A 57,671-nucleotide genomic window follows, 5' to 3' on the forward strand; every position below is an offset into this window, starting at 1 on the left:
CACAAAAGTTTTTAAGCATTTTAGTAATAAAAAGAGTATATTCTTACGCTGAAGAGTACACCTAAGAATAAAACAACGCACTCCTTTAACCACAAACATCTGTGAAAATCAGTGCAATCTGTGGGAAAATATAAACCACAAAAGTTTAAGCAATATTCAGGGAAAAATGGCAGCATTCACTGTAAAACAATTTGTAATTTTATAGATATGGAACAGCGGGCTATAAAAAGAATAAAAACCATCACAGAATTTCACCGTTCTAGAGGATTGCCTCCTCCTGAACATCCGTTGATCAGTGTAATTGATTATAAAGAGGTAAAGCGACCCGCTGATATCGGTGAGGTCAACTGGATGCTGGATTTTTATCAGATTTCTTTAAAAACAGGCATGAATGGGAAGTTGAAGTACGGCCAGCAGGAATATGATTTTGATGAAGGAACGCTGTTTTTTATTTCCCCAAAGCAGATTTTCAGAATAGAAGCAGATCCCAACGTGCAGGAAAACCAATCCGGCTGGATGCTGCTGATTCACCCGGATTTTCTATGGCATACTTCGCTGGCGAAGACCATCAACCAGTATGATTTTTTTGATTATTCACTGAACGAAGCACTATTCCTTTCAAAAAAAGAAGAACTTACCATCAATGTAATTATAGAAAATATTGAGCGGGAATACCATTCGGTGGTTGATAAATTCAGCCAGAATATTATCATTTCCCATATTGAAACCTTACTTAATTATTCAGAAAGATTTTATGAGCGTCAGTTTATCACCAGAAAAGTGACTCATCATACCATTCTCAACCGTTTGGAAGTTTTGCTGGAGGATTATTTCAATGATCATGATTTAATATCAAAAGGATTGCCTACCGTACAGTTTGTGGCCGATGAGCTTGGAATTTCTCCCAATTATCTCAGCCGTTTATTGAAAACGCTTACCGGACAGAGCACTCAGCAGTTCATTCATGATAAACTGATTAAAAAAGCAAAAGAAAAGCTTTCTACTACTAGCTTATCCGTAAGTGAGATTGCTTATGAACTAGGTTTTGAGCATCCCCAATCCTTTACCAAACTGTTTAAAAATAAAACCAGACTTTCTCCTTTGGAGTTCAGGACTTCTTTTCAGTAAAAAACACAGAATCAATTTTAATAGGTTAGAAAAAGAAATATCGGAAGGTTTTTTTACAAAAAAATTAATCTTATTTTTGAATTAGCTATATTTTGCACAATTTTTGCTATAACAAGCTACTTTTATTTTATCGGTTTAAAACATAACTGATAGTACAAACCCCTCCAATATTTAGTATGATGAAAAAATACCTTATTTATATATCGCTTTTTGCAGCACCCTTATTTTGGGGGCAAGGTAAAGTGACTGAAGAATCTGCATACCAACAAAACCTGGCGTTATCAGAGAAAGAAAATGCAGCCATGGCATTTGATGCTGACATAAAATTGTCCGATGCAGAAATGACTTTGGATAAAAAACTCTTCCAGATTCGTAAACAGTTTCTCAATGAATCGGAAGCAAAGAAAATATCTTTATATAACAGCTCTTTTAATGAATTAAAACCATTAATAGAAAGCAGCAAAATGTTTGAAATCCTTCAGACCATGCCGAAAGGAGGTCTGTTGCATACCCACAGTGGGGGAATTACAGACGTGAAATGGATTATTTCAGCTGCCAGAAAATATCAGGAATGCTATGTTTTTGATCAGAAGGATAATGATCAGTATATTTCCGGACAGCTGGCCTTTTTTGAAAAAGGAAAAGTTCCGGAAGGATTTGTAAGCCTTGATAAAAAGCTGACCTCAACACCCGGTTTTGAAAAGGAGTTGGAAAACCTTCTTACGCTGAAACGTGATAACCTTTGCTCTTACACAGATTATTGGATTGAATTTGAAAAACGTTTTAAGCGCATCAGTCTGCTGCTTCCGTACCGTCCTTTCTTTAAGGCATATTATCTGAAAGGATTTCAGGATTTGATAAAAGACAAAGTACAGCACGTAGAAATCAGATATATCTTTGATGAACTTTATGATTTTCAGCATGGAAAATATCCTTTGAAAACTACAATCACAGATCTTCAGGATATTCTTAAAGAAGTACAGAAATCATACCCGCAGTTCACTCTGAAACTGATCTATTCAAGCTTCAAATTCTTTGATAATGAAAACATTGAAAAGCAGCTGGAAACGGCATTTGAAATGAAGAAAGAATTTCCGGATATGATCTCAGGCTTTGATCTTGTGGCAGATGAAGCAGCAGGGCATCATATCAGCTTTTTTGAGAAAAGCTGGTCAAAAATGAACATACTTAGTAAAAAATATGGCGTGGAACTGCCTCTTTTCCTTCATGCAGGCGAAAGTACTTCTATCCTGAATAAAAATATTCTGGATGTAGCGCTGCTAAACAATAAGAGAATCGGTCATGGACTGAACCTGATCTATTTCCCAAAAACGATGGAACAGATCAGAAAACAGGATAGGCTGGTAGAGGTAAGTCCACTTAGTAATCAGATCTTAGGATATGTAAGTGACTTGAGAAATCATCCGGCAAGAGTCTTATTGAGCAATGGAGTACAATGTTCCATTAACAGTGATGATCCTTCAGTGTACGGATACACAGGTCTGAGCTATGATTTTTGGGTAACACAGATCTATTGGGAACTTAATGTGAAAGCATTGAAAAAACTGGTTTTTAATTCCATTAATTATTCTTCTATGAATGATAGTGAAAAAAAGAAAGCAATAACTTATTTGAACCAGCAATGGAATGATTTTGTTCAGAAAACAAATCAGAAATTAAATTAATCGGAATTATCCTGAAAAAAGAGGCTGTCTCAAAAGTGTCATTCTGAATGAAATGAAATGTAGTGAAGAATCTCATATATTTGGTTATCAATAAGATTCTTCCTTCGTCAGAATGACAAAAGCCAAGTTATTTGACCTTTGAGACAGCCTTTTGTCTTTTAAATAGCTATCGATTACTTTTTAAACTTTAATCTGGACAATTCCTTTTTTACAGAAGAACCCAGCTTTGATGGACTTACTTTAGTCAGAACCAAAGATTCGCAACCATTGAAAATGGCAAAACGTTTTATGGTTTCTGCAAAAGGCTTAAGCCATAAATCAAGGTCAATAGTACTGTTTTCAATATGTAAATAAATAAGCTCCAGTTTTTTTTCTTTTCTGTGAGCTTTACAGTCAACCCTTCCGATAAACTGATCTGCAAACAGGATAGGCAGGCAGAAATAACCGTACTGTCTTTTTTCCTTTGGAGTATAGCATTCCAGACGGAAATCAAAATCAAAAATCTGTTTAATCCGCTCCCGATGAATAATGGAATTGTCAAACGGAGACAGAAGCCATACACTGGAACTTGCCTGGTCAAATGTTCTTTCCAGCATTTCATTTTGAACAAAAACAGAAGATCCTCCTTCAATAGTCACTTTTGAGATTGTATCTTCTTCAAGCATCATCTCTAAAACCTTATTGACATTCGTCTTTAAATCATTTCCCTTTCTGAGGTGAGTGATTTGTTTTAACGTTGTAAATCCGTATGCTCTCAGATTGGTTTTCACCAGATATTCTGCCAACTCAAATGGAGTAGGTTCTGAGGTATTCGTAGAAGATGGCAAAACTCTTTCTGCCAGATCATAAGTTTTCTGCATCCCAGAACGTCCGCTGATCATCAGGTCTCCCTGCATGAAAAGTCTTTCAAGAGCGAGTTTGGCAGGTTTCCAATTCCACCAGCTTCCTGCTTTATGGCTTTCATTCTCAAAATCTCTTGCTCTTTTAGGACCTTCATTGCGGATGTTATCTACTACATACTTCATCACTTTAGGATCAGCATTGTAATAACGGGATTCCCCTCTTTTAATCATCAGCATCTGAGGCAAAACATATCGGAAATCCTGCATCGGAAGGTAAGAAGCAGCATGAAACCAATACTCAAATACTTTACGTTCTTCTACCAGTTCTTCCAGATCATTTGCCCGAAAATCCGGAATTCTTGTCCAGAGTGTATGATGATGCGCCCGCTCTACCATAGATAACGTATCAATCTGTATATATCCGAGATGTTCCAAAGCGTTCAAAACTGCAGTTTTTCCGGTTCCGAATGGTGTATTTTGTGTTAATCCCTGACTGTTTAATGTGATAAGCTTTAATTGTTCTGGCGTCAGTGTCTTTTCCATATTTTAATTTGAATAAAACACGTTTGATGATGTTTTTTCAAATATAATGATTTAGCAGAAAAGCATTAAAGAATCTGACTTAAGTATATTGGTTGTGAAGTTCAAAAATCAGTTGTTTTGACGGTTATTTCTTTTTAATTCTCTTTCTACTTCATTTACATAAGGAAGGGGAGTAAGATAGCTGTCTTCAATATATTTTCTGATACTTTCATCCGTTTTTTTGTTAACCTTTCTGATGAAAAGCTGATTGCCGGATTTTAATGATTGAATATAATTGAACGTATTCTGGGTATTTTGGAAAAAGGAGGTCTCAAGTACTGCTCTTTTATCATCATTGACGATAATATCATTGAACGATGTATTCATAAGAACAGTCTGAAAAAATGAATCTGCAGGTAAAAAAGTATGAAGATAATAGTCTTCAAAATCCATTACCATTTTGTTGTTTGTTAAAAATAAGCAGGTTTCTCTTGTAAACATAAACCATTTACCACCTATGTAAGGAATCACATCTTTCATAAAAGATCTTTTATAGATGAAAGATGAAATAACATAAGCCAATTCTGTAAAGTGATTTTGTATTCTTTTCAGCGTGTCGGGTCTGTAAAACTTCTGATCATAATAAAAAAGATAATTTCTGCCTTTATTGGTCGTAAGAAATTTACGGATAATATTTTGTGATTTCAGTGGATAATCTTCACCGCTCAGATTAATAAAATAATCCCATTCTTTGCTTACATTCAGGAGGAATTCCATAGCGTTCAATTCTGCCTGAACGATGTTGAAACCTCCCGAAACTATATTCATACTGTCCAGAATATAGACATTGGGAAAATGAACGATATAAAGTTGTATTTCTTCAATGAACTCTTGTTTCGCTTTTTTATCAATATGGATAAGATAAAACTGATCCCTTGTATAGATTTTCTCAAACATGCTTTTAAATACTTCAGGTTTATGATGTATCATAATGAAATAAGCAATTCTTACATGTGGGCCGGAATGGGATTCTGATATTCTGGGAGAAGGTTGAGGGATGGGGGAGGAAGCTTGCATATTCCGGAGTTTAAAATCATCCGCGTCAGCAAATAATTTGGTTAATTTGCAGAAGGTACGAATAAATTTTTGATAATCAGTTAATTAAATAACATGGTGTTCTTTTTTTTTATTGTAGGTTTGCAGAACATTTATAAAAACAGGTCACTGCCTTTGCTATTCTGTCATAGTTTAAAATCACTTTTTTCTTTCAGTTTTGCTTTTTCAGCTACCAATTTATAGCCTTTGTTTTCATCGTGGAAATAAGAGATTATAAAGTTCTATTGTAGATAAGAGCGACACGTTATTGCCGGGCCATTCGTAATATAGATAAAAATATTATTGTAGCTGAAGCAAGAGAAAGATGAACAGAAAAGAATACTCTTTTGTTTGTCATTATAATATACCGATTCAAATTCTGATCAACAGATTTGTTTTAAGATACCGGGAATGCCGGAATTTATAATGAATTTTAAAAATTTAAATCTAATTAATCCTATTATCCGTGCAGTGACAGAAGCCGGATATTCCAAGCCTACTGAAATACAGTATTCTGCAATTCCGCATATTTTGGCAGGAAGAGATATTATAGTGTCTGCACAGGCAGGTGCTGGAAAAACAGCTGCATTTGCGATGCCTATTTTACAGCTGCTGAAAAGACAAACTCCGGATCATAAAGAAATAAGAACTTTAATACTTACACCCACTCAGGAACTGGCAATACAGATAGAAGAGAATTTTAAAATCTACAGTAAATATTTACCATTATCTCTGCTTTCTATTTATGAAGGGGTTTCCATTGGAAGCCAGCTTGCTGCACTGAGAAAAAGAGTAGATGTTCTTGTGGCAACACCCGGAGGATTGCTTGATGTAGAAAATCAGAGACATATTGATCTTTCTAAAATTGAGCTGTTTGTTTTAGATGATGCCGATAAAATGCTTGATATGGGATTCGCTAACCATATAAAAAAAATATTAAATCTGGTTTCTCATAGAAGACAAAACCTGCTTTTTTCTGCTGCAATGCCGGGAAGTTTAAAATATTTCGCCAAAGCAATCCTGAACAAGCCTGTAGAGATTATTGCAGATCCTGCATCTTCAATACCACAGACGATGAAGCACCCGGATCTTAAAAATATTCAACCATTGATGGGAAGCACAATACCTCTCAGAATATCATAAATAAAATCTGTAGCGTTTACAGATCATAATACACAATTTTTTAATAACAATTACAATGCAAGAAGGCACCGTAAAATTTTTCAATGAAGCAAAAGGCTTCGGTTTTATTACTCCGGCAGACGGAAGTAAAGATATATTCGTACATTCTTCAGGATTAAACACAAGAGTAATCCGTGAAAATGATAAAGTAGTTTTTGATGTACAAAAAAGCGATAAAGGTTTAAATGCTGTTAACGTAAAGTTGGCATAAGAAAAGTCTTAAATGCAGATATGTTACAATAACATACTTTGCCATAGCAAGTCTCATTTTTTATATTTTTTCTTATTCAAATCCATGAAACTCCTGGATTTGGATGTATTGTCTGAAAGAACATTGATGTAATATAGATTACTTTTTATTTTTTATTTTCATGATGTTCATTAACCTCTTACTTTTATGTAAGAGGTTTTCAGAGATTTAAGAAAATAAGGTAGCAATTGGTCTGAATATTGACAGACTAAGAGCAGATGCCTGAGACATAAATATGCAGACTTAATATACACTCGGCTACGGTGATAATGATTGAGCTGTACATATTGTAATTCCTAAAAGGTTCAGAAAAAGATATGATTATTATTAATAATTTTAATGAGTATAAGTCTCTTGAAGGGCAAATGCTGGGAGATTCTGCCTGGCATACGATAAGTCAGGATCAGATTAATAGATTTGCAGATGCCACCCTGGATCAGCAGTGGATTCATACAGATCAGAAAAAGGCAGAGAAAGAAGGCCCTTTTAAATCAACCATTGCTCATGGGTATTTAACATTATCTTTGATTCCCTATCTCTGGAAACAGATTGCAGATGTGAGAAATGTAAAAATGGAAATCAATTACGGAATAGAAAACCTTAAGTTCGGAGAAGCTGTTCCCGTAAATAGTGATGTCAAACTACAGGCAACCGTAAAATCTGTTACTAACCTCAGAGGAACTGTAAAAGCAATTGTGGAGGCCAAACTCCTGATTAAAGACCACGTAAAACCTGCCTATACAGGTGATGTGATCTTTCTTTATCATTTTAGAGATTGATTTTCTTGTGAGTACGCAAGTTGTTAACATTTTTATATTTTTCAAATAAGAAAACATCATTGAATACAATGATGCTTTCAACTTTTAGGACCTTCTTATAAAATAGTTATACTTTAAGTACAATCTTCCCCAATAAAGGTCTGTCCCGTTTAGAATCCTCTATTCTCTGATGGGCTTTTTGAACCTCTTCAAGCGGATATATACTGTCTATCACAGGTTTTACTTGTCCGTTTTCAATTAATTCAGTGATCTGATGCAGCTCATCCCTGCTTTGTCGGGTAAAAACAAAATGATAGGTGGCATTTTTTTCCCAGGCATTGATAAGGTTTTGAGGTTGCGGAATATCTACCAGCGTTACCACAGAACCATAATCCGCTAAAGCAAGTGGACTGTCGGAAAGTGTTGTTCCTCCTACAGTATCAATAATTACATTTACACCCTTTCTTTTAGTATAGGTCTGTATTTCCTCGATCCAGTTTTCTTTATGGTGATCAATGACAACATCTGCTCCAAGGTTTTTTAATTCCTCATGCAGAATGCTTTGCCCGGTAGTGTAGACAAAAGCCCCAAATGCCTTGGCGATTTGTATGGCAAGAGTTCCAACACCTCCGGCTCCGCCAAGGATAAGAATGCTGTCTCCCTTTTTTAATTGAGCTCTTACCACAAGCATTTCCCAAACCGTTCCTCCGATAAGAGGAATGGAAGCAGCTTCTTCATAGCTGATGTTCTCCGGCATTCTGGATAGTGAAGATTCATCAGTAAGGTGATATTCCGTATAACTTCCGGAGCCGCCAAAGCGGGGAGAATAGTATACTTTATCACCAGGTTTCCATTGTTTGACCGCTTCACCTACTGCAATAATATCACCAGCGATATCATGACCCGTTATAATAGGGAGTTCGAAAAATGATGCATAATCTCCCCGTCTTACCTGATAATCAAGAGGGTTTATGGAAGTAGCCCTTACTTTTACTATTACCTGAGAAGGATTTGTTATGGTAGGAACAGGCATTTCCGCAAGTTGCAGAAATTCAGGTCCTCCAAAATTTTTAATGACAATTGTCTTCATAATGAAATGTTTCGCTTATTTCTTAAAATTGATTCAATAGTGATAGGTACTATCGAGGTAATGTCCCCATAAATTCAAAGATTTCAGCACCTATTTCTTCAGCATGGGTTTCCAGGGCAAAGTGTCCGGTGTCATAAAATTTTAATTTCGCTTCCGGTAAGTCCTTTTTATAAGCTTCGGCTCCTGCAGGAAGGAAATAGGGATCTTTATTTCCCCATACCAGTAATAATTTGGGCTGATACTTTCTGAAATATTCATGGAATTTCGGATATAAGGCCACATTGGTTCTGTAATCTTTCACCAGATCCAGCTGGATTTCTATATTGTCAGGTCTGTCAAGGAATTTCTGATCAAGGGTATAGGCTTCCGGTGCAATCAAAGAAGGATCAGAAACACCATGCTGGTACTGAAACAGAGTTACTTCTTTAGAAACGAAACCTTTTAATGCAAGACGGTTGGCTTCCGTTGTGTCCTGCCAGTATTTTTGGATCGGATTCCATTCATTGCTTAATCCTTCTTCATAGGCATTTCCGTTTTGTGAAACGATCCCTGTGATTTTTTCAGGATTGTTCATAGCGAGACGTAAACCTACCGGAGCGCCATAATCAAAGATGTAAATGGCAAAACGATTCATGTTCAGTTTTTCTGTAAATGCCTGTATGGTCGCTGCAAGATTGTCGAAAGTATAACAGAATTCCTTATGATCCGGAGCATCAGAATATCCGAATCCCGGCAGATCCGGAGCTATGACATGGTATTTTTTGCTTAAAATAGGGATCAGATTTCTGAACATATGAGATGAAGTAGGGTATCCGTGCAGAAGAAGTATCGTAGGCGCATTGGCCGGACCTGCTTCTCTGTAAAACAGATTTAAATCATTTACTTTGATGTTGCGGTAGTGAACAGGGTGATTTTCCATAATGTGATTATTTACATATAATTTTTGATTTTTTTGTGCCATTGTCATAGTGCCAGTGAAAAGGGCAACTGATACACCTGCAATGAATTGTCTTGAAATTTTTTTCATTTATTTTTTTGATAGTCCAAAATTAATACGGATATTTGATTATTAAAAACGATTAATTATAATTAATTGAATCACTAATAATGATTAATTAAAATGAACATTAATGATTTAAAAATATTTGAAGCCGTAGCCGAAACAGGAAGTTTTACAAAGGCAGCTTCTGTGATGTTTACGGTTCAGTCAAACGTGACGGCAAGAATAAAAAACCTTGAAGATGAGTTTAATACGAAGCTCTTCTCCCGTACGTCCAGAAGGGTAGAGCTTACTTCTGAAGGGATGATCCTGATGCAGTATTCAAAACAGATTCAGCATTTGGTGGAAGAAGCAAAAAATAATATCCGGAGTGGTGATAATATCAGAGGATGCCTGAAAATAGGCTGTATAGAAACAACCATGGCGCTGAAAGTACCGGAAATCCTCAATACTTTTGATGAAAAATATCCTGGTATTGAGCTTGAGTTCAAATCAGACACAAGAGATTCAGTGCTGTCTGATGTTTTAAATTACAACCTGGATGCTGCCTTTGTTTCTGCTCCTGTGAATGCCAAAGGACTGGAGAAAATCTGCATTAAGGAAGAACAGCTTGTGATTCTGGCTTCCTCAAAAGGTCCGAGTCTGCAGACATTGATGGATAAAGAACCCTTGAAAATAGTGGTTTTTGACGAAGGGTGTATTTTCAGGGAGAGATTAGAATCCTGGTTAAGTCACAAAGGAATTCTTAATTATAAAAGTACAGTTTTGAATTCTATTGAAGGAGTCATCAACTTTGTGGAAGCAGGGTTGGGAGTCAGCATATTGCCGGAAGAAGTGGTTACTAAGTATTATGCAGGAAGAGGAATTAAAACCTATGGATTGAATAAGCAGCTGGGAACAATGAATACCATTCTTGTTTTTAGAAAAGACGGACCGCAGTCAAGAGCATTACAATGTTTTATTGATATGCATTTAGAGGTATAAATTGTAACAGGAAAATAAAGGCTATGGCAAAAACTACTGAGACACTTGATGAGTTTTACAGGAATAAATATGGAGCACTATCAAGTGATTTTCCAAAAAATGACGGCCAGTTTAATGTCTTTAGAATTGAAGACAGAATAAGCTCTCATACTTCCTCACCCACCTTTATCCGAAGAGATTTCTATAAAATTATGCTGTTCAGTGGTAATAATATATTTCATTACGGAGACCGAAGTATTCCGTTAACAGGCAATACTTTGCTCTTCTTTAATCCTCATGTGCCTTATACCTATGAATCTTTGGAAGCGGGTACTCATGGTTGTTTTTGTGTTTTTAAAGATGAGTTTTTTAAAGGAAATTTTCGTTTGAATCTGTTCGAACTTCCTTTGTTTACGGCAGGTACACATCCTGTTTTCAGCTTAGACGAAGAAGAAACGTCAGAAATCAAAACGATATTTGAAAAGATCATCAGAGAAATTGATTCAGACTTTGTCTATAAATATGATCTCATTAAAAATTATGTCAGTGAACTGATTTATTATGGGATGAAGTTGCAGCCCGTCAATACAGCTTCTGGGCAGACCAATGCATCGTTAAGAGTCACTACTGTGTTTATGGAATTACTGGAAAGGCAGTTTCCCCTTGAATCAACAGCTCAGCGCTTCGAATTGCGTTCTCCGAAAGCTTTTGCCGATCGGATGAATATTCATGTCAATTATCTCAACCGGGCTATAAAAAAACAGACAGGGCGCACTACTACAGAGCATATATTTGAAAGGCTAATCTCTGAAGCCAAGGTTCTTTTAAAATATACAGACTGGAATATTTCAGAAATCAGCTATGTGCTGGGCTTTGAAGATCAATCCCATTTTAATAAATTTTTCAAAAAGCAGACAGACAGCAGCCCAACAAGTATAAGAAGGGTTTGAATTTGACAATTATTGGTTTGTATATGACAAAATACCGTTGCGTGTATGCGGTAATTTTGTGAAAAATAAAATTCATGAGTCAAACAAAAATCTGGTATATCACCGGAGCATCTAAGGGAGTAGGTTTTTCATTGGTTAAAAAACTTTTAGAAAATGGGCACAAAGTGGCTGCTACTTCAAGAACCATTGAAGCATTGGAGAAGCTGGATGTGAATCCGGAAAATTTTCTTCCTCTGGAAGTGGATTTAACAAATGAACAATCTATCGCACAGTCTATTGAAAAAACAGTACAGCAGTTTGGAGGGCTGGATGTGGTAGTGAATAATGCCGGTTATAGGCTGGGTGGAGCAATAGAAGAAGTAAGCAACACAGAAATTGAAGAAAATTTTCAGATTAATTTTTTCGCTGTTGTAAAAGTCATTCAACAGGGATTGCCTTATTTAAGAAATCAGCGTTCCGGACATATTATTAATATTTCATCCATTGCAGGTTTTGCTCCCGGGCTGGGATGGAGTATGTATTCTTCTGCAAAATTTGCAATAACAGGTTTATCAGAAGCACTTGCTAATGATTTGAAGCCATTAGGAATCTCTGTGACAGCAGTTTTGCCTGGGTGGTTCCGTACCCATTTTGCCAAGCCGGATTCTATCGCTTTCAGTCAAAATCAGATCGATGATTATCAGTTCCTGAGGGCTGCTCATCAAAGAATGAATGAAATGGATGGTAAACAATTAGGAAACCCTGAGAAGGTAGCAGACGTTTTCATCAAACTGGCAGATCATGCAAATCCTCCGGTATTGCTATTCCTGGGAAGTGATGCCACCCAGAGAGCCGAAACCAAAATTGCAGAACTGACTGAACAGATACAATATTGGAAGGAACTTTCCTCATCCACAGATTTTAAAGAATAGCGCTACAGTCATTTTAATGATGTCATTTTTTACCAAATGGTAAATATGCCCAGATGATAATGGCTAACTTTGTTATCATGAAAGATTTTATAGAATATATCCTGCAGTTTGGTCATTTGAACCAGCAGCAGATAGACCTCATCACAAGCAAAGCAAAAGAGATTGAGCTGAGCAAGGATGAGTATTTTGCAGAAGCAGGAAAAGTCCTCAGGCAGGTAGGTTTTATTCTTGACGGGATCATTCGTATCTGCTATTATAACAACAAAGGGGAAGAAATTACCAAGATCTTTATTGAAGAAAAACATTTGCTCTTCAATCTGAAAAATGTGCCTTCTACAGAATATATTCAGGCCGCTACGGATTGTAAACTGCTGGTGTTTTCTAATCAGGATTGGAAAGAAATTTCAGATACCATTATCGACTGGGAAAATATTATTCAAAAAGTAACCAATAAAGCCCTTGCCCAAAAGCTGGAAAGAGTAAGTCCGTTAGTTTCTCAGGATGCTACCACGCGCTACCTGGAATTTATGGAAAAATATCCCACATTGGTCAATCGTATTCCTTTGTCTTACATTGCTTCTTATCTCGGGATTACCCAGCAGTCATTAAGCAGAATCAGAAAAAATATCCGGTAAGATGCTTTTTACCAAATGGTAAACAGGTTCTTTTTTTATCGTTGCAACTTTGCAATATCAATCTAAAATAATAAAAAATGAACCCAACAATTTTCATTACCGGTGCTTCATCAGGACTGGGAAAAGCCACCGCCAAACTATTTGCCTCAAAAGGCTGGACTGTAATTGCCACCATGAGGCATCCCGAAAAGGAAACTGAACTTACAGAATTTCCCAACATCCATCTCCTGAAATTAGATATCAGTGATCCGAAACAGATTTCCGGCATTGCTTCAGAAGCAGAAAAAATAAGCTCGGTGGATGTAGTCCTGAATAATGCCGCCTACGGGCTGATGGGGCCTTTTGAAGGAATTGAAGATGAACAGCTTGCCAGCCAGATCAATACCAATTTCTTAGGAACACTACTGGTAACAAAGGCATTTCTTCCGTATTTAAGAGCCCGAAAAAATGGAACAATTATTACCATAACATCATCTACTGCCAATATTCCTTACCCGTTTGTTTCCGTATATGCTGCCACAAAATCTGCATTGGAAAAATGGACAGAAGGAATGAGTTACGAACTGAAAGAGTGGGGGATCAGGAGTAAAACAGTAGTTCCTGCTTATATGCAGACCCATTTCGGAAGCAATGCGCAAATGGTTTCCCATCCCGATTACCAGCCTGTTTTTAATCAATATATAACAGCCATGAGAACGGATTCATCTGCCAAACGGGATGCTCCTGAAACCATTGCTGATATCGTGTATGAAGCCGCTACAGACAACAAAAAGCAGCTTCATTATATTGCTGGTGAACTGGCAACTTCTGAATATGAATGGCTGAAAAAAGAAGGTATAGAAACGGTAATTAATAAGATGAATGAACGATTTTTTGGTTAATATGCATTCGCAATTACTGTAGTTTAAATTTTTAGGTGGCATTTATCATTTTTGCTGTTGCAAAGTGGAATGGATAATGGGCAGTTAAAAATGGATGTTTTTTATATTACTTCCTTACAGAGAATAGTTTACGGCTACCTGATTATGAGTCAGGTATTCTGAGAAATGGAAATATTTTGTGAGGGAGATCTGATGATCTGCTGAGGGTTCGAGTCCCTTCTTCCAGGAAAGTTCAGAAGAGGGGTCGATTCCCTCCAACTCCACGAAAAGAGAAGCCTGGAGTTTGATTTTTAATTACAGTCATGGACAGTTAATCCTCAGCAGCAAGATGATAAAGGTGTACTATACTTTGGATATGGCCTGGTAGAATCCTGAGGCATTAACGAATATTCCGCCTTGAGGTTTCCAGCCGCGGAGGATGTAGTCGTTAACTTCCTTTTCTAAATTCTCTAAAATAAAATTGGAGAGTACTTTGTAATTCATGATGATAGATTTTAGTTTTATCGAAGATACAAATAATTCATTTATAGCCTATGCAGATGAATATTGTTGTCTCTTAATCATCAAGTCTGTAAATAAACTCCTCAATCTCTTTTTGTCTGGCATTGGCAAATCCTTTATCGGTTCCGATTTTTACAAAACCACATTTTTCCAGCACCTTTTGTGAGCCGAGATTATCATAGGCAACCCGTCCAAAAATGGGCCTTGCGGTTTCAAGGGTGAGAAAATCTTTCAAAGCGTTTGTGGCAATTCCTTTTCCCCAGAAATTTTTATCAATCCAATAGGTGATTTCTGCGTCGCCTTCCATGATAAACCTGGCAATACTTCCAACGGTCACTGTTCCGGCAATGATCGTTTGGTTGTTCACTGTGGGGTCTACCAGTAATTTGGTGAACTTGGCGATATAGGCTTCTTTATTCGCTGAATCTTTGGATGTAAATGCAGCGAGATGATTCGCTTCATCATCAAGCTGAAACTGAAAAAGAGTTTCTAAATCTTCCACTACAGTCGGCCTGAGTTTAATATCGTATTGAATATCTTTCATGGTGTGAGATAGGTGTTGGTTGGTTTTCAAATATAGAATTTATTTGCGCTATTTACTTAATGGTTTGATCTTTAAAAATTAAATTACAGAAGATTTATTTTTCCCACAGATGGCACAGATTTTACAGATATTTATGTTAATACTATTATTTTCAAAAATTTTTTGAACTACTCTATGTCAAAGTTTTCTCTTTATTTTAATTAAATATTTATTTCTTTTGTGACTTTTGTAGTTTATTTTTTACCACAGATGGCACAGATTTTCACAGATGCTGGGGCAAAGGATTGCGTTGTTTTATTCTTATGTGTACTTTTCAGCGTAAGAATATGCTCTTCATCTTATTAAATTGTTTAAAAACTTTTGTGACTTTTGTGGTTTATATTTTCCCAGAGATAACGCATATTTTCACAGAAGCTTATGGTTAAAATGATGCGTTGTTTTTTATACGTACAAATGCCTATCGTCTACAGTACAAATACCTGGCTTCAAAATCGGAAATTTATACTCTGAAATCCGGTTTTTTTTCATCGTTACTTTGGTATGTTCAAAAGAAGCTTCAAAACCCTGAACAACGGCAGCATCCGAAAAGCCAGGAAAAGAGTAGGAACCATACCCAATATTATTATCATGAAAAATCCAGAAAATGTTGCTCCCTTTGTAGAAGCAGCACAAATTATTACAGAACTGAAAGACAGAGCCAATGATATTCTTGCCAGTGTGTTAAGTACAGACCTGTCTGCAATTACTATTAATGGAAAAGGAAATTTTCCTTATTACTGGCAGGACCCTTCTAACCTGAAGTTTAATAAGAAAACGTATGACTGGATCTCTTCCAATCTTAGAGCCAGTACTGAGCCTGTCCAGCTGGACCAGGTATTTACCAATTACTTTATTGACGCTTTCTCAAAAGTGAACTATTCCTTATCTGTAGAAGATACCGCTGTACTGAACGATGCGCATACAAGAGCTACAGATCAGCAAATGGCCTTACTTAATGCGTGGGTAGCTGCTTATAACACACTTCCTCCCGCTACTGATACTATGCAGCCTATTGATATCATTATGGATAAAATTGCTACAGAATGGGCTAATCCGGCTACTACTTTATACCAGATTCAGAAGAGTGATAACCTTGATGCATTACTGAATAAGACACCGGCAAGCGGCAAACCTATTATTCCTGTGCTGGCCAATTATCTGGATGCGCTGGGCGCCACAATATCTTTGCAGAACAATGTGACAATGAACAATGGCTACTTATCCAAAGCATTGAAGAATGTACAGAATCCTAAAAAAGAAAATGGGGGACTGCTCCTGAATGATGACAGTGTTTTACCGGCCTTTGAGGTGACCACGCCGCTTGACCAGATCTTAAATGGTCTTAAAAATACTTCTCAGACTGCTCAGATTGATATGCAAGTAAGCCGTGAATCTGATAGCCGTTTCCGGGTTTCCGTCGAAGGGAAAACGGGTTTTTCTATTCCTATCTTTGATTTCTTTACGCTGGGAATCGGAGGCAATGCCAATTATTTCAGTGAAGATATTGCGACAAGCAAAAACTCCATCCAAATATCCATGATGTTTACGGGGGTTACTCTTGTGAACTTTGGACCAAAAGATTTTAATATTGCCAGCAATATGTACTGGGCATGGTTTGATCCTATCCGTAAAGCACAGATCAACAGCCGTGACAAAGAGGAAGAAAAACATATCTCAGGATATAAGTTTTCTCCGGATCCGGGGATTAAATTCGGACCTGAAGGACCTTTCGGGTTACTGAATGGAGTAGCGATTTCCAATTATCCTACTGTAGAAATCACGGTAACCGGTGAAGATTATAAAAGTATTCAGAAAACCTTTGAACAGTCTACTTCTGCCACGCTTTCTTTCTTAGGAATCCCATTGGCAAGCGTTAAAGAATCTACTTATTCATCTTCTATCTCCGTAGACCAATCCAAATCTACAATCAAGATCACACTCAGCCCTCCACCTAGTCTTGTGGCAGGTAACAACAGAGATTCCATAGCATGGGTTCTTGGTGCTATTGTGGATTATCCGGCTGAGGTGAGTGATGATGTTGAACTTCTTGGTGATGAAGAATTCGTTGCTAAAGGAGCTTATCCCAACTATCAGCTGTATAAAGATAACTTCGGCACTACCTATTGCTCTGTGAAAAAAGTGAAATCGCACGCTGTAGGTGCTACATGGGTAAGTGAATGCCTTGCTGCCCATCCGGGAACAAGCCCTGCAGGAAAACCATGGACAAGCCCTAAACAATCCGGGGTAATCTGGCCTTAAACAACAAAATAAGTATAATAAAATAGACTGTCTCAACAAGGCAGTCTATTTTGCTATATTTTAATTCGAGTTTTTTTATTCTGTCAATTTTCAGACTTTTTTGGTTGGGATCTATTTGACCAGAAGATAGATTCCCACCCCAATGGCAGCATAAGCTGTGACAGTAAGAATATCTGCGATAGGCTGTGAAAAACGTTTCTCTGCAATTCTCTCGCTGTTGATCTGGTTTTTATGGAATTTCAGACTTTTTTTAGCATTACGTACCGGATGGGCCACAAGACTGTCTCCTTCCCAACGGTCAACAATGATTTTATAACTCTTGCTATCTACTTCAATTCTGACATTTTTACCGGCAGCCAGTTTTTCCTGAATATTGACGGGTGCAGGAGCTGGCTGTGCACCAAGGTTTGGAGCGGCAGTGATTGTACCCATCATTTGAGAAGAAGTATTATTCGCTATGTCGGTATTCTTTCTAGCGCCCTGATTGTTGTTAGCAGCAGGAGCCGGATCTGCGGGCTTTTTTACCTGATAGGTATAGCAGCTGGTAAGTGTACATAATAGAATGATGAAATAAAGATTCTTTCGCATAAGCCAAATTTAAGAATTAAACGGAATATTTGAGAGTTTCTTTTGAAAGATGATGTTTTTTTTGAAATTCCCGTTGTTCCTGACATAAGAAATCTCCAGAGATTAACAGGGCTAAAGTAAAAAAACTAAAGTACTGTTTTCCTCCCTGTCAGGATTTTAAACCTTAGCAAAGATATTTTCCGTACAGAAGATAGGGCAATAGATTATTCTGATCAAAAAAAAATTTAGACCCTTTTGTTGTTCTTAATGTTTGCTTTGGAATACTAAAAATCAGATGAGGAATTTGTACAAAAAATGAAAGAGAAAAACAGAATCAGATCTGTCACTTTTTAAAATCCATAGTCAGAACACGTTTACAACAGATTAATAATACAGCCAGCTTATATGTCGTATACAAGGGATAAATGCATCATTGATGTATGTATAATTTGTTAAAAATGCATTTTTGATGTATGTACATATTGTTGGTATGTCTCTTATCTCATTACTTTTGCGCCAACAAAATGATCAAATGATGGAAAAAAAAATTCTATTACTTGGAAGCTTTTTAATAAGCCTTCAGGTGTTCTCGCAAGTAGGTATTAATACACCAAATCCTCAGGCCAGCCTGGATGTCGTAGGTAAGCCCACCTCCACAAATGTATTTGATGGTATTATTGCTCCCAGAATTACGGGAGCACAACTCAGGGCAAAAGCATACACCCAAAAACAACAGGGAGCATTGGTGTATGTAACAGCTGCCGATACGGCTCCTGCCGGACAGACAGCAGAAGTAACCAGCACGGGGTATTTTTATTTTGACAGCAATCTGAACCGCTGGCAAAAGCTGAACTCAGGAACTGTCGCTGTGGGAGATCCTACGACAGATGCCTTTATTGATGATCCCGCCAATACAATGGTAAAATTAGGAGCAGCTTCTACAGGAACTGCCAGATCTTTAAACAGCGATTTTGTTATTAAAGACAATGGAAGAGTGGGAATAGGGACAGAATCCCCTGATACAGCGTTGCATATAAAGGAAAACGGTAATGCTGACAGTAATCAGTTGAAAGTGCAGTCAACCAATAGTGCTCCATTAATTAATCTGGAAAGAACAGCTGTCAATAATTTATCTTCCGGAGCAGAGCTTGGAAAATTGTCCTTTAACGGAAAGATTGCAGGAGCTAATTTTCCATTGGCAGGTATAAAAGCGAATTACTGGGGAAACGGGTTAACCAATTCTTCAGCTCTTACATTTTCTACCAGTGACCGGCCGGCTGTTGTCGTTAATGAAAACGGAGACATGGGAATAGGACGTAATGATACCAATTTTGCAATGTCTCCTTCGCAAAAGCTTGATGTGGACGGAAATGTACGATTCAGAGGGGTTCCGTCATCCACAATGAACAGTACAGATATGTTAATGGCATTGGATGCTAACGGGGTTGCTAAAAAAGTAGATATTACAGCGCCAGCCAGTGTTTTGGTAGCAACAAGAACAGGACCTTCATTAAAATTGGCAGATGGTTCTGCAGCCATCATGTGGTTTGAGAATACCCATCTTTCTAATAATGCTTATCTCACAAGAATAGATAACGGTACCTTTCAGGCAACCAAAACTGGATTATACACTATAAACATTACGGCACATTTCGACCAGGTTCCTGAGGGAACAGTAGATGAAAGCCATTACAGAGGCGTAACCGTGGGGGTAAGGAATACTGGGGGAGACAAGCTTACCCAACAGTATGGATCTAATTATTTAGGCAATGGATATACCAATATTACAGCTGTTTTTATTTTGAATGCGGGAGAGCAATTTCATGCGTACAGCGCATGTAATAAAGGCGGATCGTACAGACAGATGGAAGCCACAATGTCTGTTGTTTACACTCCTTTTTAATCATAAGGATCTCTATTGAAATATAAAATAAGATTTTTGCCTGTCTGGTATAAATTTCAGGCAAAGGGACTTATGCAGACATCCTTGTCAAGGTTTTAAACCTTGACAAGGATGTTTTGTTGTTTTTAGAATGTTTGATTTGTCATGCTGGAAAATATGGGCAATTCATACAATGTCATAAAAAGAGACAAGTCTGTATTTAGACTTGTCTCTTTTATTATTTTCAAAACCTTTTTAAGGATTATTTTAAAACCTGTTGGTCATAAAGAATATTGTCATCTTCATCAAAGCTTATGATTAACATTTTATATTGTTTTGCACTGTCGTTGTTGAAGAATTTAATTCTTGGCGGAACATAATCACTATCAAATAAATTAGGATTCCAGTACAGTGTTTCACGGGTATCATTTTCAATTTTTTCCGGAGCATCATCATCTATCATTTCAATAGGGAATTCTGAAGGGGTATCATAGCCTTTGATGATGGATGAGTTGTTCTTTTTCGTCTCTTTTTCATTGGTTTTAGCCTGCATATTACCCTTCATGGTGTAGATGGCTACGGCATCACCTACCAATCCTGATGCTTTAATGATTTTTACCATTGCAATATTATTCACAGGAAGGCTGGAAATCATGGTAGGGTCAGTAGGTACTTCATCCAAATAAAGTTTAGCTTGCTGGCCGCGGATATAAGGTACATTAGCTCCTGAGTTGTTTCTCTGAAATGTTAAACCAGCAGCTTTTCCCTGCAGCCAGTCTAAAATATTGGTGTATCCCGAAGTGTTCTGATCTTCATTCACGAAATCGAATACGGTAGAGTTAACAGAACTGAACATTCCGCTGGACAACTGTTTATCCAGTTCAGCTTTTGGATCTTTCTTTTTTCCTACTAAAGCGACTTCCTGGATCTGTATATCATTATTCTCTTTCTTTTTTATATTTTTCTGAGTATTGATGGCTCTGGAAATAGTTGAAGGAAGAACTTTATTTTTATCAGCTTTTACCAACGTATATTTTGTAGCAGGAAAATTGCCTTTGAAGGTTGTAGGCGTAACTAAAGGTTCTATGGTAACAAACAAATCATCATTTCCTGATTCTTTATTTTCTGAATTCACAAAGGCTGAAATTTCCAGAGGTTCCTGATTGTTGAGGTTGTTTAAATAAATATATCCGCTCTGATCTGTTTTGAACTGACTGAATACAGGCTGGTTCTGCCCCGATTTCGATAATAAATTAACCGTTGTATTGACCAGAAGTGCATTATTTTTAACAGGTTTTACCCTGTAGGAAAGATACTGTTGAGACTGGGTTTTAATAGCCGGCGCAGCTCCGCTGAGTACAGTGTTCCAGTCGAATCTTTTCCAGTTTTCAGAAATAAGAAGAGCGTCCAAAGCTTCGGTGTTGGCATTCTTAGAGAAGTATTGTGCCGGGCTGTCTATTCTTGTGGTAAAATCTCCCGTTAGCCAAAGACTGCTCAGAATATTTTCATCTTCAGGAGTTGGGGTACCATTATCTTCACTTACCACAACTGTATAATTTTTGAAATAAGATTCCGGAGAAAGATCAATACTGTTGAAAGCTCTTGGCGTTGGTTTTAAGCTCTGACCTACTATTTCTGCTTTCTCTATCTTTAAATTACCGGGTTTTATAAAACAAAGCCTTTGTACAACAGGATTGTCCTGCTCATCAAAAATTATTAACTGCAAAATGCCATTCGCGCCGTTACTGATTTTTGTAGGAATAAGACTTGATGCTTCATTCGTAAGGTGGTTGATATTGGCTCTGTAGGCAAGATGGTTATTGATGAGTCCGACAATTTTATAACCCTGAAGCTGCTGTTTCAGATTAACACCTTTTATATTATATTTTATCCCTTCTTTGGAACTTGAAACTTCTATATTCAGGCCGCTGTCTGCAACCTGTGGCAAATCTACTGTTTTACTTTTTCCGGTATTATCCTGAATGATAGCCTGGTATTTCTTTCCTGAAACAGGAGTTATCTTAAAAGAAGCCACATTTTTATCAAAAGATTTGAATGTAGCTACAGGGTTGTTAGGATTCTGGCTGTCTATTATTTTTCCGGACCAGTTTTCCGGGAGAGCAGAACTGGAAGATAACCTGACAGCAAATTTTGTAGGCGTACCGTTAATGAAAGTTCCGCCTTCCGGAAAAACTTTGGCAGACCAGTCGGAGCTTTTTGCAATGACCAGTGATTCTGCAGAGTTTGGATTGTAAACCGGAATTGTTTTAACAATTTGGAAATCTTCATTAAAATTGGTCATGTAAGGAGTGTAAGCTCTCACAAAATAAACCTGTTCGGGAAGGTCTTCTTTCAGCTGGAAATCCCCGTTTCCTTCACCATTTGTAAGAAGTACGGTTCTCCAGTCTATTAATTTTTTATCAGAATTATACAGCTCAACAAACAAGGTAGTAGATAATGTGGAGCGGTTGTATCCGTCAAACACAAAACTTTTGAACCAGATTTTATCACCAGCTGCATATTGCGATTTGTCGGTGAGCACATATACTTTTTCCTGCTCGTAATTATTCTCAAGATTAGCAATTGCTTTTTCCAGTTTGGTTTGCGCCAGTACAGGTTGTACCATCGAAAGAAGCAATACACAGAACATATTTTTCATAAAAATCTCAGCACATTTTAATTCTTCGCTAATGTAGTCATTTAAAGACTTCCGGAATTGATATTTAACATGTTATTTCACAACAGAGAAAAGACATTAATAATGTTTTTAATGCCGGAAATATCAGGACGCAGTGCATGATGTAGCATTAGAAAATACTCATATGGAATCGTGAATTAAAAAGGAATGTGCTGTAAATTAAAATTTTAGACACTTAAAATTAATCAACATTGAGTGATAAAAAATATTTTGAATGAATATTTTTATTATTTTTATAAAATAAACTAAAACATGAAAATATATGAAATTTATTCACGTTCCCGAATTCAACTTGACCTAGTGCCTTAAAAATTCTCTTTCATTTAACCGATAAGTTAGCCTCATCTGATGAGAGGCCTGCATTTCTATGCAGATCAGGATAAAGCCTGATTAAAAAACAACACAAACAAAATTAAGCTTAAACAAATCCTTAAATCCAATTATTCCTATGGAAAAATCACACAATCACACACATGGCTGCACTCATTGCTCTTGCCATAATCCTGTCCTGGATGTTCTGAAAGAAGAAATTTTCAGTGCAGAAAATATGACGAAACTCAATCCTGGTTCCGGAAAGGCAACCCACGAAAAACCCCAGACGCTGATGGTAAGCGGAGGAATTATCCGCCCTATGATTGGAGGATCAACTGCTACCGTTGAATCTGTTGGGATCGCTGATGGAAAAGTAGTGGTAACCGGTACAAAAGACCAGGTGGAAGAATACATGAAAGCGAACTATCAGGGGTTTCAAAGAAAAGAGCTGACCGGTGCTCAAACTTTACTCCCTGGTCTGATAGAGCCTCATGTTCATATGGTTCCAACAGCAATGATGCAGGGCTGGCTGGATCTGAGTCCTTTTGAAGGACAGAATTTAAAAGCGGTCTATGACTTAAACTCTGTGGGAACCATCATCAACAATCATATTCCTAAAATTCCGGGAACTGTTATTTTAGGGAGAGGACTAGACCCGTCATTAATGCCTTTCAAGGAGAAAGACGGCAAAAAAGAATTAATAACTATTGATAATATATTACTAGACAGTATTAATCATACTACAGAAATGATGCTGTTAAGTGCTTCCATGCACACTCTTTATCTGAATACCAAGGCGCTGGAATATGTATTTAAAAATAATTCCGATATCAGTAACGAGTATAAAACCGTTGAAAATTATATAGCTGAGACCAAAGGTCAGCTGCAGGAAGGCTTACAAATGACTCCTGCATTGAAGACGGTAAAGCTGCAGATCATTGCGATGAGCATAGAAATCAACAGGTATCTTACGAAACTTTTCAATACAGCCAATTCAAGAGGCGTTACTTTTATGTATGATGCCGGACTGAATAAAGGTTCAGAAATACTTTTAACCAAATATTTCGAAACTCACCCCGAACGGGTAAGAACTGGCGGCGCGTATCTTTGCTCAAGCCAGGAAGATGTTGACAACCTGGAGCCTTATCAAGAGCCGGAACACTATAAACCTGTATATTATGGGCATATTAAAGTGGTTTCAGATGGCTCCAACCAGGGACTGACAGGGTATCAGAGTGCTCCTTATCTGTGTAATCCTGCCAACAATACCGGAGTATTTAATTTTCCGCAGACAGGTATTCCTGCTCATACGATTCCGCCGGGCTATAATACATTAATCAACAGCGTGGTCGCTGTAAAAGGCTGGCCGCTGATGGTTCATGCCAATGGAGATCAGGCGGTAACATTTGCCATTAATGCGTATCAGCGTACTTTGGCTCAATATAGAGGACGGGAGCTTCGTAACCGTATTGAGCACTGCTCACTGCTTACATCAGAGCAAATTACCAATATGCTTCAAATGGGAGTTTCCCCAAGTTTCCTGATCGGCCACGTAGGCTACTGGGGATATGCTTTTAAAGAAGTGATATTCGGGGAAAAGGCACAAATGCTTGATCTTTGTGGTTCAACGCTTGCGGCAGGGATGAGAATTACCCTTCACAGCGATAATGAGGTGAGCCCTTTAGGTCCTTTGAGAATGATGGAACAGTCGATTACGAGAATTATGGAGAAAAATCCAAACGAGATTGAAGTCTTAAACAGTGCGGAACGTATTACTCCGGAACAGGCTTTGATTGCCGTTACTTATGATGCTGCCTGGCAGTGCTATGCAGACAAATGGGTAGGATCCTTAAACAAAGGCTACTTTGCTGATTTTGTTATTTTGGAACAGGATCCTCTTTCATTAAATACCCCTTCGTTACAATACATGAAAATGAGAGACATTCCGGTACTGGAAACCTGGGTAGGCGGTATACCTGTGTATGTGAATGATAAAGCCGTAAAAACAGCCACTGAAAAAGATATGCTTTTTTCAGATAATTCGTAGTCTGTTTTTTACATATTTGCTGATCAGAAAAGAATCAGAGCAGATTATTGCTGCTCTGATTTTTTTCTTTTAGTTAAGAGGCTTCCTGCCGGTAAAAATATTGATCAGAACTACAATAATGGCAACAACCAAAAGTGTATGAATTAAACTTCCTGTATCCATACCCGGAATTATGCCAAGCATTCCCAGAAGCCAGACAGCGATGCAGATTACTGCAACAAGCCATAGTAAATTTCTCATAATATTATTTTTTTGTGGTTAGTGTTATGTATAGTGGTTTCTCTTAGTGATGCCTTACCCCTTTATGGTGATATTGGGTGCTTTTATGATCAGCTTTATAGTTGGATTGAACATTGTCAATGGTACTGCTGTAATTTTTATTGGAATACTGGTCATTATCTATCTGGGGCATGGAATAATGAAACTCCTTGCCGTTCTTATAAAGTGTATTATCGTAAGTACGGTAAATCTGATTTTCCTTATAAGTGTTTCCATCAGGAGCAAGATAAACTTTACTTTTCTTACTTTTTTTTCGCAGGCCCAGATAAAGCAAAGAACTTCCTGCTGCAAGAGCCAATGTAATTTTTACGATATTGTTCATACGATTGTTATTTTGATTTAAATAATTACAATTTTTTTGCCATTGGACAGAAATGTGGTACTTTTTTAAGCAGATCAGTAGTTTCTGTTCTTTTGATTACAAGAAAAGGAGTGGCTGGCAGACCCGGATTTGATCCGTTTTCAGAGCATTTCTCCGGTTTGCTTTCAATGGCCGGAATAGCCTTTGTCTTACTATTCGGAAATAATAAAATGGTTTATTTTTTTGTCTTATAAAATATAACCGGCACATCCAGGTATAGGATGCTATAATTTTTTCTATATTTATAAGAAGTAAGTAAATGTTTTACTAATAGTTAGAAAAATGGCTTGTGTTTGTATTGTACACTCTAAACATGCCTGTAAATATTATAAAAAAAGACAATGCCAGTAAACCTAATACCTCCGGACGGAGGCCTGTTATATAAAGAAACAGATATGTCTCAGTTTTTCCCTGAGCCTTTAAATGCCATAACAGCCCTGTTATTTTTAGCCATCGCCATTTTCTGGACTCTCAAAATGAAGGGGAACTTTAAAAGATATCCTTTTTTAAGCTACTGCCTGGTTTTATTATATATTGGTGCCATTGGGGGAACGGTTTACCATTCTTTCAGACAATGGCCGGTATTTATCATGATGGATTGGCTGCCTATTATGCTGCTCTGTCTGTCTGCCGGTTTTTATTTTATCGCGCAGAGTACCCGATGGTATTATGCTGTTGTCCTGGTTCTGATATATACAGCACTTATGGTAGGTTTGAGAAACTGGATTCTGGCAGATAACCCTTCTCTTTTTATCAATGTCAATTATGCCATTATGGCTTCATTTGTAGTTTTCTCGGTACTAAGGTATTTGATGTATACCCAATGGAAAGCTGGCAAATGGGTGGGCTTTGCTGTATTGTCATTTGTGTTTGCACTGACCTTCCGGATCGCTGATAAATGGGAATGGTTCAGCTTCGGAACGCACTTTTTATGGCATACTTTCGGGGCGGTGGCGACGTTTTGTATGTTTAATTATATCAGTCTGACGCGGAATGAAATTAGGAAGACATAAGTTTTTAAATCTTTCATCAGTTCGTATCCGGAATTATTTTTAATGCAAAGTCCATTGATCATTTCGTTGTATTGTAAGTGTGCTAAGTGCTTCGATTTCGTCGCTCATGAAGCGGTGCGCTTATCCATGCGTTTTGAGGAATCAGCAAAGTTGATTCTACATTTTTGCTATCTTAAAAATCATCAGTTTCAAAAATAAAAATCTCCGTCAAAAATATCATCCGTATATTATCTTTTTATTCATTAAACTCCTTAAAATTAGGGATTTTCCATCCTTATTTTTATTTGTAAGTTAGTGCCGCAAAAATAATGCAGGATAAAAATATACAGAACGATTCTGATGAAGAAGGATTCGTATTGTTTTGTCTTTCACTATTTTAAAAAAATTATACACCCAAAAACTAAATTTATTAAAATGAAGAAGACACTGATTATTCTATCAATAGGCGCTTTACTTGCTGCCTGCAACAAAAAGACTGAACAGAAAACAGAGGCAGCTAAGGATACTGTCGCCATAGGAAATACGACAGCCGCAGAAAAATCTCCGGGAGAAACACATCAATTTGATATCAACTCTTTGCCGGTTTCCACCGCTGAAGTAGGAGATTTTCCCTTTTTCAGTTTTCCCAAAGGACTGGACTTTCAAAACAAACCGGTACAAAGAAGCTTTGACATGCTGTATTTTCCACTTAATGGTGTAATGACACCCGTAGAAGGAAAAGTATGGAAAACATATGTAGTCAATGCGAAAGGTAATACAGAAGAATGGTCATTGCCCTATTTTTTGAAAAGCTATGATGATGCTATTACAAAAGCAGGTGGTGTAAAAATATTTGATGGTAAAGTTTCTCAGCAAGAGCTTGACAGAATAAAAGAAGAGGCCAAATACTTCGGTGAAGAAGGCTCCATAGATTATTGGAATGAACCCGTAAAAGTGTATGTCATCAGAAGGTCAAATGGCGATGATATTTATATTCAGCTTTATGGAAATACCTCTACCGGAGCAATACAGATTTTGCAGAAAGCCCCGGTTGAGCAAGGTACAAAACCATAGAGTGAAGATGGTGAAAATATAAGGTAAATCCTCTAACAATAGAGAATTGAAGATTATTTGCTTAAAATCCCAACGAAAAGCTGGGATTTTTTTGTTTTGATTTGTGCTAAGGAGATGATCCTGATTTCAAGCTGATAACATAAGTTGTAAACCTTAGGAAAAATCGATTAAAATAAATTTACTTGTTCAAATCTTGACAAGTATTTAGGGTTTGTTGTAAGGTACCATGCTTTAACGCCTGTTTCCTTACATTTCTTTTTTTCCAATTCCCAAAGCTTTCCTGCTTTTTCTAGATATCTTTTGTACCTGCAAATATTCTTTTGAGGAATGCCAGTTGCCTTAGCTATCATTGAAGCTGTTGCAATATTGCTTTGTAAATATTGAAATATTATTTTCAATTGATTTTCAAAATATAGATGCTGGTTACTCTTTTGAAAAAGCAAAATTTTTGGATTATCAAATTCTTTAGTTAGCTGCATTTCTGTTTTTGGGAAATGCTTAATTTTTAATGTTTTCATTATACAAAGTATTTATTGTTTTATACTTTGCAATATTATGGGGGGCATTTAGGGGCAGCAATAAGGGCGTACTCCCTATTTTAATTTTTCATAGTCCCTTATTACCTTTTCTTTATGTTTAAAGGCTGTGTAACGGGTCTTGTTTTCGGTTGAGTTTTTCAAAAGGCTATTAATATTACCTTTAACAGCTCTGCCTTCCTTATCACTATTAAACCATTTGGAAACTTCGATGTGTAATCTATATTTAGTATTAAAGTGGTTTCTCTCTAAGTAAGTGAAATAATCTAAATAATCAAGCATAGCTACTACATAAGGTAATTTACTGTCACTTATCAATTGAACTAAAATATTCTGATTTTTTTCCGAAAGCCGTTTCAATTTATCAAGTTCAAAAAAACCATAGATGTATAAGATTTCGCTTAATATTTGTGCTTTGGTTTTTAATTGTTCAGTTTGCTTTGAATTATAGTTTCTATCAAGATCTCTTTTCTTTAATCCTTCTAAAGTTTTTAAATGTATGTCTACATCAACTATTGACTTTTTATGAAACTCTTGTAGTTCGTAGAACTTATCTTCAATAAGAGAGTTTCCTACACCTTCAATCACACATCCTTTATCTATTTTAGAGTTTAAAGCAATGGAACAAATACTTTTTATCTGATTAAATTGGCGCTCTAGTAAATCATATTCAGAGGTTTGCAATGGCTTTTCTGTTGCCGATAACATTTTTGAAACCAAATCTGAAAGTTGTTCTTCTCCATTTTTTAAATTCTTTTCATACCTCTGGTAAATAGACTGGTTATGCATTTCACATTTTTTTTTCCGTGTATCCCAATCATCATCAATATTAAAATCATGCGGTGTCGAAAAATAACCAATAGTCTGTGTGTTTTTCTTAGTATAAATTTCTCTTTTTTCTTCTAACCATCCTTTATAAAGAAAGTACTTTGCGTAAGTCAGCAAAGAATTGTTTTTTTGCCCATAATTAAAGTATGTATGATAACTATAGTATGGTAAATTAGCATTTTCATAATATCTATTTGCTAGTCTTAAGTATTCTAAATAATCTGATGTATCTTTATTTTCAAAAGCAGCTAGAGTTGACAATTTATTTGCTTCTTCTATGAATCTGTATATAGGCTTTAGCTCATCTTCGATTATTTTTAAATTTATGTTATTCCCGTATTTTTGTGAAAAAATTTCTTTTAGATATTCAAATCTTTTCTGGGCATCATATTTTTTTAATCGCTCAATTGCTTCCTCTCTGTTTTTTGGTTCTGGGATTTGAGAGCAGTTATCTCCTTCTTTTATTCCAATTTGTTTAAAAAATAGATTTTTTTCAAGATCTTCTTCAGCTACATCTCTAGAAACTCTTATAGATTGTTCATAGTCTTGTGATTCTGACAAATTTTTGAATTCCTCTAGTTTTGAATTTAAAAAAGATTGTCTTTTGTCCAAGGTGTTTAAAAATTGTTTTTTGAAGTTACAAGGCTCATTTCCAGTATCACCTAAAATTGACATTTCATTGTAAACAGGTTTATCTAATTCTTTTAAAAGTGATTTACATTTTTCTAACTCACTTTTAATAAAATCAATTTTATTAACATCAATATTCGAATTGATAAACTCCTCTTGTAAACTCTGAAATTTTTCTTTGTACCTCTCAGTTTGAAGAAATAAGTTGTTTGTATTTTCTAAATATATTCTAAATAGTTCGATCTTTAAGTATCCCAATAAAATATTAACATTCATTGTCATTGGGGTTTCTAATTCAGGAGATCCAATATTTAAATCCAAATAGTCTTTAAACATTCTTTCTATTGACAATTCGTTGGTTCCACTAATTAGCCTTGAAATATTGATTTCAGATTTTAGAAAATCATTGAGCTTACTTGTATTTTGTGCTTTACACTGTTTCAATATCTCAGCTTGTATAGTTAACAATGAGAGGCTAATATCTTGAGAAAATTCAAAAATATTTTTGTCATTTATTAACCAGTTATTTATATCAAATTCGAATTCAATGGATTTACCTTTCAATTTATTGACTGCATTTCTAATTCCTTGAATATCTAAACTTTCAATGGTAACCATATGCCTATTGAATTGTATTTCTTTACTTTTATTAATCTTAAGTTTATCTTCTAAAGATAGAAAAGGCTTAAAACAATCAAGTAAAATTTCATTAAAATCTTTAACCAGACCATAGGGTAAAAAATTGTCTAGACTTAGTTTTAAATTTTCTAAAATCGAAACGTATTTTTCTTTTGCTTCTATAATTAATTTAACATCCTCTTTATCATACTTTTGAGTTTCCACAAGTATTATAAATTCTCCAATATGATAAAAATGATCATTACCAATATTATTTAAGTCTGTAATTTCTAATTCATTTATTTTTTCGTTAATAGTATTTTTACATTCTCGATGAAAAATATCTTTTAGCTTATTACCTTTTTCAGCTATTTCTTCTCTTTCAAATTTATGTTCAAAATTTGTTTTAGGATCCAAATCATGATATATTTTTCTTAACTCAGTAATCTCATCAAGTAATCTTTCTTGTTTGTTAAAATTCTCGATATTTGAATACAAAAAATCGATAAAACTAAATATATCTTTAACTCTTTCTGTTATCATTTTCTTGGTTTATGTTTTTCAAATTTATCTAAAATATTACTATGTTATAGCGTTCATAACATATAAGAGAAGTAAGTAAAATATCAAAACTAATTTACAGTTTTTTGCAAAATAAAAATCCCAACTCTCGTCAGGATTTATCAATTATATTGTTTTAGTAATCTATATTCCAACCATTTTAAAAAAGCTGGTAAGAGTTAAATTTCTGGCATGGCAGATTCGCATTATAGTAAGAAGAGCAATTTGATAATCTTTATCATCTTTTATTCTTCGAACGGTTTTTTCATCAATATTATGATCTACTGCAAATTTGCTGTTATTGTTCATAGGGATAACCCATTCATCCCTTATAAATTCAACAATTTGTCTATTTGCTTCTGTCATAGAAACAAATAAATTACATATTCTTATAAAAATCTCGGACTTGAGTCCGAATGTTTGTGTTTTTTTATTACATTTATAAAAAAATACAAACATGAAAAAAAGTAGAACAAACTTTGATCCCCGCTTTCGGGCAGAAAAGAAGAACTCCGGGTTGCAGCTGATGGAAAATTTCTTTCAGTTCAATGAGCTGGATGTTTCCAAAGAAAGGCTCAGCAACATTATGAATTATGCGGTAAAGAGAAACAGCTGGATCCATGAAGATCCGGCGGTGATCTTTGAGTTTCATCAATCGATGAGGTCGTTGATCCGGGCAGGCTATCTCATGATGCTGAAGGAAAGAAAATGGACGGTCGATACACAGCCGGAAAAGATTTCCCCATGGGTACTTGGTCTGCTTTCGGAGCAGGAATACCGGAATCCTCTGATGGTTTTCAAAAAAGCATTCAGAGCCTACAGCATCAAAGAGTTTGATTATTTTATGTCCGGAATTGTCTATTTTTCAATGGGGGTCTATGAAAACCTACCGGAAAGAAATATTGTGATGCCTTACATTCATACGGTTAAAATGCTGGATGCCGCACACCTTATTCTTCAGAGAAGGAGAGAAAAGAAGGGGACTGAGACCAGGTAAGAATAAGAAAGTTGTTTGTGTCTAACCTATTGTAAGCGGTTGATAAAGTTGATTAAATATACTGATCTGTTTTTCTGACGCAAAGCTTACATTTTTGAAACTGTTGATTGTAATAAAGCAAAGGAAAGGAAAGAATCAACAGAGTTGATTCAATGAAGTGTATGGATAAGCGTATCGATTTATCATCGACAAAGCCGCAGCACTTTGCCTGCTTAGAATAAAGGAGAATTGTTGATGAACTTTGCGTTTATCTTTTCTTATCTTCACACTATGATTTTGCGAAAAATATAAGAGAATATTTGGTGTTGCCGAATGCTTTTTCTTTTATGGTTGAAAGAAAGATGATTTACTTATATTTGCCGCAAAGCAAATTTAAATGTTCAAAAAAGTAAGCACTGTATTTATTCTTGGCTTTTATACGGTATTTTGTTCGGCCCAGCAGGTCCGGCCTTCCAAATCATCTGAAATTTACCGTGAAATCAAAACGCTGAAGCATCTTCCTAAAGTTTTATACCTGGCGGCTCATCCCGATGACGAGAATACGGGATTGCTTTCCTGGCTAATCAACGATCAGAATGTGGAAACGGGCTATCTGTCTTTAACCAGAGGCGATGGCGGGCAGAATTTATTAGGCACAGAACAAGGAGCTGCATTGGGATTAATCAGAACACATGAGCTTTTAGAGGCAAGAAAGTTAGATGGTGCGCAACAGTTTTTTACCCGTGCGATAGACTTCGGGTTTTCTAAAAATACGACCGACACTTTTAAACAATGGAATGCAGACAGCATTACCGCAGATGTAGTCTGGGTAATCCGTAAATTCCGTCCCGATATTATCATTTGCCGTTTTCCTCCTACTGCTGCGGCAGGGCACGGACAGCATGCGGCTTCTGCTGTGGTGGCGGAAAAAGCTTTTAAGCTGGCTGGCGATAAAGCGGCTTTCCCTGATCAACTGAAATACGTTAATGTATGGCAGCCAAAACGTGTATTGTGGAATACTTTCCGCTTTGGTGGAGTGAATACAACCGCTGAAAATCAATTGAAAGTGACCGTTGGGCAATATGATGCACAACTGGGAATGGGCTATGGTGAATTGGCAGGATTAAGCAGAAGTCTGCATAAAAGCCAGGGGGCAGGAACACAGTCTGTAGCCGGGATCAGAACAGAATATTTTTCCCACGTGATCGGTGAGCCGGCAAAAACAACACTTTTCGATGGAGTTGTGAAAACCTGGACTTCACAAGGAAACGCTGATATTGACCAGTCACTGGATCAGATTATCTCTGCTTTCAATTTCAATAATCCTGACCTCAGCCTGCCTGCTTTGCTTGCTTTGCGAAAAAAGGTCATGGCACTCAAAGATAGAGATCAGAAAAGGGATAAACTTACATCTCTGGACCATATTATTTTAAGCTGTGCCGGGTTTATGGGTGAGGCCGTTACCAATCAGGCTGAAGCCGTTGCCGGAGAACAGTACAATTTCAGGTTAAATCTGATTTCAAGAGCTGTAAATCCTGTTGTTTTAGAGGATATACAATGGTTAAATCAATCAGAAAACTTCAATAGAAAACTGTCAAAAGATTCTTTGATCACCATTCAGCACGACATTCAGATTCCTGCTGATGCAGCACTCACAGAACCTTACTGGTTGGCAAAACCTCCCGTAAATGCGGCCACTTTCTCCGTTCCTGATGATACTTTAGTTGGCTTACCGGAGGCAGAATCACCGCTGAATGTTTTGCTGGGTTTGAAAATCGGTTCGCAAAAGTTTCAGGTTAAGCTTCCTTTATCTTTCAAGAAACTAGATCCGGTGCGTGGCGATGTGGTGGAAGCCCTTCGTATTGTTCCTGCTTTGGAACTGAAATTTACACAACCACTTTATTGGGCCAAAGAAAATGAAGATTTACATTTGAGTTTAAATTTTAAGGTAAATTCCAGCAAACCTTTCACTAAAGGTGTTTTGAACATTATGTATAACGGAGAACGATTAGGGAGCACTGATGTCAATTCGGTCAATGGGAAAGATTTTACCGTTGATTACGTTATTCCAAAAACGAAGCTTGCCTCTATACATTCTACTCGTATGCCATTGGATGCCAGTTTTGTGGCAGATGGAGTAGCTTATAATAAAAAACAAGTATTAATTCAGTACCCGCATTTACCTTCTTTACAATATTTTGTGCCCGCAACTGCCATCGTAATGAAAGGAGATATCCAGGCGAAGATTAAAAAAATTGGTTACGTAGAAGGTGCCGGTGATTTCATTCCGGAGTTCCTGCGCATTGCCGGTATTCAGGTAGATGTCCTGAAAGACGAAGATTTTTATGGAAACATAGATGAATCCGGTGGAAACGGTAATCAAAACAAACTATCACAATATGATGCCATCGTATTGGGGGTTCGTGCCAATAACACTGAGAAAAAGCTGGGCCGCTGGATGCCGTTTTTATGGTCCTATGCCAAAGCCGGAGGGAATCTGGTGATGCAGTATAATACCAACCAGGATACAACCGTTGACAAATTGGGAATGTACAATTTCAGTATTGCCAATAAGCGTGTTACCGAAGAAAATGCTGCAGTTACGTTTTTAAATCCCAATCATAAATTACTGAACTTTCCGAACAAAATTACGGCAGATGATTTTAAAGGCTGGGTTCAGGAAAGGGGAGCCTATTTCCCTGCTCAATGGGATGCAGCGTATGAACCGCTTTTTGAAATGCATGATACAGACGAAGAACCTCTTCAGGGATCTACTTTATATGCCAGATACGGGAAAGGTAATTTTATTTATACCCCGTTGGCGTTTTTCAGACAGTTGCCTGCAGGAAATGTGGGGGCTGCCCGTTTATTTTTTAACTTTTTATCTGCACAGAAAAACTGATGAACAAACAACTTAAAAACTGGAATATCTGGTACATACTATTAGCCGTTGCATTAGTAGTACAGATCGTATTTTATTATGGGTTTACTAAATTATGGGCATGAGTAATATAGATTGGACGGTTCTTATTGTTACACTTGTGGCAGTGGTGGTTTACGGCGTATTGATCGGCCGTGGCCAAAAAAATAACGAATCCTACCTGAAAGCAGATAATAAAATGCCCTGGTATATTGTACTTATCGGGATTATGGCGACCCAGGCAAGTGCCATTACATTTCTTTCGGCACCTGGCCAGGCTTATACAGACGGGATGCGTTTCGTTCAGTATTATTTTGGTTTGCCGTTGGCAATGATTGTGATCTGTATTACTTTCATCCCGATTTTTCAGCGCTTAAATGTTTACACTGCCTATGAATATTTGGAGAACCGTTTTGATAAAAAAACAAGGGTACTCACTTCACTGCTTTTTCTTTTTTCCAGAGGGTTATCAACGGGAATCAGCATTTACGCTCCGAGTATTATCTTATCAAGTGTTTTAAACTGGAATATTTATTTAACCAATGTTTTAACAGGTGGTATTCTGTTGATTTACACTTATATTGGAGGAGCAAAAGCGATCGCTCACACCCAGAAATTACAGTTCCTTATTATTCTGGGGACAATGGCATTTGCAGGATATTTACTTATTCAGAATATGCCGGATGGAATTGGTTTTAATGATGCGCTGTACCTGGCGGGGAAATCCGGAAAGCTTAATGTGATCACCACAGAATTCGACTGGAAAGATAAATACAATATCTGGAGTGGCCTGATTGGTGGTTTTTTTCTGGCACTTTCTTATTTCGGTACAGACCAGAGCCAGGTTGGGAGATATATCACTGCGAAAGACAATACCAATGCTAAAATGGGCTTGCTATTGAATGGATTGGTGAAAATCCCGATGCAGTTTGCTATTCTCCTGATCGGAGCTTTGCTTTTTGCATTCTTTTCTCTGAAACCGGCTCCGATTTATTTTAACGAACGTTCTTATCAGCATTTAAAGGAAGCAAATCCTGAACAGGCTGCCGTTTTTGAAAAAGAGCATCAGGATTTACAGTTAAAATTTAATGCAGAATCGAAAGAAATTTTAAAATTAAAAGAAACTCATTCTCCTCAACTCCAAAGAACAATTCAGGATTTTAAAAATACACAGACAGAAGTAAAAGCATTGCACAGCAGGGTAGAGGAGGCTATCAATCAATCAAACTATAATGCGGAAAAAACGGATACGAATTACATTTTCCTGTATTTCGTAAAAAATACGTTGCCCGTAGGAATGATCGGTTTGCTGTTTGCCGTCATTTTTCTGGCCAGCTGGGGTTCCATTTCGGCTGCGCTGAATTCCCTTGCTGCCTGTTCATTAAAAGATGTTCATTTATTATTTAAAAAAGAACTTCCTGATGAGAAAACCGAATTGAAGTACAGCCGTCTGCACACTTTAGCATGGGGAATTTTCTCCATCGGAGTAGCTATGTTTGCCACGCAGATGGGTTCCCTTATTGAAGCGGTTAATGTATTGGGTTCTCTTTTCTACGGTCCGATCTTGGGAATTTTTCTGGTAGCGTTTTACTATAAAAAAATTGACGGCCCGAATGTGTTTATTGCTGCAATTCTTTCAGAAATTACGGTTATTGCCGTTTACCAGTTCGATATCATTTCTTTCCTTTGGCTTAATGTGATAGGGGCAGCAGCGGTGATTATATTTTCAGCAATCGGATTGCTGTTTTATAAGCAGAAAACAGTAAATTCGTAAGCAAATAATAATAAAAACAAACAAATAAGATATTATGAAAACAATGATTAAATCTGCTACTGTACTTTTCGCAGCAGTGACGCTTTCAGTAAACGCCTTTGCACAGGAAACTAAAAAACCTGCCAGCCCTCCGGCTACTGCTACAGGAAAAATTAAAGATGTAAATATTACAATTGCTTATAGCAGCCCTTCTGTAAAAGGACGTACAATCTGGGGTGGTTTGGAAGCGTATGATAAAGTTTGGCGTGCAGGTGCTAATGAAGCCACTACTTTCGAAACGGATAAAGATATTATGGTTCAGGGTAAAAAACTGCCTGCAGGTAAATACAGCTTTTTCTTAATCCCTAAACAAAGCGGAACCTGGACTGCGATTTTTAACAAAGAGCCAAAACAGTGGGGCGCTTATAAATACGAGCAAGCTAAAGATGCTTTACGCGTTGATGTAAAAACAAAAGCTTTACCAGCAACACAGGAAGCGTTGGTCTATAAAATAAACAATAATGGATTCTCAATGGATTGGGATAAGATCTCTGTTCCTGTAGAGATCAAATAAATGTAAATATAAGAAATGAAAATCCCGGTTAATCCGGGATTTTTGTTTATTATTTTGATATGGTATTAAAGATTATTATCACGTAGTAGTACAAAGTGTAATTTATTTTTGGGTAGTCAAAAGTTGGTTGATTTTCAAAATCATTTCCTTCGCATTCTGATTGGCAGGATCAAGTTCCAGTGATTTCTGATAATCGTTTTTTGATAATGTATATTCTTTTTTATTAAAATAAGCTTCACCACGGCTGTCGTACACATTTCCCGACGTTGGAAACTCACTGACATTTAAGTTAAAAATCTTAAGTGCGGCATCTGTTTGATGATCCTTTAGAAATTCATAGCCAAGCTCATTGAGTTCGTTTTCATTGGAGAAGTTGTATTCATTGGGATTATTCTTTTTCAGTTTCTGGTACAGCGCCATTCCTTTGTCAATATTTTTTAAACATTCCTTTCTGATGGTTAAGGCAATGGATTCTTTTTGAGGCTCAATGGGGTAATTTTTCCATTGGTTCAAACTGGCAATACTTAAAAGAATTTCATCGATGAGTTTGAAATTATTACCGTTCGTCATTACAACCAGACCGTTTCCGTCTTCAACACTTCCAATATAATAACACACAAAACCTTCATTCCCACCACTGTGTCCGAAATATTTTGTGCCTTTGAAATCATTCAGAAACACACCGTAATTATTTTCAAGTCTCTTTACAGACATTTCTTTTGATAAAACTTTATTCGATTTACCTGCTAATGACAACTGTGTTTCGATGATATATTTTGCCAGATCATTGGGGTTGGTCCATAAACCGGCTGCTGCTTTTTCAGGATAAATATGATATTTACCTTGTACTTCTTTTCCGTTATTATAAGCCGTAGCAAGTAATTTTTCTTTATCTGAAGAAGGTGGTTGATGATAAGAACTTTCGTTCATCCCTAACGGCGTCAAAACATTTTTCAACATATAATCTTCATACTTTTCTCCGGTAGTATTTTCAAGGATTAATTGTGATATGGTTGTACCGCCTCCTGAATATTGAAATTTAAGATTGGGCTCAAACACAGACCGCACCGCGGGAGAATTGGCTGGTTTTTGTCCATCGAGAATTTGTAGGAGAGTAGGTAGTTCTTTCCCTTTTTGATACCCTCCGAAACCATGAACAGATAAACCCGCTTTATGGCTCAACAGATTGGCAAGAGAAATTTTTTTGCCTTTTGAAACCGAATCGTATGGAAATTTCCAGGTTTTTAAATACTTATTAATGTCATCATCCAAGCTTAATTTTCCTTGTTCAACCAATTTTAAAAGACCGAGACTGTTGATAGACTTGCTGATAGATGCGGCCTGAAAAAGTGTTTGCTGGGTAGCTTTTCTGTTTTCAGCAACGTCTGCATAACCATAAGCTTTTATCCATTCTATCTTATAATCTTTTATGACCGCAATGCTTACCGCATTCATATTGTAGAAAGCCATTCTTTCTTTGAGCGTCCACTTTTTTGTTTTCGATGTATCCCAGCTGAGCAGATTGTCTTCGAATGATTGTATTTTATCCTTCACACTTTGGGCAAAAACATTCAACGATAAAGAAAGCAGTAGGATGAGGTGTATTTTTTTCATTTAGAAATATTTAATTGGTTTTGTACCTATAAGACATTTGAAAATAGAATATTATTACATTTTTTTTCTATAATCAATTACTTTTTTGCAATTCAGCAAAAGGTATTTTCTCTTTATACATCAGCGAAATAATAGCCATGCAGGCAGGTCTCTTAAAAAATAGTTGATAAATCTCATTCTAAAAATAAAATAAAAGTATATTTATAAACTTTTTTAAGTACATTTGTGTACTAAATCTATTGAATATGAATTTTGATCTTATAAAAGCAGCTGTAGAACTCGTTCAGGAATTTATGGAACAAAATGAAGATCAGGTATTGTACAGTAACAATCTTCATGGGTTTACACAATGGATCAATGCTTCTTTTAAAGATGATTCGGATGAAGAAGATCCGATTTGGATCGGGAAGCAATCTGGAAGAAGTTCTGATAGTATCATCAATACATTATTGATAAGAATCGGAAGGTATGCGAAGACCTATTCGAGATCGATAGGGAAGTCTGTTTTTTCAAGCCAGGACGATTTTATTTACCTGATCAGTCTGAAAACGATAGGAGCAATGACAAAAATGGAACTGATAAGACATAATGTACATGAGAAGTCGGCAGGTGTCCTTATTATCAATCGTCTGATAAGAAATGAATGGGTAGAACAAAAGGTTTCTCAGAAAGATAAAAGAACAAAACATATTGCTATAACGGAGAAGGGAATTGCTGTGCTGGATGAACATATGGAAGAGATCCGAAAAGCTTCAAAGGTAGTTGTGGGAAATCTCACGCATTCCGAGCAGATGCTGCTGATAGCCATACTCTCTAAACTGGATGAGTTTCATGATTCCTTTTACCGGATGAACCTTGAAGCCATGGATCTGATAGATGTTGCATATAAAAGATTGAACTGATCATTAGTAAAAGTATCAGCCAAACCACTAAATAAATAATAATGAATACCGGAAACATAAAAAAGAAAATTGCAGTAATAGGTGCTGGATTTTCGGGACTGTCGGCAGCAGCTTATGCTGCAAAATCAGGAAATGAAGTGCATGTATTTGAAATGCATGATCAGCCTGGCGGCCGTGCCAGGCAATTCTCTACAGATGAAGGATATGTTTTCGATATGGGACCCAGCTGGTACTGGATGCCCGACATTATAGAGCGTTTTTTCAATGATTTTGATTATAAAGTTTCTGATTTTTTTACACTGGTATCCTTGGATCCTCAGTTTGAAATGGTTTTTGCCAAAGAAAAAGTCTCAGTTCCGGAAAAAAATGATGCCATACGGGATTTGTTTGAAAGTATAGAGCCGGGAGCTGGAAATAAATATGATCAGTTTATGGAATCCGCCCGGTTCAAGTACGAAGTGGGAATGAAAGATTTTGTTACAAAACCTTGCTACACATGGCTTGAATTTGCTTCTTTGAAAATAGCAGGCAGTGCTGTGAAGCTTAATCTCTTAAGCGATTTCAGGAAATATGTTTCAGGCTATTTTTCTGATTCAAAACTGAGATCGCTCATGGAGTTTCCGGTTATATTTCTTGGTGCTTCACCCCAAAATATTCCTGCATTGTACAGCCTTATGAATTATGGCGGTTATGTTTTGGGAACAAAGTATCCAATGGGAGGGTTTCATCAGCTCGTTCTGGCCATGAAAAAGGTAGCAGAACAACAGGGGGTAGCTTTTCATTTCAATCATGAAGTACAGCAGCTCAATACAGAAAATGGAAGACTTATTTCAATCACAGTAGAGGGTAAAGACTACGAATTTGATGCAGTTATTGCCTCATCAGATTACCATCATACAGAAACCCTATTACCTGAATCGCTCAGAAACTATAACGAAGAATACTGGAAGACCCGAACTTTTGCTCCATCTTGTCTCATTTACTATCTGGGTATAAAAGGGAAAATTTCTCATTTAAAACATCATACCCTGTTTTTTGAAAATGAACTCGATGATCATATAGACTCTATTTACAATGATAAAAAATGGCCTGATAAACCGCTTTTTTATTCATGCTGTCCTTCAAAAACCGATCCGGATGTGGCACCTGAGGATTGTGAAAATCTTTTTCTGTTGTTACCTCTTGCAACTGGAATAGAGGATGACGAGTCTGTCAGGGAAAAATATCTTGTCGAAATGCTTGGCAGAATTGAAAAACACACTGGTGAAAAGCATCTTATTTCAAGAATTGAATATAAAAAAAGTTATTGTGTAAGTGATTTCATTTCTGATTATAATGCTTATCAGGGTAATGCTTACGGATTGTCCAATACGTTGTCGCAGACTGCAGTCTTAAAACCTAAAATAAGAAATAAAAAAATCAGGAATCTTTTTTATACAGGGCAGTTAACTGTTCCCGGGCCTGGTGTTCCGCCTTCGGTAATTTCCGGGAAAATTGTAGCGGCTGAAGTGAGTAAACTAAAAATGAAATAATACGATGAAAAAATTGTTTGATGAATTGTCTTACGAAGTCAGTAAGTACACTACACAAAAATACAGCACCAGTTTTTCATTGGGAATACTGGCATTGAAGCCCTCCATAAGACCTGCCGTTTACGCTGTTTACGGCTATGTGCGGCTTGCAGATGAAATTGTAGATAGTTTTCATGGCTATGATAAAGAAAAACTCCTGAATAGATTAAAGGTTGAAACCTTTCAGGCACTGGAAGATGGTATAGCACTAAACCCGATTTTGCATTCATTTCAGGAAACAGTTAATAAATATAATATTGATAGAAAACTGATCAGTCAGTTTTTGCACAGCATGGAGATGGATCTTCACAAAATTGATTATAATTCAGAGCTGTATAAAGAATATATCTACGGATCCGCAGAGGTGGTAGGCCTTATGTGCCTGCAGATATTTACGGAAGGGAATAAACAACAGTATGAAAAACTTAAACCTTATGCGATGAAACTGGGATCTGCTTTTCAGAAAGTTAATTTTCTGAGAGATCTTAAAGATGACTTTCAGATTCTTGGCAGAACCTATTTTCCATCCCTGAATATGGCGGTATTTGATAATGCGGTAAAAGCCCATATTGAAAAGGAGATTGAAGAAGAATTTAAAGAAGCATTATTAGGAATTAAAAAGCTGCCAGGCTCATCCATTTTTGGAGTGTACCTGGCCTACAGATATTATTTGTCTCTGTTTGAAAAAATTAAAAAGACAAGTTCCCAGAATATGCTGACGCAAAGAATCAGAATTGCCAACTCACAGAAGCTACTGGTCGCATTCAAAAGCTACATACGTTATAAATCTGCTTATTTCTAAAACTTAAATTGTGTTGAACAATTGATTTTAAAGTGATAAGATCAATAAAAAAAATAAATCATGTACAGATTATATAGAGAACAGCAGCTGAAATGCGATATTGAAACCGCATGGGAGTTCTTCTCATCTCCTCATAACTTATCTGAAATAACTCCAGCCAGTATGAGCTTTGTGGTTCTTTCAGAGAGTGATGAACCTATCTTCAAAGGAATGGAGATAGACTATACAGTATCTCCCGTATTGGGAATTCCGATGAGATGGAAAACAGTCATCAGCCAGGTAGAAGACTACAAAAGCTTTACTGACTTTCAAAAAGAAGGTCCGTACAAACACTGGAATCATTTTCATGAATTTATTCCAAATGAAGATGGAGTACTCATAAGAGATACTGTAGATTATGAACTTCCCATGGGGTTTTTAGGTAAAATAGCCCATCGCATATTTGTAAAAGAAAAGCTCAGAAGTATTTTCGATTTCAGATATAGGGTTTTGGATGATCTTTTTAATAAAAAATAGAATTACAATGAATTTTCTGATTGTTTTGGGAGTTTTTGTGTCAATGGAAGGAGCCACCTGGCTTATCCATCGGTATATTATGCATGGCTTTCTGTGGATATTGCATAGAGACCACCATGATCATAGCCATAATGGTAAACTTGAAAGAAATGATATGTTCTTCTTCATCTTTGCCAGCCCGGCCATCGCTTTATTGTATCTGGGAGTGAAGCAGGAATTCAGTTACTGGTTTTATATAGGTCTGGGAATAAGCCTTTATGGAATGGCGTACTTCTTTGTGCACGATATTTTTATCCACCAGAGAGCAAAAGTTTTTACGAAAACCAGTAATCCTTATTTACTGGCGATCAGACGGGCACACAAACAGCATCATAAGCATCTGGGAAGAGAAGAGGGAGAGTGTTTTGGATTTCTCTGGGTTCCTGTTAAATATTTTAAAATGTATTTCCATAAAAAATGATGAGTTACACTTATATTTTAATAAATTTTTTCACTGTCATAATATGCTTTCTGGCCTCTTTTGACAGAAGGATACAATTCAATAGATTTTTTGGGAAATTTCTGCTTTCATCCACCATCGTGGCCGTTCCTTTTATTATCTGGGATATCTGGTTTACTTCAAAAGGTGTTTGGTGGTTTGATCTTCATTACACTCTCGGATTTAAAATTGCGGGACTTCCCATCGAGGAATGGTTGTTTTTTTACTGTATCCCCTTTGCCTGCGTTTTTACTTATTACTGTATTGAAAAGTTTTTTACCATGGATTGGGTTAGTGTTTTCAATAACCTTATTGTATTTACAGGGATTATTATTCTCAGTGTGGCAGGGCTTCTTTATTATCAGAAAATATATACATTGGTAACTATTGTGATAACCCTGCTCACCCTTTGCTATCTTCATTTTATTGCAGAAAAAGACTGGATAGGAAAAGCCAGTTTTGTATATATTATTCTGATGCCGGGATTTTTCGCCGTGAATGGAATATTGACAGGATCTCTAATTCCGTCACCTGTTGTCAACTATAATCCTGATGACTTTTTAGGGATCAGGATGGGAACAATTCCTGTTGAAGATGCTGTTTATGGCTACACCCAGTTTCTATTAAATATTTATTTCTTTAAAAAAATAACTCAAAATGAAAAATAAAATCATTCTTACCTTATTAGTATGTTTCGGGCTGTTCAACGTTTTGGCTTCTTGTTCTTCTATGCCTGAAAAAGCACAGCCAGTTGAGCGGTTTGATGTCAACAGATATTTAGGAACATGGTATGAGATCGCCAGATTCGACTACCGCTTTGAAAAAGATCTTGATAATGCAATTGCTCAGTACAGCCTTAATGCAGACGGAAATGTAAACGTAGTCAACAGCGGGTACAATTTTAAAAAGAACAAATGGGTTTCTGTTAATGGTACTGCCAAATTCAGAGGAGAAAAAAATGTGGCCGCTTTGAAGGTGAGTTTTTTCGGACCTTTTTATGCCGGATATAATGTAGTTGCCCTGGAAGAGTATCAATATGCACTGATTGCAGGGAAAAATCTGGATTATCTCTGGATTCTTTCCCGTGAAAAAAACATCCCTGAAAACGTAAAGCAGAAATTTATCAGCAAGGCTCAGGAAATAGGATATGATACTTCAAAATTGATATGGGTGAAGCAGAATAAAAAGAGTCCCTTTGATAAATAGATAATCAGTTAAAACTATCATTATTTAATTTTAAGAAAATTTTAACATGTCGTATTTTTTTTTAGGCATGAAGATTGTTTATTTCTATACCAAATACCTAAATATTATATTATGAATAATTCAGATTACAACAAAGCGGAAAAAGCAGTAAACGAAACAGAAAATAATCTAAAAAATGCGGCTAACGATGTAAAATGGAAAGTTGGTGATCTTGCAGATAAAGCCAAGGATTATATCAATGAAAAAAGAAATAATGATGAGGAGGCAACTCAGGAAGATTGGCTGGAAAGAGTAAAATCCAATATTTCTGACACATGGGAGGATATTAAAGATAAAGCAGACGAGGCCTGGGAGAAAACAAAGGATGCAGCTGAAGATGTAAAAGCCGAATGGAGAAAGAAAACAAATTAAAGTTAGTTTGATAAAAGACCAGAACTCTGAAAGTTCTGGTCTTTTGTTATTTATTATGGTTTATTTGTATTCTATATTTACGGTTTCTAATCCGTGGAGATATTGATATTATAAAAATTACCTGCGAAGTGTACTATTCGTCTTTTACCAGCTCTCTCTGTTACCAGTTTTCGGTTTTATCAACACGCGCCCATATTTCTTAAGTATTTTCTACCAATCATAATGCATCTTCCCGTTTTTTTTCATAGAATGTCCTTCCTACAGAATTATAATTTTTTCTAAAAAATAGCAGCAGCCATTCAACGCTCCCACATTTATTATTTCAACCGTAAAATGTGGTATGAAATAGTTATTCATAACCCTTTAAAAATTGCTATGTTTTGAAATATTGTAAGTATTTTTGAAGTTTAAATATCCGTAACCAATTATTGATTTTTACTTCTATGATTTTAATTGTTGATGACAATCAGAGCAACCTTTATTCACTGCAAAAATTACTTGAATCCAAGGATTTCCAAGTGGAAACAGCCAATTCTGGTGAAGAGGCTTTAGGAAAAGCTCTCAAAAATGACTACGCCCTTATTATTCTGGACGTTCAGATGCCTGATATGGATGGCTTTGAAGTGGCAGAAACACTGGCAGATTACAGTAAAACCAAAGAAGTTCCCATTATATTTTTATCCGCTGTCAATACAGACAAAAAATTTATAACACAAGGCTACGCTTCAGGTGCTAAAGACTATGTAACCAAGCCTGTGGATCCTGAGATCCTCTTACTTAAGGTGAAAACCTTCTACAATCTTCAGGAACAGAATATAGCAATGAAAAAGAGCCAGCAGAATCTTGAGCTGGAGGTTAAAGGAAGACGTGAATCGCAAGTGACGATGAAGTCTCAGATAGACCATTTTCATTTAATGCTTGAATCACTCCCACAAATTGCATTTACACTGAATGAATCAGGAACCGTTGATTTTGTGAACGGTAAATGGTATGAGTACTCAGACTCCGGGCAGCATTTTCCTGAAGTGCATCCCGATGATCCCGATATCATAGAAGAATTTGAAAGATGTCGGAAAAAAGGAAAAGCTCTTGAGCTGGAAATGAGAATTAAGAATGTCATTTCAGGGAATTACCGCTATCATCTGCTTAGGGTAACTCCTGTATATGAGGAAAATCGTATTAAAAACTGGGTGGGGACTTTTACCGATATTGATGATCAGAAAAAAGTTGAAAAAGAAAAAGATGAATTCTTAAGCATTGCAAGCCACGAACTTAAAACGCCTTTAACAAGCATTAAAGCGTACGTGCAGCTATTGGAAAGAAAGCTGAAGCTGGATAAAGAAAGTTCCGAAGCGGGATTTGTAATGAAAGTTCAGGGGCAGATTGAGAAACTCAATACACTGATTACAGATCTGCTGGATGTTTCTAAAATAGAAAATGGAAAGCTGAAAATTAATAAAAAACCTGTTAACCTCGAAAATTTGATCAGCAATGCTATTGAAACCATCCTGCAGACCCATGATGAGCAACAGGTAAAGATAGAACGCCATGGAATAAAACCGGATATTTTAATTCCCTTAGACGAAATCCGGATAGAACAGGTACTTATCAATTTTCTCACCAATGCCATCAAATATTCACCCAATAATAACCAGGTTATTGTGAGTACTTTTGTAGATAAAGAAGCCGAAGAAGTAAGAGTGAATGTAACCGACTTTGGAATTGGAATCCCTGATTTTAAACAGGATGCTGTATTTAAAAAATTCTATCGTGTGGAAGAATCTTCACTGCAGTTTCAGGGAATGGGAATAGGCTTGTTTATCTGCTCTGAAATCATCAAACAGCACCATGGAAGCGTCGGGGTTTCCAGCATCGTAGATGAAGGTTCTACTTTTTATTTCACATTACCACTAAACTAATTTTAATGCCAAAAAAAATAATACGAAATCTTCAATTTGGAGTAGGATTTTCTCTGTTGATTTTAATTGTAAGTTCACTGGCCTCCTACTGGAGTATCCAAAACCAGATGAATCATAGGGAAAGTCTTTCTAAAAGCAGACGTTCTGTGACCGCCGTGAAAGATGTTCTGGTTGCGCTGCTGGATGCAGAAACCGGAAACAGAGGGTATCAGCTGACCGGGAGAGAAGACTTTCTTGAACCTTACAGGAGAGGGCTTAGAGAATACCCTAAAGCTTTGGTACGTGCAGAGGCTTTGGATATAGATGATCAGAATCAATTACAAAGACTTGCCGGCTTAAAAACTTCAGTAGCTCAGGTGATGGAGAATTTAAAGCACCTGGTAGAGAACAGGCGAAGAGGAATCATCATGACTCAGCAGCAGATTACGGAAGGAAAAATCTATATGGATCAATGCCGGAAAATTGTCAGTGATTTTGTACAATATGAAGAAAGCCAGCTTGAAATTAAAAATAAAGACCTTAACCGCTCGTCCGGGACCACCGTTCTTTTTATCATTTTTTCCGCCATTGCCGCAATAGTGGTAACTACATTTTTCTATATAAAAATGCGGGCAGATCTTATCCGAAGAGATAAACTGGAAAAAATGCTTAAGGAGAAAGATGAAGAAATGACCCGCCGTGTAAGTGCCATTCAAAGGATTGCCAATAGAGTAGCGAATGGTGATTATAGTGAAAAAGTAGTGGATAATGCTCAGGATGATCTTGGAGATCTTGTTGAATCCCTTAACCACATGACAGAGTCTCTCAAAACCTCTTTTGAGAAAATTAACAAAAGCGACTGGCGCCAGAAAGGTCTTGCTTTGCTGAATGAATCACTGGTAGGGAATAAATCTGTACAGGAAGTTTCGAATAAAGCTCTAATACAATTGACTGAATATGGGAATTGTATTAACGGATCTCTGTATTTGTACGATGAAGGCATTTTAAAACTTAATAAAGCATTGGGGCTGGAATCCAATATGAAAAAAGCTTTTGAGCCAGGTGAAGGAATGGTTGGACAGGCTTTTGTTAATACTAAAACACACGTCTACAATAATCTTCATGAGGATGACTTTGTTGTTACTTTTGCCAGCAGTACGATTAAAATTTATGGTATTATATTATTGCCACTCTTTGCAGACGGCCACATCATAGGAGTTTTGGAACTTGGTTCCACTTCCAACTTTGATGAAGACAGAATAAATTATTTTGAAGAGTGCTGCGTGAATATAGGAATTGCCCTGAGCGCCGCTAAAGGCAGAGAAAAAGAGCAGCAATTACTGGAAGAAACACAGGCTCAGTCTGAAGAATTGCAGGTTCAGCATTCCGAACTTGAAAACCTGAATACGGAGCTTGAAGCACAAACACAGAAACTTCAGGCTTCGGAAGAAGAACTCAAAGTACAGCAGGAAGAATTGCTGCAGGCTAATGCGGAACTGGAAGAGCGTTCAAGATTGCTGGAAGAGAAAAATCATCTGATTGCAGAACGTAATAATGAAATTCAGAAAAAAGTTGAGGAACTGGCATTAAGCACTAAATACAAATCCGAGTTTTTAGCCAATATGTCCCATGAATTGCGGACTCCACTAAATTCAATTCTTCTTTTATCAAGATTAATGACAGAAAATCCGGAGGAAAATCTTAATGAAGATCAGGTGGAATCGGCAAAAGTAATTCATAGTTCAGGTTCAAGTTTATTAACTCTTATCGATGAAATTCTGGATCTTGCCAAAATAGAATCCGGTAAAATGACTCTTGAATATCAGGACGTGATTATTGAAGAAGTCGTAAAAGATTTAAAGAGTCTTTTCAATCCTGTTTTTCAGGAGAAAGGTCTTCCATTTAATATTAGGATTGAAGCAGACGTTCAGAAAGTTATCGAAAGTGACCGCCTTAGAATTGATCAGGTCTTAAGAAACCTTTTATCTAACGCTTTAAAATTTACGACAAAAGGAAGCATAAGTTTACATATCAAAAAACATTCTGAAAAACCTGATTTTGTTATATTTTCAGTTAAAGATACCGGTGTCGGAATACCGGAGGATAAGCAGAAAATTATCTTTGAAGCATTTCAGCAGGCTGACGGATCTACCAAACGAAAATTTGGAGGAACAGGTCTTGGGCTTTCTATAAGCCGTGAAATTGCCAGGCTGCTTGGAGGTGAGCTGGTTCTGAAAAGTGAGGTAGATAAAGGAAGTGAATTCAGCTTTATTATTCCTGTATACGCGGTAACGGAAATTACTCTGTCCGAGACAGATCAGGATCTTGTAGAAGTGATACGGGAAGATGTGGAAGAAATTCAGAATATTCTGGATGATGGTGAAGTAAAATCCGTCACTTTAAATATGCTTGAGATCCCTGAAGATGTACCGGACGACAGAGAAAATATCCGGGAAGGAGATAAAGTTATTTTGATCATTGAAGATGATATCAATTTTGCAAAAGCTTTATTGAAATATGCACACCTGCAAAACTATAAAGCAGTGGTGGTGGTAAGAGGAGATCATGCACTTTCAGCAGCTCTCAAATATCAGCCGCATGCTATTTTACTGGATGTACAGCTTCCTGTAAAAGATGGCTGGGAAGTAATGGATGAGCTGAAATCTGATCCTTATATCAAACATATTCCGGTTCATATGATGTCTGTTCTTCATCTTAAAAAGGAAAGTCTTATGAAAGGTGCAGTAGACTTTATCAATAAGCCGGTAGCACTGGATAAAATGACAGACGTATTCAGAAAGATTGAGGATGCCTTAAAAAAAGGATCTCAGAAAGTCCTGATTGTAGAAGAAAATGCCAAACATGCCAGTGCATTATCCTATTTCCTGAGCAACTTTAATATTTCTCTATCAGTAGAACATACCGTGGAAGACAGTGTGAAAGCACTTACTTCTGATCTTGTTGACTGCGTTATTCTGGATATTGGAAGTACAAAAGGAAGTGATTATCATGTAATCGAATCCATCAAAAGCCATGAAGGTCTGGAGAATCTTCCTATCATCATCTTTACCGAACATCACTTATCTAAAGAAGAAGAACTTAAAATAAAACAGTATGCAGATTCTATTGTGGTAAAGACAGCACACTCTTACCAAAGGATTTTAGATGAAGTAGGACTCTTCCTGCATCTGGTGGAAGAAAAAAACAATTCAGCAGATCATACTACAGGCAGAATGCTCGGGTCTTTAACAGAAGTTCTGAGTGGAAAAAAAGTACTGATTACTGATGATGATGTACGGAATATTTTTTCTTTAACAAAAGCACTGGAAAAATATAAAGTTGAAGTAATTGTTGCCATGGACGGAAAGCATGCCCTTGAGCAAATTCATCACAATCCTGATGTAGATGTTATTTTAATGGATATGATGATGCCGGAAATGGATGGCTACGAAACAATAAAGCAGATAAGAAAAATGCCTGCCTTTAAGAAGCTGCCTATTATAGCGGTAACAGCAAAATCAATGATTGGAGAACGCGAGAAATGCATTACGGCAGGAGCTTCAGATTATATCTCGAAACCTGTAGATATTGATCAGCTATTGTCGCTGCTTCGCGTGTGGTTATATGAAAGTTAAACAGATAAAATTCTGATGAGTAAGAAAATTTTAATTGTGGATGATGATCCACGTAATATATTTGCATTGAAACTCACCCTTAAGGCTCGTGGTTATGCAGTTGAAACCTCCGTCATGGCTCAGGAAGCTTTGGATATGCTAAAGGCTGATCCTGGGTTTTCTGTGGTGCTTATGGATATGATGATGCCTGGAATAGATGGATATGAAGCAGTAAGAATCATTAGAAATACCCCGGAAATCAAACATATCCCTGTTATTGCTGTTACAGCGCAGGCAATGCCAGAGGACCGTCAGAAATGTATCGAGGTGGGAGCTGATGATTATGTTTCAAAACCAATTGATGTGGATCTTCTTATGATGGCAATAGAAAAATTTTCATAAATGCTGGAACCAAGTATCGTAAAAGATAAAGAAATAGAATATCTGATCAACGATGTTTATGAGATGTATGGCTATGACTTTTCCGGTTATAGCAGGGCTTCGTTTAAAAGGAGAGTAAACAGGATATGCCTTTTAGACCGGTTTACAAGCTTTGCTGAACTTAGGTATACCATCATGAATGATAGTGAGTATTTAAAACGTTTTGTAGAAGAAGTTACCGTAAATGTCACAGAAATGTTCCGGGATCCTTCTTTTTTCAAAGCATTGAGGGAAAAGGTTCTGCCGCAATTGGGTACCTATCCGCTGATCAGAATATGGATTGCGGGATGCTCTACGGGAGAAGAAGCCTATTCCATAGCTATTTTACTGAAAGAAGCCGGTCTTTATCATAAATCTCTGATTTATGGAACAGACTTGAATCCTGCCGTGCTCGAAACAGCCAGAGCTGGAGTTTTTCCGCTACAACAGATGAAATTATACTCCGAAAATTATATGCTTTCAGGTGGGAAAAAAGATTTTTCTGATTATTATACAGCCAATTATGACAGTGTAAAGTTTGATGAAAGCTTACAGGAAAAACTTATTTTGTCTACTCATAATTTGGTGTCAGACAGTTCTTTCAATAGCTTTCAGCTGATTATCTGCAGAAATGTTTTGATTTATTTTGATAGAGAGCTGCAGGAAAGGGTATTCAGACTTTTCGATAATAGTTTGGAAAATTTAGGATTTCTTGCGCTGGGAGCAAAAGAAACACTCAGGTTTTCTACTATAGAAAAAAATTATCATCAGATTGAAGACCAGAAGATCTGGAAAAAGCTTGACCATCATTAAATAAGTACGGGTATGAAATCACAGACAGGTATTGAATTAATTGTAATGGGAGGGTCGGCAGGAAGTTTACAGGTCATTATCGAAATGGTCAAAAACCTGGGTGATGCAGTCCCCGTTCCCATTGTACTGGTGATACACCGCAAAGCGCAATCCGGAGATATTTTGCGGACTTTGCTGCAGCAGTTTACGAAAATACAGGTTATAGAAGTGGAAGATAAAACAGAGGTTGAAGATAACACAATATACATTGTTCCTGCCGATTATCATCTATTGTTTGAGAACAAAAAGTGGATGTCACTGGACAGCTCTGAGAAAATGAATTATTCCCGTCCATCCATAGACGTTACATTCAGGTCTGCGGCAGAAATCTACGGGGAAAACCTGATCGGTATTCTTTTATCCGGAGCTAATGCTGACGGTGTAGAAGGATTGGGTTATATTAAAAAAAATAATGGGCAGGTATGGATTCAGGATCCTGATACGGCAGAAATAAAATTTATGCCTGAGCATGCCATAGAAGAAATTGAATATGATTTAATTTTCAGACCAGCTGGTTTGGCAAATTATATAAAGCAATTGTAATATTTAAGAATAAAATAATCTACATAATATGAGTAAAAGGAAGATTTTAATTTTTGATGATGAGACAGCGATCTTAGAAGTAATCACCATTATATTTGAAGAAAACGGATATGATGTCAAAATCTCAGAGACTTCGCATGACATCCTTGAGAAAGTGGCAGACTATCAGCCGGATGTTATCCTTATGGATAACTGGATTCCCAAAATAGGAGGAGTGGAAGCTACAAAACTTCTCAAAAGTACCGAAGCATTTAAACATATTCCTGTAATTTACGTTACAGCCAATAGTGATATTGTTGCTTTAGCATCCGAAGCAGGAGCTGATGATTATGTTTCAAAACCTTTTGATCTTGATGATCTTGAAGCAATGGTAGCGAAACATGTAAAAGAACAGGTATAAAACCTTCTTTACATAACTGATAAATAAAAGATTTCTCAAATCCCTGAGAGATCTTTTATTTTTTTTCCAGGGTCTTAATAATGTATTCCTTTGTTAAAATACGCGAGTTAACATCGTGAATTAAAGAAACCAGTAATAGATACAGTTCTGGATTTTCCATGACGGCCTCGGAAAAGGTTTTAACCAGAATCAATTTTCTGGAAATTATGTTTTGTGCAACGATATATTCGTTATCCACATTGATATCCGCTTTCAATTCTCTTTTTATGATGACATTGAAGTACTTATCAATAAAAGTTTTATCTCTTATTAAATCTATTGGTGTTGTTTCTATATGATCCATACAATTATTTTACTTCAGTTTATTTTTAAACAATTATTATACCGTACTAAAAGAAAATTGATTTTCATAGGTAAATGAAAAAAAGTGCCTTATAACTGGCCAGAATGATGAATACCGTTGGACTGGCATCCAATAGCCCGGATATGAAGAATGACAGAATCCGTTCTGTTGATAAAGTCCTGGTTATATATTGTATTGTTTTTGGTATATTTGTAAACTATTTTTAGATAAAATGAATTACACGCTTATTAAAGACTTTATAGACTTGCTTCAGGAATTTGAAAACGAAGTGCAGGCTTCTCCCGGTGTCTATCCGGGAAACATTCAGGGCTTTAAAGCCTGGATTTCTGATTGCGAAAATACAGGAGCCAATCAGGCTCAGGAACCTTATTGGGAAGGTAAGGAGAATGGGAGAACACCGGAAAGTGCGATAAGTACTTTGCTTGTTCATCTTAACCGGTATGCAAAAACCTATTCAAAGTCTGCCATCTCAGATTCTGAGTTTTCAACCCAGGAAGATTTTATTTATCTGATTAATCTTAAGGCTTTCGGTGAGATGACGAAAATGGCTCTTATCAAAAAAAATATTCATGATAAGCCGGTAGGTATGCTGATCATTGCAAGACTTCTGCGCCAGGGACTTATTGAGCAGACGGACTCTGACCAGGATAAAAGAAGCAAACTGATCCGTATTACTGAAAGAGGATTGCAGATTCTGGGCAATCAAATGGAAAAAATTCGTCATGCTACCAATATCGTTGCCGGAAATCTGAATTATTACGAGAAGATGGAACTGATACGCATTCTTAATAAACTGGATCGTTTTCATTATCCGATTTTTTCACGGAATATCAATTCTGATCAGCTTATTGATACAGTGTATGATGAATATTCATTTAAAGATTCATAAAATCAGGCATGCCAATACAAAAAAGGGGAATCATTTTCGATTCCCCTTTTTTATAGTATCTTATATTAAGCTTCAATAAACTCCAGAAGATCTTTATTAATGGTTTCGTGCTCCGTAGTTGGCATTCCGTGAGGGAAACCTGGATAGGTAATCAGTTTTCCGTTTTTCAACAGTTTTGCAGATTTAATGGCAGAGTTTTCGATGGGAACAATTTGGTCATCTTCTCCGTGAAGAACCAAAACAGGAATATCTACAGCTTTTAAATCTTCAGTAAAGTCAGTCTCGGAAAATGCTTTGATTCCGTCGTAATGTGCCACGATTCCACCCATCATTCCTTGTCTCCACCAGTTTCTTTGTATCCCGTCTTTTACATTGGCACCTTCTCTGTTGTATCCGTAGAAAGGGAAAGTCAAATCAAAATAAAACTGGTTTCTGTTATTCAGAGTCTGCTCTCTGATCCCATCAAAGACTTCCATCGGAACACCGTCAGGGTTGTTTTCACTCTTTACCATTACCGGTGGAACAGCACTGATTAAAACTGCTTTTTTTGCTCTTCCTTTAGAATATTTGTTGACGTAACGGATCACTTCACCACCTCCTGTAGAGTGGCCAATGTGAACCACATCTTTCAAGTCAAGGAATTCAACCAATTCTGCAGCGTCAGAAGCATATTGCTCAATAGTGTGATTGTAGATATTCTGGCTGGAACGACCATGGCCTCTTCTGTCGTGAGAAATCACTCTGTAACCTCTCTGAAGGAAGAAAATTACCTGTGCATCCCAATCGTCTGATGATAACGGCCATCCGTGGTGAAACATTAATACAGGTCCTTCTCCCTGGTCTTTGTAAAAAATCTCTGTTCCGTCTTTTAATTGTAGTGTGCTCATTGTTTTGAATTTTTAATGTTTGGTTAATTTATTTGATAAGTATTTGTTTTCTTATTTCTTCAGCAAATGTATGATGGATAAAGCAGGTAGAAATTAATCTAGTTTAATTTCGTACAATTTTATAATTTTTTTGTTCTGATAGCTATTTCTATCCTCCATTCGACCCACTCAGAATGCTGCTTTCAAAATCCGTATCTACTTTCTCTTCCAAACTAACACATCAACCTAAATTTTTTGTGATTGTAAAAAATCATGGAATTATGTAAAGAATCCCATAAAATAACGGAGGGTGGAAAGCGGAGATCCGGCATCGAGAAAGCGCTCGTCTGGATTATGTCCAAGAAAATGAAGCAGATATTGTTTTGCCTGGTTCAGAATTGGATCAGAGATTTGAAAATGAGATTGAAGATTTTTGTAAAAATCTAAACCAAAAATTGGAAGGTAATTGATCATTATGGCTGTAGAAGCGGGCTCCCGAAGATTGAAATTTACACACTTTTTTCTAATTTGCAGCCGTAAAATAAATTTATGTTTCAAAATATTATCAAAAACATCTCACGGTTTGTTACTTTAACACAAGAAGAGGAAAACATTTATGAAGGTTTGCTGACGCTTCAGAAGTACCCGAAGAAAACACACCTTCTGCGCGAAGGAGAAATTTGTCAGTTTGAAGGTTTTATAAAGCAGGGCTGTACAAGAACTTATTATCTTGATGAAAACGGTTTTGAAGTGACCCTTCTGTTTGCTGTTGAAGATTGGTGGATTACGGATATTGATTCTTTTAATAATAAAACACCTTCGAAGATTTTTATAGAAGCCCTGGAAGATACCGAAGTTTATATACTGAATCCGGAAACTAAGGAGGAATTACTGCAGAAGGTTCCGAAATTTGAAAGAGCATTCCGTCTGATGATGCAGCGGTATGTGGTAACCCTTCAAAACCGCCTGATTAATACAATTTCTCAACCCGCTACAGAACGCTATCTGGAGTTTATCAGGGTTTATCCTACTATCCCGCAGCGCGTGGCACAGTATTATATTGCATCGTACCTTGGAGTTTCTAAGGAGTTTGTAAGTACAATCAGAAAACGTCTGGCTACTAAAGAAAAACAAAAATAGTAAGCATAAAGTTTCCCTTTCTCGAAGTGAAAGTGAAAGTCCGAAGAATTCTCAGGGTGGTTTATACAAAATGTGTAAACCACTTTTTTTATTGGGAATAAAAGAAAAAGACATTTATTAAACCAGTTCAATTTCTGAGATTTTTATCAGTTCTATATTTGCTTTATTAATTTAAACAATAAAAAAATGGTACAGGAAAACAAAACAGCAGAAGGCTTTGGAATGCCTTGGGAAGATATCTATGGATACGCGCAGGCGGTAAAAAAAGGAAATACCGTCTGGATTTCCGGTCAGTTAGGTCACAATAAGAAAGGTGAATTGGCTGAAGGAATGGAAGCTCAAATGAAACAAACTTATGAAAATATCAAAGAATTATTGTCGAGGTATGATATGACGATGGAAAATGTGGTGGAAGAAGTTATCTATGCAATGGATATGACGACGGCGTTTGAGGCGAGAAAAAATCTCAAAACAGAATTTTATGATCATCCTGAAGCGGTAGCCAGTACAATGGTTGGAGTAAGCGGACTTGCATTGCCTGGGCAGCTTGTAGAAATTAAAATAGTGGCAACGGTATAAGTTTCCGGTCTTAATTTTTTGGTCCTTTTGTTCTAAGACAAAAGGACTTTTTTTATTCTGAAAAGTGGGAAATCATAGCAAATCTTTTTGATCTGTTAACTTGATTAATTACTCTTAGTACAGATGCTGATTCTACGATCTTGGTGACAAATCTATATTTTTTCGAGTCTGAGATAGTAATAGGAATTACTCTATCTGATTGAATATCTGTGAACTTTATCATAAAAATATCTGATTAATGATGAAAAAAACTTTGGTAATGTCAGATAATGTTATTAGATTTATAATGAATTCTGAATGACAATATTATTACACCTCACTAAATTTATTAATCATGAAAAAGCAAATCCTTATCGTTGCGCTATCTCTGGGAGCAGTCGCCTTAGGAACCCACCGGGTTATGGCACAAAATTCAGAGCAGGTGAGTACATCAGTAAATATTATTTTATCGGATGTTATTGCAATGGACATTGGCTCTGTTGCTTCAGAAGGTGCTGTAGATTTTAATTATGGGAGCACAAAAGACTATAATTCATCAAAAAATGTGACCGTTCCGAATAGTTTAGTCATTATTTCCTCTAAAAATTTCGATGTAAAAGTAAAATCTGAAGGCACACACTTTGTAAGTGGTGCAAATGTAATTCCTGTAGATATATTACAGGTCAAGGCAATACCGGGCGGAAGCTTGGTGGGAACCCTGAATGAGGTCACTTTATCCACTGCTGATCAGGTGCTGGTGAGTAATGCAAGTTTAGGTACCAAACAGTCTTTAAATATTGCTTACTCCATTTCGGCGGAAAATGCATCCAAGGTCCTTCTGGGAAAACCACAGGGAACTTACACACAAAAAATAACTTATACTGCCACTGCACTGTAAGTAAATACAATTTTAAATAGGAAAGCCCTCAGTACTGTCAAAGTATTGAGGGCTTTTCTATTGATCATATGAATAAACCTTGTAGTGATTTTACTACGTGAACTTCCTTTTTCCACTACAAAGAAACTTTTAGCACCACTATAAATTTGCAGTATACAAAAGATAACAATTAAGTAAAAAATAACAATAAAATATTACCATCATGAAAAAGCAAATCGTAATCACAGCCTTAACTTTTGGAGCCATTATATTGGGAACTAGCAATGTTCAAGCTCAAAATACAACTGCAACTACAACCGTAAACATTACCCTGAATGACGTAATCTCTATCGATGCAGGGAGTACTGCCATTGGTAATACAGTTGACTTCAACTATGTTACTGCAGCAGACTACAACTCTGATCAGACCATTACCAAAGCCAATTCTTTGAAAGTTACTTCTACAAAGAACTTTAATGTTAAAGTAAAAGCAGGAGGTGCTAATTTTATGAATGGAACGAACTTAATTCCTGTGAATGTTTTGACGATTAAAGCAGCTACAGCTGCCGGATCAATGGGTGGAACAAAAAATACTGTAGTTTTATCTGCAACAGATCAGAATTTAGTTACCAATGCCCCGCTGGGAAGCGCATTAACACTGAACCTGGACTATACTATTCCAGCTGCAAAATCTTCATCATCTGATATTTTAGGGAAGCCAGCCGGAACTTATACGCAAACAGTAACTTATACAGCGACTGCTTTATAAATTAATTTTTCATATTAATATTTTGTGATTTGGTGTTTCAAAGGCTTCCTCAGGAGGCCTTTGATTTTGTATGTATTGTCCCGATACAGATAAAATTCAAAATCCGGGAATTTATATTACGACAGCTTTATAATAGAA

55 protein-coding genes are annotated in these 57,671 nt (G+C 36.7%); 39 read left to right on the forward strand and 16 right to left on the reverse strand.

Annotated features, from left to right (window positions below):
- Positions 1-207: 207 nt before the first annotated feature.
- Positions 208-1,128: an AraC family transcriptional regulator gene (locus DDF69_RS16790; RefSeq protein WP_114821789.1), complete on the forward strand. Its 921-nt coding sequence runs from the start codon at positions 208-210 to the stop codon at positions 1,126-1,128.
- A 176-nt stretch (positions 1,129-1,304) separates the two neighbouring features.
- On the forward strand, positions 1,305-2,813 hold the full coding sequence (locus DDF69_RS16795; RefSeq protein ID WP_114821790.1) for an adenosine kinase: 1,509 nt from the start codon (positions 1,305-1,307) through the stop codon (positions 2,811-2,813).
- 173 nt (positions 2,814-2,986) lie between these two features.
- Here DDF69_RS16795 and DDF69_RS16800 read toward each other — a convergent pair whose 3' ends face one another.
- Together DDF69_RS16800 and DDF69_RS16805 are read right to left on the reverse strand one after the other, a co-directional pair.
- Positions 2,987-4,198 (reverse strand): winged helix-turn-helix domain-containing protein, encoded by a 1,212-nt coding sequence (locus tag DDF69_RS16800; RefSeq protein ID WP_114821791.1) that lies wholly within the window; start codon positions 4,196-4,198, stop codon positions 2,987-2,989.
- Between the two features lie 108 nt (positions 4,199-4,306).
- Complete coding sequence (locus DDF69_RS16805) at positions 4,307-5,254, reverse strand: beta-1,6-N-acetylglucosaminyltransferase (protein WP_114821792.1); 948 nt, start codon at positions 5,252-5,254, stop codon at positions 4,307-4,309.
- 429 nt (positions 5,255-5,683) lie between these two features.
- On the opposite strand from DDF69_RS16805, the gene DDF69_RS16810 reads away from it, so the two are divergent.
- The 3 genes from DDF69_RS16810 (at position 5,684) to DDF69_RS16820 (ending at position 7,483) form a co-directional block, all read left to right on the forward strand.
- Entirely contained in the window at positions 5,684-6,415 is a 732-nt protein-coding gene (locus DDF69_RS16810; RefSeq protein ID WP_228412024.1) for a DEAD/DEAH box helicase, read from the forward strand.
- A gap of 55 nt (positions 6,416-6,470) precedes the next feature.
- Entirely contained in the window at positions 6,471-6,665 is a 195-nt protein-coding gene (locus tag DDF69_RS16815) for a cold-shock protein (protein WP_114821793.1), read from the forward strand.
- A gap of 356 nt (positions 6,666-7,021) precedes the next feature.
- Positions 7,022-7,483, forward strand: a complete 462-nt coding sequence (locus DDF69_RS16820) for a MaoC family dehydratase (protein ID WP_114821794.1) — start codon at positions 7,022-7,024, stop codon at positions 7,481-7,483.
- Positions 7,484-7,589: 106 nt separating this feature from the next.
- Here DDF69_RS16820 and DDF69_RS16825 read toward each other — a convergent pair whose 3' ends face one another.
- Both DDF69_RS16825 and DDF69_RS16830 read right to left on the reverse strand, forming a co-directional pair.
- Complete coding sequence (locus DDF69_RS16825; RefSeq protein ID WP_114821795.1) at positions 7,590-8,552, reverse strand: zinc-binding dehydrogenase; 963 nt, start codon at positions 8,550-8,552, stop codon at positions 7,590-7,592.
- A gap of 49 nt (positions 8,553-8,601) precedes the next feature.
- Positions 8,602-9,579: an alpha/beta fold hydrolase gene (locus tag DDF69_RS16830; protein ID WP_228412025.1), complete on the reverse strand. Its 978-nt coding sequence runs from the start codon at positions 9,577-9,579 to the stop codon at positions 8,602-8,604.
- 93 nt (positions 9,580-9,672) lie between these two features.
- On the opposite strand from DDF69_RS16830, the gene DDF69_RS16835 reads away from it, so the two are divergent.
- From DDF69_RS16835 to DDF69_RS16855, 5 genes are all read left to right on the forward strand, one after another.
- Positions 9,673-10,536, forward strand: coding sequence for a LysR family transcriptional regulator (locus DDF69_RS16835; protein ID WP_114821796.1), 864 nt, complete (start codon positions 9,673-9,675; stop codon positions 10,534-10,536).
- A gap of 23 nt (positions 10,537-10,559) precedes the next feature.
- Positions 10,560-11,465 (forward strand): helix-turn-helix domain-containing protein, encoded by a 906-nt coding sequence (locus tag DDF69_RS16840; RefSeq protein ID WP_114821797.1) that lies wholly within the window; start codon positions 10,560-10,562, stop codon positions 11,463-11,465.
- Between the two features lie 74 nt (positions 11,466-11,539).
- Positions 11,540-12,376, forward strand: a complete 837-nt coding sequence (locus DDF69_RS16845; RefSeq protein ID WP_114821798.1) for an SDR family NAD(P)-dependent oxidoreductase — start codon at positions 11,540-11,542, stop codon at positions 12,374-12,376.
- A gap of 77 nt (positions 12,377-12,453) precedes the next feature.
- Entirely contained in the window at positions 12,454-13,011 is a 558-nt protein-coding gene (locus DDF69_RS16850; protein WP_114821837.1) for a Crp/Fnr family transcriptional regulator, read from the forward strand.
- A 77-nt stretch (positions 13,012-13,088) separates the two neighbouring features.
- On the forward strand, positions 13,089-13,892 hold the full coding sequence (locus tag DDF69_RS16855) for an SDR family oxidoreductase (protein WP_114821799.1): 804 nt from the start codon (positions 13,089-13,091) through the stop codon (positions 13,890-13,892).
- A 342-nt stretch (positions 13,893-14,234) separates the two neighbouring features.
- Here DDF69_RS16855 and DDF69_RS22115 read toward each other — a convergent pair whose 3' ends face one another.
- Both DDF69_RS22115 and DDF69_RS16860 read right to left on the reverse strand, forming a co-directional pair.
- A complete protein-coding gene (locus DDF69_RS22115; protein ID WP_162800955.1) occupies positions 14,235-14,375 on the reverse strand; it encodes a hypothetical protein in 141 nt (46 codons plus the stop codon).
- Between the two features lie 73 nt (positions 14,376-14,448).
- Positions 14,449-14,967 (reverse strand): GNAT family N-acetyltransferase, encoded by a 519-nt coding sequence (locus DDF69_RS16860; RefSeq protein ID WP_228412026.1) that lies wholly within the window; start codon positions 14,965-14,967, stop codon positions 14,449-14,451.
- Positions 14,968-15,477: 510 nt separating this feature from the next.
- On the opposite strand from DDF69_RS16860, the gene DDF69_RS16865 reads away from it, so the two are divergent.
- Positions 15,478-17,235 (forward strand): lamin tail domain-containing protein, encoded by a 1,758-nt coding sequence (locus tag DDF69_RS16865; protein ID WP_228412027.1) that lies wholly within the window; start codon positions 15,478-15,480, stop codon positions 17,233-17,235.
- Positions 17,236-17,346: 111 nt separating this feature from the next.
- Here DDF69_RS16865 and DDF69_RS16870 read toward each other — a convergent pair whose 3' ends face one another.
- Positions 17,347-17,823, reverse strand: coding sequence for a hypothetical protein (locus DDF69_RS16870; RefSeq protein ID WP_114821801.1), 477 nt, complete (start codon positions 17,821-17,823; stop codon positions 17,347-17,349).
- 511 nt (positions 17,824-18,334) lie between these two features.
- Here DDF69_RS16870 and DDF69_RS16875 point away from each other — a divergent pair.
- Positions 18,335-19,705: a hypothetical protein gene (locus DDF69_RS16875; RefSeq protein ID WP_162800956.1), complete on the forward strand. Its 1,371-nt coding sequence runs from the start codon at positions 18,335-18,337 to the stop codon at positions 19,703-19,705.
- A gap of 241 nt (positions 19,706-19,946) precedes the next feature.
- On the opposite strand, the gene DDF69_RS16880 is transcribed toward DDF69_RS16875, so the two are convergent.
- On the reverse strand, positions 19,947-22,343 hold the full coding sequence (locus tag DDF69_RS16880) for a TonB-dependent receptor plug domain-containing protein (protein WP_185144363.1): 2,397 nt from the start codon (positions 22,341-22,343) through the stop codon (positions 19,947-19,949).
- 487 nt (positions 22,344-22,830) lie between these two features.
- Here DDF69_RS16880 and DDF69_RS16885 point away from each other — a divergent pair, with 487 nt between their 5' ends.
- On the forward strand, positions 22,831-24,741 hold the full coding sequence (locus tag DDF69_RS16885) for an amidohydrolase (RefSeq protein ID WP_114821803.1): 1,911 nt from the start codon (positions 22,831-22,833) through the stop codon (positions 24,739-24,741).
- A gap of 69 nt (positions 24,742-24,810) precedes the next feature.
- Here DDF69_RS16885 and DDF69_RS16890 read toward each other — a convergent pair whose 3' ends face one another.
- Entirely contained in the window at positions 24,811-24,981 is a 171-nt protein-coding gene (locus DDF69_RS16890) for a lmo0937 family membrane protein (protein ID WP_047433678.1), read from the reverse strand.
- 43 nt (positions 24,982-25,024) lie between these two features.
- Positions 25,025-25,342 (reverse strand): hypothetical protein, encoded by a 318-nt coding sequence (locus DDF69_RS16895; protein WP_114821804.1) that lies wholly within the window; start codon positions 25,340-25,342, stop codon positions 25,025-25,027.
- A gap of 380 nt (positions 25,343-25,722) precedes the next feature.
- On the opposite strand from DDF69_RS16895, the gene DDF69_RS16900 reads away from it, so the two are divergent.
- Positions 25,723-26,394: a hypothetical protein gene (locus DDF69_RS16900; RefSeq protein ID WP_114821805.1), complete on the forward strand. Its 672-nt coding sequence runs from the start codon at positions 25,723-25,725 to the stop codon at positions 26,392-26,394.
- Positions 26,395-26,808: 414 nt separating this feature from the next.
- On the forward strand, positions 26,809-27,447 hold the full coding sequence (locus DDF69_RS16905) for a hypothetical protein (protein ID WP_114821806.1): 639 nt from the start codon (positions 26,809-26,811) through the stop codon (positions 27,445-27,447).
- Between the two features lie 167 nt (positions 27,448-27,614).
- Here the strand turns inward: DDF69_RS16905 and DDF69_RS16910 are convergent, their stop codons facing one another.
- The 3 genes from DDF69_RS16910 to DDF69_RS16920 form a co-directional block, all read right to left on the reverse strand.
- Positions 27,615-27,965, reverse strand: a complete 351-nt coding sequence (locus DDF69_RS16910) for a hypothetical protein (protein WP_228412028.1) — start codon at positions 27,963-27,965, stop codon at positions 27,615-27,617.
- Positions 27,966-28,040: 75 nt separating this feature from the next.
- Entirely contained in the window at positions 28,041-30,602 is a 2,562-nt protein-coding gene (locus DDF69_RS16915) for a hypothetical protein (RefSeq protein ID WP_114821807.1), read from the reverse strand.
- Between the two features lie 162 nt (positions 30,603-30,764).
- Positions 30,765-30,986 (reverse strand): hypothetical protein, encoded by a 222-nt coding sequence (locus DDF69_RS16920; RefSeq protein ID WP_114821840.1) that lies wholly within the window; start codon positions 30,984-30,986, stop codon positions 30,765-30,767.
- A 91-nt stretch (positions 30,987-31,077) separates the two neighbouring features.
- Between DDF69_RS16920 and DDF69_RS16925 the strand changes: the two genes are divergently transcribed.
- The 4 genes from DDF69_RS16925 to DDF69_RS16940 all read left to right on the forward strand — a co-directional run bounded on the left by DDF69_RS16925 (position 31,078) and on the right by DDF69_RS16940 (position 36,843).
- A complete protein-coding gene (locus tag DDF69_RS16925) occupies positions 31,078-31,617 on the forward strand; it encodes a hypothetical protein (protein WP_114821808.1) in 540 nt (179 codons plus the stop codon).
- A 376-nt stretch (positions 31,618-31,993) separates the two neighbouring features.
- Entirely contained in the window at positions 31,994-34,498 is a 2,505-nt protein-coding gene (locus DDF69_RS16930) for a PIG-L family deacetylase (protein ID WP_114821809.1), read from the forward strand.
- Positions 34,499-34,598: 100 nt separating this feature from the next.
- The gene (locus DDF69_RS16935) at positions 34,599-36,290 is read left to right on the forward strand and encodes a sodium:solute symporter (RefSeq protein ID WP_114821810.1); all 1,692 of its coding nucleotides are present in this window, start codon (positions 34,599-34,601) and stop codon (positions 36,288-36,290) included.
- Positions 36,291-36,324: 34 nt separating this feature from the next.
- The gene (locus DDF69_RS16940) at positions 36,325-36,843 is read left to right on the forward strand and encodes a DUF2911 domain-containing protein (RefSeq protein ID WP_114821811.1); all 519 of its coding nucleotides are present in this window, start codon (positions 36,325-36,327) and stop codon (positions 36,841-36,843) included.
- A gap of 102 nt (positions 36,844-36,945) precedes the next feature.
- On the opposite strand, the gene DDF69_RS16945 is transcribed toward DDF69_RS16940, so the two are convergent.
- Positions 36,946-38,457 (reverse strand): serine hydrolase domain-containing protein, encoded by a 1,512-nt coding sequence (locus DDF69_RS16945; RefSeq protein ID WP_114821812.1) that lies wholly within the window; start codon positions 38,455-38,457, stop codon positions 36,946-36,948.
- Between the two features lie 245 nt (positions 38,458-38,702).
- Between DDF69_RS16945 and DDF69_RS16950 the strand changes: the two genes are divergently transcribed.
- The 14 genes from DDF69_RS16950 to DDF69_RS17015 all read left to right on the forward strand — a co-directional run bounded on the left by DDF69_RS16950 (position 38,703) and on the right by DDF69_RS17015 (position 52,070).
- Complete coding sequence (locus DDF69_RS16950; RefSeq protein WP_114821813.1) at positions 38,703-39,359, forward strand: MarR family winged helix-turn-helix transcriptional regulator; 657 nt, start codon at positions 38,703-38,705, stop codon at positions 39,357-39,359.
- Positions 39,360-39,400: 41 nt separating this feature from the next.
- Entirely contained in the window at positions 39,401-40,891 is a 1,491-nt protein-coding gene (locus tag DDF69_RS16955; protein ID WP_114821814.1) for a phytoene desaturase family protein, read from the forward strand.
- Between the two features lie 4 nt (positions 40,892-40,895).
- Positions 40,896-41,732 (forward strand): phytoene/squalene synthase family protein, encoded by an 837-nt coding sequence (locus DDF69_RS16960; RefSeq protein WP_114821815.1) that lies wholly within the window; start codon positions 40,896-40,898, stop codon positions 41,730-41,732.
- Between the two features lie 57 nt (positions 41,733-41,789).
- On the forward strand, positions 41,790-42,248 hold the full coding sequence (locus DDF69_RS16965; protein WP_114821816.1) for an SRPBCC family protein: 459 nt from the start codon (positions 41,790-41,792) through the stop codon (positions 42,246-42,248).
- A 7-nt stretch (positions 42,249-42,255) separates the two neighbouring features.
- Positions 42,256-42,708, forward strand: a complete 453-nt coding sequence (locus tag DDF69_RS16970) for a sterol desaturase family protein (protein WP_114821841.1) — start codon at positions 42,256-42,258, stop codon at positions 42,706-42,708.
- Positions 42,708-43,394: a lycopene cyclase domain-containing protein gene (locus DDF69_RS16975; protein WP_228412030.1), complete on the forward strand. Its 687-nt coding sequence runs from the start codon at positions 42,708-42,710 to the stop codon at positions 43,392-43,394. The genes DDF69_RS16970 and DDF69_RS16975 overlap by 1 nt, the downstream gene beginning before the upstream one ends.
- Positions 43,384-43,932: a lipocalin family protein gene (locus DDF69_RS16980; RefSeq protein WP_114821818.1), complete on the forward strand. Its 549-nt coding sequence runs from the start codon at positions 43,384-43,386 to the stop codon at positions 43,930-43,932. Before DDF69_RS16975 ends, DDF69_RS16980 begins: the two co-directional genes overlap by 11 nt.
- Positions 43,933-44,043: 111 nt before the next feature.
- Positions 44,044-44,343: a hypothetical protein gene (locus DDF69_RS16985; protein ID WP_114821819.1), complete on the forward strand. Its 300-nt coding sequence runs from the start codon at positions 44,044-44,046 to the stop codon at positions 44,341-44,343.
- Between the two features lie 443 nt (positions 44,344-44,786).
- A complete protein-coding gene (locus DDF69_RS16990) occupies positions 44,787-46,262 on the forward strand; it encodes a response regulator (protein ID WP_114821820.1) in 1,476 nt (491 codons plus the stop codon).
- 5 nt (positions 46,263-46,267) lie between these two features.
- Positions 46,268-49,876, forward strand: a complete 3,609-nt coding sequence (locus DDF69_RS16995; RefSeq protein ID WP_114821821.1) for a response regulator — start codon at positions 46,268-46,270, stop codon at positions 49,874-49,876.
- A gap of 15 nt (positions 49,877-49,891) precedes the next feature.
- Complete coding sequence (locus tag DDF69_RS17000; RefSeq protein WP_185144364.1) at positions 49,892-50,257, forward strand: response regulator; 366 nt, start codon at positions 49,892-49,894, stop codon at positions 50,255-50,257.
- Positions 50,258-51,088 carry a CheR family methyltransferase gene (locus DDF69_RS17005; protein WP_114821823.1) on the forward strand — a complete coding sequence of 277 codons (831 nt, stop codon included), beginning with the start codon at positions 50,258-50,260 and terminating at the stop codon, positions 51,086-51,088.
- A gap of 12 nt (positions 51,089-51,100) precedes the next feature.
- Entirely contained in the window at positions 51,101-51,670 is a 570-nt protein-coding gene (locus DDF69_RS17010) for a chemotaxis protein CheB (protein WP_114821824.1), read from the forward strand.
- A gap of 28 nt (positions 51,671-51,698) precedes the next feature.
- The gene (locus DDF69_RS17015) at positions 51,699-52,070 is read left to right on the forward strand and encodes a response regulator (RefSeq protein ID WP_114821825.1); all 372 of its coding nucleotides are present in this window, start codon (positions 51,699-51,701) and stop codon (positions 52,068-52,070) included.
- Positions 52,071-52,125: 55 nt separating this feature from the next.
- On the opposite strand, the gene DDF69_RS17020 is transcribed toward DDF69_RS17015, so the two are convergent.
- Positions 52,126-52,413 carry a hypothetical protein gene (locus DDF69_RS17020; RefSeq protein ID WP_114821826.1) on the reverse strand — a complete coding sequence of 96 codons (288 nt, stop codon included), beginning with the start codon at positions 52,411-52,413 and terminating at the stop codon, positions 52,126-52,128.
- Positions 52,414-52,517: 104 nt separating this feature from the next.
- Here DDF69_RS17020 and DDF69_RS22405 point away from each other — a divergent pair, with 104 nt between their 5' ends.
- The gene (locus tag DDF69_RS22405) at positions 52,518-52,640 is read left to right on the forward strand and encodes a hypothetical protein (protein ID WP_262510857.1); all 123 of its coding nucleotides are present in this window, start codon (positions 52,518-52,520) and stop codon (positions 52,638-52,640) included.
- Positions 52,641-52,645: 5 nt separating this feature from the next.
- Entirely contained in the window at positions 52,646-53,323 is a 678-nt protein-coding gene (locus tag DDF69_RS17025) for a MarR family winged helix-turn-helix transcriptional regulator (protein WP_114821827.1), read from the forward strand.
- A 65-nt stretch (positions 53,324-53,388) separates the two neighbouring features.
- Here DDF69_RS17025 and DDF69_RS17030 read toward each other — a convergent pair whose 3' ends face one another.
- Entirely contained in the window at positions 53,389-54,210 is an 822-nt protein-coding gene (locus DDF69_RS17030) for an alpha/beta fold hydrolase (protein WP_114821828.1), read from the reverse strand.
- A 528-nt stretch (positions 54,211-54,738) separates the two neighbouring features.
- Between DDF69_RS17030 and DDF69_RS17040 the strand changes: the two genes are divergently transcribed.
- The 4 genes from DDF69_RS17040 (at position 54,739) to DDF69_RS17055 (ending at position 57,533) form a co-directional block, all read left to right on the forward strand.
- On the forward strand, positions 54,739-55,329 hold the full coding sequence (locus DDF69_RS17040) for a Crp/Fnr family transcriptional regulator (RefSeq protein WP_114821830.1): 591 nt from the start codon (positions 54,739-54,741) through the stop codon (positions 55,327-55,329).
- Between the two features lie 186 nt (positions 55,330-55,515).
- A complete protein-coding gene (locus tag DDF69_RS17045; protein ID WP_114821831.1) occupies positions 55,516-55,908 on the forward strand; it encodes a Rid family hydrolase in 393 nt (130 codons plus the stop codon).
- Positions 55,909-56,242: 334 nt separating this feature from the next.
- Positions 56,243-56,785 (forward strand): peptidoglycan-binding protein LysM, encoded by a 543-nt coding sequence (locus tag DDF69_RS17050; RefSeq protein WP_114821832.1) that lies wholly within the window; start codon positions 56,243-56,245, stop codon positions 56,783-56,785.
- 202 nt (positions 56,786-56,987) lie between these two features.
- A complete protein-coding gene (locus tag DDF69_RS17055) occupies positions 56,988-57,533 on the forward strand; it encodes a peptidoglycan-binding protein LysM (RefSeq protein ID WP_114821833.1) in 546 nt (181 codons plus the stop codon).
- The last annotated feature ends 138 nt before the right edge of the window (positions 57,534-57,671 follow it).

Source organism: Chryseobacterium sp. KLBC 52 (assembly GCF_003347605.1).
Taxonomy (GTDB): domain Bacteria; phylum Bacteroidota; class Bacteroidia; order Flavobacteriales; family Weeksellaceae; genus Chryseobacterium.

What these genes read in the sequence shown, in the direction of transcription:
- DDF69_RS16885 (WP_114821803.1), top strand. Translation starts at nt 22,831, where the DNA reads ATGGAAAAATCACACAATCACACACATGGCTGCACTCATTGCTCTTGC.
- DDF69_RS17010 (WP_114821824.1), top strand. Translation starts at nt 51,101, where the DNA reads ATGAAATCACAGACAGGTATTGAATTAATTGTAATGGGAGGGTCGGCA.
- DDF69_RS16985 (WP_114821819.1), top strand. Translation starts at nt 44,044, where the DNA reads ATGAATAATTCAGATTACAACAAAGCGGAAAAAGCAGTAAACGAAACA.
- DDF69_RS16945 (WP_114821812.1), bottom strand. Translation starts at nt 38,457, where the DNA reads ATGAAAAAAATACACCTCATCCTACTGCTTTCTTTATCGTTGAATGTT.
- DDF69_RS16955 (WP_114821814.1), top strand. Translation starts at nt 39,401, where the DNA reads ATGAATACCGGAAACATAAAAAAGAAAATTGCAGTAATAGGTGCTGGA.
- DDF69_RS16970 (WP_114821841.1), top strand. Translation starts at nt 42,256, where the DNA reads ATGAATTTTCTGATTGTTTTGGGAGTTTTTGTGTCAATGGAAGGAGCC.
- DDF69_RS16795 (WP_114821790.1), top strand. Translation starts at nt 1,305, where the DNA reads ATGATGAAAAAATACCTTATTTATATATCGCTTTTTGCAGCACCCTTA.
- DDF69_RS16820 (WP_114821794.1), top strand. Translation starts at nt 7,022, where the DNA reads ATGATTATTATTAATAATTTTAATGAGTATAAGTCTCTTGAAGGGCAA.
- DDF69_RS17055 (WP_114821833.1), top strand. Translation starts at nt 56,988, where the DNA reads ATGAAAAAGCAAATCGTAATCACAGCCTTAACTTTTGGAGCCATTATA.
- DDF69_RS16800 (WP_114821791.1), bottom strand. Translation starts at nt 4,198, where the DNA reads ATGGAAAAGACACTGACGCCAGAACAATTAAAGCTTATCACATTAAAC.
- DDF69_RS22405 (WP_262510857.1), top strand. Translation starts at nt 52,518, where the DNA reads ATGATGAATACCGTTGGACTGGCATCCAATAGCCCGGATATGAAGAAT.
- DDF69_RS16960 (WP_114821815.1), top strand. Translation starts at nt 40,896, where the DNA reads ATGAAAAAATTGTTTGATGAATTGTCTTACGAAGTCAGTAAGTACACT.
- DDF69_RS16855 (WP_114821799.1), top strand. Translation starts at nt 13,089, where the DNA reads ATGAACCCAACAATTTTCATTACCGGTGCTTCATCAGGACTGGGAAAA.
- DDF69_RS16835 (WP_114821796.1), top strand. Translation starts at nt 9,673, where the DNA reads ATGAACATTAATGATTTAAAAATATTTGAAGCCGTAGCCGAAACAGGA.
- DDF69_RS16850 (WP_114821837.1), top strand. Translation starts at nt 12,454, where the DNA reads ATGAAAGATTTTATAGAATATATCCTGCAGTTTGGTCATTTGAACCAG.
- DDF69_RS17045 (WP_114821831.1), top strand. Translation starts at nt 55,516, where the DNA reads ATGGTACAGGAAAACAAAACAGCAGAAGGCTTTGGAATGCCTTGGGAA.
- DDF69_RS16940 (WP_114821811.1), top strand. Translation starts at nt 36,325, where the DNA reads ATGAAAACAATGATTAAATCTGCTACTGTACTTTTCGCAGCAGTGACG.
- DDF69_RS16920 (WP_114821840.1), bottom strand. Translation starts at nt 30,986, where the DNA reads ATGACAGAAGCAAATAGACAAATTGTTGAATTTATAAGGGATGAATGG.
- DDF69_RS17020 (WP_114821826.1), bottom strand. Translation starts at nt 52,413, where the DNA reads ATGGATCATATAGAAACAACACCAATAGATTTAATAAGAGATAAAACT.
- DDF69_RS16810 (WP_228412024.1), top strand. Translation starts at nt 5,684, where the DNA reads ATGCCGGAATTTATAATGAATTTTAAAAATTTAAATCTAATTAATCCT.
- DDF69_RS16930 (WP_114821809.1), top strand. Translation starts at nt 31,994, where the DNA reads ATGTTCAAAAAAGTAAGCACTGTATTTATTCTTGGCTTTTATACGGTA.
- DDF69_RS16935 (WP_114821810.1), top strand. Translation starts at nt 34,599, where the DNA reads ATGAGTAATATAGATTGGACGGTTCTTATTGTTACACTTGTGGCAGTG.
- DDF69_RS16870 (WP_114821801.1), bottom strand. Translation starts at nt 17,823, where the DNA reads ATGCGAAAGAATCTTTATTTCATCATTCTATTATGTACACTTACCAGC.
- DDF69_RS16910 (WP_228412028.1), bottom strand. Translation starts at nt 27,965, where the DNA reads ATGAAAACATTAAAAATTAAGCATTTCCCAAAAACAGAAATGCAGCTA.
- DDF69_RS16790 (WP_114821789.1), top strand. Translation starts at nt 208, where the DNA reads ATGGAACAGCGGGCTATAAAAAGAATAAAAACCATCACAGAATTTCAC.
- DDF69_RS16825 (WP_114821795.1), bottom strand. Translation starts at nt 8,552, where the DNA reads ATGAAGACAATTGTCATTAAAAATTTTGGAGGACCTGAATTTCTGCAA.
- DDF69_RS17015 (WP_114821825.1), top strand. Translation starts at nt 51,699, where the DNA reads ATGAGTAAAAGGAAGATTTTAATTTTTGATGATGAGACAGCGATCTTA.
- DDF69_RS16915 (WP_114821807.1), bottom strand. Translation starts at nt 30,602, where the DNA reads ATGATAACAGAAAGAGTTAAAGATATATTTAGTTTTATCGATTTTTTG.
- DDF69_RS16900 (WP_114821805.1), top strand. Translation starts at nt 25,723, where the DNA reads ATGCCAGTAAACCTAATACCTCCGGACGGAGGCCTGTTATATAAAGAA.
- DDF69_RS17005 (WP_114821823.1), top strand. Translation starts at nt 50,258, where the DNA reads ATGCTGGAACCAAGTATCGTAAAAGATAAAGAAATAGAATATCTGATC.
- DDF69_RS17050 (WP_114821832.1), top strand. Translation starts at nt 56,243, where the DNA reads ATGAAAAAGCAAATCCTTATCGTTGCGCTATCTCTGGGAGCAGTCGCC.
- DDF69_RS16880 (WP_185144363.1), bottom strand. Translation starts at nt 22,343, where the DNA reads ATGAAAAATATGTTCTGTGTATTGCTTCTTTCGATGGTACAACCTGTA.
- DDF69_RS17025 (WP_114821827.1), top strand. Translation starts at nt 52,646, where the DNA reads ATGAATTACACGCTTATTAAAGACTTTATAGACTTGCTTCAGGAATTT.
- DDF69_RS16990 (WP_114821820.1), top strand. Translation starts at nt 44,787, where the DNA reads ATGATTTTAATTGTTGATGACAATCAGAGCAACCTTTATTCACTGCAA.
- DDF69_RS17040 (WP_114821830.1), top strand. Translation starts at nt 54,739, where the DNA reads ATGTTTCAAAATATTATCAAAAACATCTCACGGTTTGTTACTTTAACA.
- DDF69_RS16815 (WP_114821793.1), top strand. Translation starts at nt 6,471, where the DNA reads ATGCAAGAAGGCACCGTAAAATTTTTCAATGAAGCAAAAGGCTTCGGT.
- DDF69_RS16925 (WP_114821808.1), top strand. Translation starts at nt 31,078, where the DNA reads ATGAAAAAAAGTAGAACAAACTTTGATCCCCGCTTTCGGGCAGAAAAG.
- DDF69_RS16830 (WP_228412025.1), bottom strand. Translation starts at nt 9,579, where the DNA reads ATGAAAAAAATTTCAAGACAATTCATTGCAGGTGTATCAGTTGCCCTT.
- DDF69_RS17000 (WP_185144364.1), top strand. Translation starts at nt 49,892, where the DNA reads ATGAGTAAGAAAATTTTAATTGTGGATGATGATCCACGTAATATATTT.
- DDF69_RS16975 (WP_228412030.1), top strand. Translation starts at nt 42,708, where the DNA reads ATGAGTTACACTTATATTTTAATAAATTTTTTCACTGTCATAATATGC.
- DDF69_RS16865 (WP_228412027.1), top strand. Translation starts at nt 15,478, where the DNA reads ATGTTCAAAAGAAGCTTCAAAACCCTGAACAACGGCAGCATCCGAAAA.
- DDF69_RS16845 (WP_114821798.1), top strand. Translation starts at nt 11,540, where the DNA reads ATGAGTCAAACAAAAATCTGGTATATCACCGGAGCATCTAAGGGAGTA.
- DDF69_RS16995 (WP_114821821.1), top strand. Translation starts at nt 46,268, where the DNA reads ATGCCAAAAAAAATAATACGAAATCTTCAATTTGGAGTAGGATTTTCT.
- DDF69_RS16840 (WP_114821797.1), top strand. Translation starts at nt 10,560, where the DNA reads ATGGCAAAAACTACTGAGACACTTGATGAGTTTTACAGGAATAAATAT.
- DDF69_RS16950 (WP_114821813.1), top strand. Translation starts at nt 38,703, where the DNA reads ATGAATTTTGATCTTATAAAAGCAGCTGTAGAACTCGTTCAGGAATTT.
- DDF69_RS16895 (WP_114821804.1), bottom strand. Translation starts at nt 25,342, where the DNA reads ATGAACAATATCGTAAAAATTACATTGGCTCTTGCAGCAGGAAGTTCT.
- DDF69_RS16980 (WP_114821818.1), top strand. Translation starts at nt 43,384, where the DNA reads ATGAAAAATAAAATCATTCTTACCTTATTAGTATGTTTCGGGCTGTTC.
- DDF69_RS16805 (WP_114821792.1), bottom strand. Translation starts at nt 5,254, where the DNA reads ATGCAAGCTTCCTCCCCCATCCCTCAACCTTCTCCCAGAATATCAGAA.
- DDF69_RS16905 (WP_114821806.1), top strand. Translation starts at nt 26,809, where the DNA reads ATGAAGAAGACACTGATTATTCTATCAATAGGCGCTTTACTTGCTGCC.
- DDF69_RS22115 (WP_162800955.1), bottom strand. Translation starts at nt 14,375, where the DNA reads ATGAATTACAAAGTACTCTCCAATTTTATTTTAGAGAATTTAGAAAAG.
- DDF69_RS17030 (WP_114821828.1), bottom strand. Translation starts at nt 54,210, where the DNA reads ATGAGCACACTACAATTAAAAGACGGAACAGAGATTTTTTACAAAGAC.
- DDF69_RS16890 (WP_047433678.1), bottom strand. Translation starts at nt 24,981, where the DNA reads ATGAGAAATTTACTATGGCTTGTTGCAGTAATCTGCATCGCTGTCTGG.
- DDF69_RS16875 (WP_162800956.1), top strand. Translation starts at nt 18,335, where the DNA reads ATGATGGAAAAAAAAATTCTATTACTTGGAAGCTTTTTAATAAGCCTT.